General features: G+C 51.0%; 38 protein-coding genes and 2 pseudogenes. 25 read left to right on the top strand and 15 right to left on the bottom strand.

Annotated elements, in window-relative coordinates:
* Positions 1 to 146: 146 nt before the first annotated feature.
* Positions 147 to 1,700 carry a YdgA family protein gene (locus NSCA4_RS0111690; RefSeq protein ID WP_029609758.1) on the top strand — a complete coding sequence of 518 codons (1,554 nt, stop codon included), beginning with the start codon at positions 147 to 149 and terminating at the stop codon, positions 1,698 to 1,700.
* Between the two features lie 51 nt (positions 1,701 to 1,751).
* On the opposite strand, the gene NSCA4_RS0111685 is transcribed toward NSCA4_RS0111690, so the two are convergent.
* On the bottom strand, positions 1,752 to 3,293 hold the full coding sequence (locus NSCA4_RS0111685) for an L-lactate MFS transporter (protein ID WP_016688288.1): 1,542 nt from the start codon (positions 3,291 to 3,293) through the stop codon (positions 1,752 to 1,754).
* Between the two features lie 182 nt (positions 3,294 to 3,475).
* Between NSCA4_RS0111685 and NSCA4_RS0111680 the strand changes: the two genes are divergently transcribed.
* The 4 genes from NSCA4_RS0111680 to trxB all read left to right on the top strand — a co-directional run bounded on the left by NSCA4_RS0111680 (position 3,476) and on the right by trxB (position 6,989).
* Complete coding sequence (locus NSCA4_RS0111680; protein WP_016688287.1) at positions 3,476 to 3,742, top strand: hypothetical protein; 267 nt, start codon at positions 3,476 to 3,478, stop codon at positions 3,740 to 3,742.
* A 138-nt stretch (positions 3,743 to 3,880) separates the two neighbouring features.
* Positions 3,881 to 4,606 (top strand): hypothetical protein, encoded by a 726-nt coding sequence (locus tag NSCA4_RS0111675; protein ID WP_016688286.1) that lies wholly within the window; start codon positions 3,881 to 3,883, stop codon positions 4,604 to 4,606.
* Between the two features lie 153 nt (positions 4,607 to 4,759).
* Entirely contained in the window at positions 4,760 to 5,761 is a 1,002-nt protein-coding gene (hemB, locus tag NSCA4_RS0111670; protein ID WP_016688285.1) for a porphobilinogen synthase, read from the top strand.
* A 277-nt stretch (positions 5,762 to 6,038) separates the two neighbouring features.
* Positions 6,039 to 6,989: a thioredoxin-disulfide reductase gene (trxB, locus tag NSCA4_RS0111665; protein ID WP_016688284.1), complete on the top strand. Its 951-nt coding sequence runs from the start codon at positions 6,039 to 6,041 to the stop codon at positions 6,987 to 6,989.
* 225 nt (positions 6,990 to 7,214) lie between these two features.
* Here trxB and NSCA4_RS16195 read toward each other — a convergent pair.
* The 3 genes and pseudogenes from NSCA4_RS16195 to NSCA4_RS0111655 form a co-directional block, all read right to left on the bottom strand.
* Positions 7,215 to 7,321, bottom strand: a pseudogene (locus NSCA4_RS16195) (IS5/IS1182 family transposase); the annotation flags it as partial.
* 99 nt (positions 7,322 to 7,420) lie between these two features.
* Positions 7,421 to 9,376, bottom strand: a complete 1,956-nt coding sequence (gene ftsH, locus NSCA4_RS0111660; RefSeq protein ID WP_029609757.1) for an ATP-dependent zinc metalloprotease FtsH — start codon at positions 9,374 to 9,376, stop codon at positions 7,421 to 7,423.
* Positions 9,377 to 9,440: 64 nt separating this feature from the next.
* Positions 9,441 to 10,061: an RlmE family RNA methyltransferase gene (locus NSCA4_RS0111655; RefSeq protein ID WP_016688282.1), complete on the bottom strand. Its 621-nt coding sequence runs from the start codon at positions 10,059 to 10,061 to the stop codon at positions 9,441 to 9,443.
* A 108-nt stretch (positions 10,062 to 10,169) separates the two neighbouring features.
* Between NSCA4_RS0111655 and yhbY the strand changes: the two genes are divergently transcribed.
* Positions 10,170 to 10,454 (top strand): ribosome assembly RNA-binding protein YhbY, encoded by a 285-nt coding sequence (gene yhbY / locus NSCA4_RS0111650; protein WP_016688281.1) that lies wholly within the window; start codon positions 10,170 to 10,172, stop codon positions 10,452 to 10,454.
* A gap of 198 nt (positions 10,455 to 10,652) precedes the next feature.
* Here yhbY and thrC read toward each other — a convergent pair whose 3' ends face one another.
* Together thrC and NSCA4_RS0111640 are read right to left on the bottom strand one after the other, a co-directional pair.
* Positions 10,653 to 12,065, bottom strand: a complete 1,413-nt coding sequence (gene thrC / locus NSCA4_RS0111645; protein WP_016688280.1) for a threonine synthase — start codon at positions 12,063 to 12,065, stop codon at positions 10,653 to 10,655.
* A 143-nt stretch (positions 12,066 to 12,208) separates the two neighbouring features.
* Positions 12,209 to 12,586 carry a hypothetical protein gene (locus tag NSCA4_RS0111640; protein ID WP_016688279.1) on the bottom strand — a complete coding sequence of 126 codons (378 nt, stop codon included), beginning with the start codon at positions 12,584 to 12,586 and terminating at the stop codon, positions 12,209 to 12,211.
* Positions 12,587 to 12,729: 143 nt separating this feature from the next.
* Between NSCA4_RS0111640 and NSCA4_RS0111635 the strand changes: the two genes are divergently transcribed.
* Together NSCA4_RS0111635 and NSCA4_RS0111625 are read left to right on the top strand one after the other, a co-directional pair.
* Positions 12,730 to 14,103 carry a hypothetical protein gene (locus tag NSCA4_RS0111635; protein WP_016688278.1) on the top strand — a complete coding sequence of 458 codons (1,374 nt, stop codon included), beginning with the start codon at positions 12,730 to 12,732 and terminating at the stop codon, positions 14,101 to 14,103.
* 324 nt (positions 14,104 to 14,427) lie between these two features.
* Positions 14,428 to 15,741: a replication-associated recombination protein A gene (locus NSCA4_RS0111625; protein WP_016688276.1), complete on the top strand. Its 1,314-nt coding sequence runs from the start codon at positions 14,428 to 14,430 to the stop codon at positions 15,739 to 15,741.
* Between the two features lie 212 nt (positions 15,742 to 15,953).
* On the opposite strand, the gene NSCA4_RS0111620 is transcribed toward NSCA4_RS0111625, so the two are convergent.
* On the bottom strand, positions 15,954 to 17,111 hold the full coding sequence (locus NSCA4_RS0111620) for a sugar transporter (RefSeq protein ID WP_016688275.1): 1,158 nt from the start codon (positions 17,109 to 17,111) through the stop codon (positions 15,954 to 15,956).
* 135 nt (positions 17,112 to 17,246) lie between these two features.
* Between NSCA4_RS0111620 and NSCA4_RS0111615 the strand changes: the two genes are divergently transcribed.
* From NSCA4_RS0111615 to hemF, 3 genes are all read left to right on the top strand, one after another.
* Complete coding sequence (locus NSCA4_RS0111615) at positions 17,247 to 17,624, top strand: hypothetical protein (protein ID WP_009312885.1); 378 nt, start codon at positions 17,247 to 17,249, stop codon at positions 17,622 to 17,624.
* Between the two features lie 131 nt (positions 17,625 to 17,755).
* Entirely contained in the window at positions 17,756 to 19,006 is a 1,251-nt protein-coding gene (gene glyA, locus NSCA4_RS0111610) for a serine hydroxymethyltransferase (protein WP_016688274.1), read from the top strand.
* Between the two features lie 165 nt (positions 19,007 to 19,171).
* Positions 19,172 to 20,086: an oxygen-dependent coproporphyrinogen oxidase gene (gene hemF / locus NSCA4_RS0111605; RefSeq protein WP_016688273.1), complete on the top strand. Its 915-nt coding sequence runs from the start codon at positions 19,172 to 19,174 to the stop codon at positions 20,084 to 20,086.
* A gap of 219 nt (positions 20,087 to 20,305) precedes the next feature.
* Here the strand turns inward: hemF and tpx are convergent, their stop codons facing one another.
* Together tpx and NSCA4_RS0111590 are read right to left on the bottom strand one after the other, a co-directional pair.
* The gene (gene tpx / locus NSCA4_RS0111595; protein WP_016688272.1) at positions 20,306 to 20,800 is read right to left on the bottom strand and encodes a thiol peroxidase; all 495 of its coding nucleotides are present in this window, start codon (positions 20,798 to 20,800) and stop codon (positions 20,306 to 20,308) included.
* Between the two features lie 170 nt (positions 20,801 to 20,970).
* Positions 20,971 to 21,345, bottom strand: a complete 375-nt coding sequence (locus tag NSCA4_RS0111590) for an Mth938-like domain-containing protein (protein WP_016688271.1) — start codon at positions 21,343 to 21,345, stop codon at positions 20,971 to 20,973.
* Between the two features lie 394 nt (positions 21,346 to 21,739).
* On the opposite strand from NSCA4_RS0111590, the gene NSCA4_RS0111585 reads away from it, so the two are divergent.
* The 6 genes and pseudogenes from NSCA4_RS0111585 to NSCA4_RS0111565 all read left to right on the top strand — a co-directional run bounded on the left by NSCA4_RS0111585 (position 21,740) and on the right by NSCA4_RS0111565 (position 28,348).
* On the top strand, positions 21,740 to 23,047 hold the full coding sequence (locus NSCA4_RS0111585; RefSeq protein WP_016688270.1) for a homoserine dehydrogenase: 1,308 nt from the start codon (positions 21,740 to 21,742) through the stop codon (positions 23,045 to 23,047).
* Positions 23,040 to 23,474 (top strand): hypothetical protein, encoded by a 435-nt coding sequence (locus NSCA4_RS0111580; protein ID WP_016688269.1) that lies wholly within the window; start codon positions 23,040 to 23,042, stop codon positions 23,472 to 23,474. The genes NSCA4_RS0111585 and NSCA4_RS0111580 overlap by 8 nt, the downstream gene beginning before the upstream one ends.
* A 140-nt stretch (positions 23,475 to 23,614) precedes the next feature.
* A complete protein-coding gene (ypfJ, locus tag NSCA4_RS0111575) occupies positions 23,615 to 24,451 on the top strand; it encodes a KPN_02809 family neutral zinc metallopeptidase (protein WP_016688268.1) in 837 nt (278 codons plus the stop codon).
* Positions 24,452 to 24,571: 120 nt separating this feature from the next.
* The gene (locus NSCA4_RS0111570; RefSeq protein WP_016688267.1) at positions 24,572 to 25,954 is read left to right on the top strand and encodes a phosphomannomutase/phosphoglucomutase; all 1,383 of its coding nucleotides are present in this window, start codon (positions 24,572 to 24,574) and stop codon (positions 25,952 to 25,954) included.
* A gap of 183 nt (positions 25,955 to 26,137) precedes the next feature.
* Positions 26,138 to 26,245, top strand: a pseudogene (locus NSCA4_RS15330) (IS5/IS1182 family transposase); the annotation flags it as partial.
* Between the two features lie 330 nt (positions 26,246 to 26,575).
* The gene (locus tag NSCA4_RS0111565; RefSeq protein WP_016688266.1) at positions 26,576 to 28,348 is read left to right on the top strand and encodes an assimilatory sulfite reductase (NADPH) flavoprotein subunit; all 1,773 of its coding nucleotides are present in this window, start codon (positions 26,576 to 26,578) and stop codon (positions 28,346 to 28,348) included.
* Positions 28,349 to 28,655: 307 nt separating this feature from the next.
* Here NSCA4_RS0111565 and NSCA4_RS0111560 read toward each other — a convergent pair whose 3' ends face one another.
* The 6 genes from NSCA4_RS0111560 to NSCA4_RS0111535 are packed head-to-tail and all read right to left on the bottom strand — an operon-like array spanning position 28,656 to position 34,928.
* The gene (locus NSCA4_RS0111560; protein WP_016688265.1) at positions 28,656 to 29,312 is read right to left on the bottom strand and encodes a MarC family protein; all 657 of its coding nucleotides are present in this window, start codon (positions 29,310 to 29,312) and stop codon (positions 28,656 to 28,658) included.
* 11 nt (positions 29,313 to 29,323) lie between these two features.
* Entirely contained in the window at positions 29,324 to 30,487 is a 1,164-nt protein-coding gene (gene rodA, locus NSCA4_RS0111555; RefSeq protein ID WP_016688264.1) for a rod shape-determining protein RodA, read from the bottom strand.
* Positions 30,480 to 32,519 (bottom strand): penicillin-binding protein 2, encoded by a 2,040-nt coding sequence (mrdA, locus tag NSCA4_RS0111550; RefSeq protein ID WP_016688263.1) that lies wholly within the window; start codon positions 32,517 to 32,519, stop codon positions 30,480 to 30,482. The genes rodA and mrdA overlap by 8 nt, the downstream gene beginning before the upstream one ends.
* 9 nt (positions 32,520 to 32,528) lie before the next feature.
* Positions 32,529 to 33,032 (bottom strand): rod shape-determining protein MreD, encoded by a 504-nt coding sequence (gene mreD / locus NSCA4_RS0111545; RefSeq protein WP_003741345.1) that lies wholly within the window; start codon positions 33,030 to 33,032, stop codon positions 32,529 to 32,531.
* Positions 33,033 to 33,039: 7 nt separating this feature from the next.
* Positions 33,040 to 33,879: a rod shape-determining protein MreC gene (gene mreC / locus NSCA4_RS0111540; RefSeq protein WP_016688262.1), complete on the bottom strand. Its 840-nt coding sequence runs from the start codon at positions 33,877 to 33,879 to the stop codon at positions 33,040 to 33,042.
* A gap of 11 nt (positions 33,880 to 33,890) precedes the next feature.
* Positions 33,891 to 34,928 carry a rod shape-determining protein gene (locus tag NSCA4_RS0111535; protein ID WP_016688261.1) on the bottom strand — a complete coding sequence of 346 codons (1,038 nt, stop codon included), beginning with the start codon at positions 34,926 to 34,928 and terminating at the stop codon, positions 33,891 to 33,893.
* A gap of 228 nt (positions 34,929 to 35,156) precedes the next feature.
* On the opposite strand from NSCA4_RS0111535, the gene gatC reads away from it, so the two are divergent.
* The 8 genes from gatC (at position 35,157) to NSCA4_RS0111490 (ending at position 43,306) form a co-directional block, all read left to right on the top strand.
* Positions 35,157 to 35,447 carry an Asp-tRNA(Asn)/Glu-tRNA(Gln) amidotransferase subunit GatC gene (gatC, locus tag NSCA4_RS0111530; RefSeq protein WP_003741352.1) on the top strand — a complete coding sequence of 97 codons (291 nt, stop codon included), beginning with the start codon at positions 35,157 to 35,159 and terminating at the stop codon, positions 35,445 to 35,447.
* A gap of 171 nt (positions 35,448 to 35,618) precedes the next feature.
* A complete protein-coding gene (gene gatA / locus NSCA4_RS0111525; protein WP_016688260.1) occupies positions 35,619 to 37,076 on the top strand; it encodes an Asp-tRNA(Asn)/Glu-tRNA(Gln) amidotransferase subunit GatA in 1,458 nt (485 codons plus the stop codon).
* Positions 37,076 to 37,948, top strand: a complete 873-nt coding sequence (locus NSCA4_RS0111520) for a VirK/YbjX family protein (RefSeq protein WP_016688259.1) — start codon at positions 37,076 to 37,078, stop codon at positions 37,946 to 37,948. Before gatA ends, NSCA4_RS0111520 begins: the two co-directional genes overlap by 1 nt.
* A 101-nt stretch (positions 37,949 to 38,049) precedes the next feature.
* Positions 38,050 to 39,480: an Asp-tRNA(Asn)/Glu-tRNA(Gln) amidotransferase subunit GatB gene (gene gatB / locus NSCA4_RS0111515; protein WP_016688258.1), complete on the top strand. Its 1,431-nt coding sequence runs from the start codon at positions 38,050 to 38,052 to the stop codon at positions 39,478 to 39,480.
* Positions 39,481 to 39,627: 147 nt separating this feature from the next.
* On the top strand, positions 39,628 to 40,746 hold the full coding sequence (locus NSCA4_RS0111510) for a methyltransferase (RefSeq protein ID WP_016688257.1): 1,119 nt from the start codon (positions 39,628 to 39,630) through the stop codon (positions 40,744 to 40,746).
* 40 nt (positions 40,747 to 40,786) lie between these two features.
* On the top strand, positions 40,787 to 41,470 hold the full coding sequence (locus NSCA4_RS0111505; RefSeq protein WP_016688256.1) for a 16S rRNA pseudouridine(516) synthase: 684 nt from the start codon (positions 40,787 to 40,789) through the stop codon (positions 41,468 to 41,470).
* 497 nt (positions 41,471 to 41,967) lie between these two features.
* A complete protein-coding gene (locus NSCA4_RS0111495) occupies positions 41,968 to 42,906 on the top strand; it encodes an immunity 49 family protein (RefSeq protein WP_029609754.1) in 939 nt (312 codons plus the stop codon).
* 79 nt (positions 42,907 to 42,985) lie between these two features.
* Complete coding sequence (locus NSCA4_RS0111490; protein ID WP_016688254.1) at positions 42,986 to 43,306, top strand: hypothetical protein; 321 nt, start codon at positions 42,986 to 42,988, stop codon at positions 43,304 to 43,306.
* Positions 43,307 to 43,377 lie beyond the last annotated feature (71 nt).

Raw genomic sequence — 43,377 nt, 5'->3', positions numbered from 1 at the left:
TGAAAGTTAATCCACTATAACAATCAAAAAAAACAGCCCAAAAATTTTCAGACGACCCATATTCTTCATAGGAAGCCGCCACGCCGAAAAGACAAGCAAAGCAAAAAATGCTATGCTTAATGCTTTCAATCTGTGTGTCTGAAGCAATGAAAAAGTATCTTATCCCGGTTGCTGCCGTAGCCGTAGCAGCCGCACTTGGCACCCCCTACTACCTCGGCATCAAAGCAGAGGAAAGCCTTACCGCACAACAAAAACTCTTACAAGAATCCGGTTTTCTAACCGTAGAATCGCATCAATACGAACGCGGCTGGTTCAGCGCAACGGAAACCACCGTTATCCGCCTGAAACCTACTCTTCTTCAAAATACGCAAAAATACCTGCCCGACAACCTGAAAACCATCCTGCAAGAGCCGATTACGGTTATCAACCACATCAGCCACGGACCGTTTGCCGGCGACATAGGTACTCAGGCGCACATCGAAACCGAGTTCAAATATCACCCTGAAACCGAAAAAGCATTATCACGCTTCTTCGGCAAACAAACGCCGGTAACGATGAGCAACACCATCTATTTCAGCGGCAGCGGCAAACTGGATTTGAGTATCCCCGCTTTCGATTACGAAGAGCTTTCCGGCATCAAGCTGAACTGGAAAGGTCTGAGCGGGCATACCGACTATAAAAAAGATTTCCAAAGTTACAGCCATGACTATCTGGCTCCCTCCCTTCAAGTCAAACTGGCGGACAAGGGCGACATTTCTCTGGAAAACCTACATTTCCAATCTGAAACCACAAGCGGCCTCAGCAAACTGTCTTTAGGCAAAAGCAGCACTACGCTGGATAAATTCCTGCTCCAGTGGAAAGACAACATCGATTACAACATTAAGCTGAATGAATTGGTAAACTTGGTTACCAATCTGCAAATCGGTGCGTTTATCAATCCGACAGGCAGCATCCCTCCGTCAAAAATCGAGGTCAGCAAACTGAAATTTGAAACCGATACTCACGAAGCGGACAAGTTCATCAACAGCGAAGGCCGCTTCCAATTTCAAGACCTGACTTACGGCGATGAAAAATACGGCCCATTGGACATCAATATTGCCGCCGAACACTTGGATGCCTCCGGCCTTCTTGCGCTGAAAAATAAATTTGCCGAAATCGCAGATAAAAAAATGAGCGAAGAAGAAATCCAAAAAGCCTTGATACAGACCGCCAAGAACGAGGCTTCAAGCCTGTTTACCAATAATCCTATCTTAAATGTTAAGACCTTCAAATTCACTATGCCTCAAGGCGATGTCGATGTCAGCGGCAAACTGCTGTTTAAAGGTCTGGCGGCAAAAGATTTGAACAGCCTCAGCGATATGCTGAAAAAAACCGAAGCCGGATTTGACATGGCGGTTCCGCAAAAACTGCTCGAACAACTGGCAATCAGTCAGGCACGCAGTATTTTCAGCGTCAATCCCGACGATGAGGCAAATGGGCAGGCAGGTATCGAAGACGTTACCGAAACCCTGCGCCTAATGGTGGACAGCACCATCCGCAGCATGGCGGACGAAAAATATCTGGCGCTGGAAAACGGTACAGTCAAAACCAAGATGACTTTGCAAAACGGTGAACTGAAGCTTAACGGCAAAGTCCTGCAAAATGATCCCGAGCCGGATTTTGATGATACGGATATGGTTTCCGAACCATCCCATCCATAAACCGAAAGGTCGTCTGAAAATTCAGACGACCTTTTTCCCATCAATCCGCTTTTAACGGAACAACCCCAACGCCTTAACGAACACCATCACCACGCCGTAAACCAGCGGGACACCAACCAAAGCCCAACGCCACCAAACCGAAAAACCGCCTGCTGCGACTTTTTCCTGCAACAAGTAGGCATCGGAAACGGCAGTTTCGTCATCGGGATTGCCGCTGTGTGCCGCTGTTTTGATGTCGGTTTCGTGGTGTTTTTCATGGACGGACTTGACGGCGAGGTTGCACAGCAAACCGACAATCAATAATCCTGCCATGATATACATGGTTACACTGTATGCCTGCGCGGCGGGAACACCGCTGTCGATTTGGCTTTGGCGGATGTAGTTCACCAAGACCGGACCAATAACGGCAGCGGTTGACCAAGCCAGCAAAATACGTCCATGAATCGCGCCGACTTGATAAGTGCCGAACAAGTCTTTCAAATAAGCCGGAATTGCGGCAAAACCGCCACCATACATGGAAATGATGACGCAGAATCCAATAATAAACAGAGCCTTGTTTCCACTTTCGCCAATGGACGGAACGGCAAAATACAGCAGCGAGCCGAGTACGAAGAAGATGGTGTAGGTATTTTTACGTCCGATTCTGTCGGAAACGCTGGACCATAAAAACCGCCCGCCCATATTGAACAGGCTCAAAAGACTGACGAAACCTGCCGCCGCCCCCGCGCTGATTGCCGCTTGTTTACCGACCGACGCTTCTGAAAACAGCTCCTGAATCATGACCGAAGCCTGCCCCAAAACGCCGATACCGGCAGTTACATTCAGGCACAACACCCAAAACAACAGCCAAAATTGCGGCGTTTTCATCGCTTGGGAAACATTGACATGATTGGTACTGACCAGCTTGTTTTTAGTTTTAGGCGCGACATAGCCTTCAGGCTTCCAACCCTCCGCCGGCACGCGGATGGTGAATGCGCCGAACATCATCAACACAAGGTAAAACAACCCCAACACGACAAAAGTCGGTGCAACGCCGACCGACACGTCGTCTGAAAACGCATTCATCAACGATACGGACGACGGCGAGGCAAGCATCGCACCGCCACCGAACCCCATAATCGCCAAACCCGTCGCCATGCCCGGCTTGTCCGGAAACCACTTCATTAAAGTGGACACCGGGCCGATATAGCCCAGCCCCAAGCCGATGCCGCCGATCACGCCGTTGCCCAAATACAGAAGAAACAGATTATGCGTACTGACGCCGAGTGCTGACACAAAAAAACCCAAGCTGAAACAGCACGCCGCGACAAACATCGCCTTGCGCGGGCCGACACGCTCCATCCAAGTGCCGAACAACGCAGCAGACGCGCCCAACATGGCCAGCGCGATACTGAAAATCCAGCCCACAGTCGTCAGCTTCCAATCTCCGGCCGCTGATTCGGTAATGCCGATAAGCTTGGTCAGCGGCGCGTTAAACACGGAATACGCATAAATTTGCCCGATGGCAAGATGCACCGCCAAAGCGGCAGGCGGCACCAGCCAACGGTTGAAACCCGGCTTGGCAATCGTCGCCTCACGGTCTAAAAATTTCATAAAAGCCTCTTGATGTCTAATGAAAAACAGCGTTCTCCGCGAGGAAAACGCCTTAAATTGTTGACAATATTGTACCATGCTTCCGCATGGGCTTTACTCCGCTTAACATGAGTTTTTTGAGTAAGAAAGAGAAAATCATTCATAATATGGACTTGCTCCCACCTAATCATGCACGCTCCCACATGACTTTTATCGCCCTTACCAATATTTTTCTGATTGTCTTATTTGTTTTCACCATGCTGTTCGTTCGGTGGCGCAACCGTAAACTCAAGCAGGCATATCTCGCACGGATTATGGAACAGCCCGGAACTTTCGAATGGCTCTCACGCAATCTGAGCGGCGATGAGGTCAAAGATATTCAAGCAATCCGTACGCATTTCGGTTTGCCATTACAGGAATCCGAACAACTCATTAATATTTTCCGCGGTCAAAATCCCGGCAAAATATAACGCCTATTTTCAGACGACCTCGACTTCCCCATCAAGCAACCATTCAAGCCAAAATCCTTCCGCTTGAAAAATATTTTGCTATTGCACGCATTTCTATGTTAAATAACGTAATCCGTGACTAAACAATAATATTTCATTATGGTAAACATTAAACTCAAAACACATCTTTCTTACATCCTGCTCGCTTCCGTATTGCTTACCGGCTGCCAGAATTATGAGGTAGACCAAAGCCGTCGCAGCAAAATCGCGCAATTTGCTATCAACCACCCTGTTGCGGCGCAAGTGATTGGCGTTGAAGACAAAAACTCGACCAATCTGACCAGCAACGCCGCACGCTTTGCCATCCGGACCGGTTTAGACGACCGTGCAAACGGCGAAGGACGCGGGACACAGGTCAATGCCGTCCGTCAAGCCTTATGGCAGGCCGCTATTTCCTCCCAATTTGACAGCGAAATTGCAAACAGAGCCGGCAATGCCTATCTTTCCGATATGGAAATTCGAGAGGGTAAAACCGATTATTACAGCCGTTTCCTTGCCGACCAAGCCGTCGATCAGCGCAACAACCGTATCGGACGCAGCATCGGCAGCGGCAAGCCCGGTGCGGACATGAAAGCCCTCCTGCAAAGCGTTTTGTTCTACTACCACAAGGTAGGTCTGTGGACCGCCTCCGAAGTCAAAGCCTCCGGCCGCAAAGTATGGAGAATCAGCCAAGAAAAATTGAGTGAAGCAGAATATCGCCGCGCTTTGAAAAACATTGCTCCGCTGGACACCAACGGAATGCTGCCGAACGAGCAAAACCTCAAAACGGATACGTTCAACGAAATTAAAAAAACGGTCAAAGTGATTACCAAAGTCGAAGACTGATTCGTATCAACATCCTATCTACTGCTTCAGTAATCTCCCAAAACGGCGTAAACTGTCGCAAACCCATTTTCAGACGACCCCTGCTTGCAAAGAGGTCGTCTGAAAACATTTCTCCTGCCGATTTAGCTGTTTCCAGAAGGACAAAGGACGATTATGAACTTCCCACCGCGTTACGTTTCCGCCACCCGTATGCGCCGCATGCGCAAGGACGATTTCTCCCGCCGCCTGATGCGCGAGCATACCCTGACCGCAGACGATTTGATTTACCCCGTTTTCGTACTCGAAGGCAGCAACCAAGAAGAAGCCGTCCCCTCCATGCCCGGCGTGAAACGGCAAAGTTTGGACAAATTATTGTTCACCGCCGAAGAAGCCCTCAAACTCGGCATCCCGATGCTGGCACTCTTCCCTGTCGTTACCCAAAATAAAACCGAATTGGCGGAAGAAGCCTACAACCCCGAAGGACTCGTTCCTACCGTCGTGCGCACCCTGCGCGAGAAATTTCCCGAACTCGGCATCATGACCGACGTCGCCCTCGACCCCTACACCATTCACGGGCAAGACGGACTGACCGATGCAAACGGCTACGTCCTAAACGACGAAACCATCGAAGTTTTGGTGAAACAAGCATTGTGCCACGCCGACGCAGGCGCGCATGTCGTCGCCCCGTCCGACATGATGGACGGCCGCATCCTCGCCATCCGCGAAGCCCTCGAAGACGCAGGACACATCCACACCCGCATCATGGCGTATTCCGCCAAATATGCCTCCGCATTTTACGGCCCGTTCCGCGATGCGGTCGGCAGTTCCGGCAACTTGGGTAAAGCCGACAAGAAAACCTACCAAATGGACCCCGCCAACACCGACGAAGCCCTGCACGAAGTCGCCCTCGATATTCAGGAAGGCGCGGATATGGTGATGGTCAAACCCGGCCTGCCCTATCTTGACGTTGTCCGCCGCGTCAAAGACGAGTTCGGCGTACCGACCTACGCCTACCAAGTTTCCGGCGAATACGCCATGCTTCAAGCAGCAGTTCAAAACGGCTGGTTGGACGGCGAAAAAGTCATACTCGAAAGCCTGCTCGCCTTCAAACGCGCCGGTGCCGACGGCATCTTGACCTATTACGCCATCGAAGCCGCCAAATTGCTTAAAAAATAAAACACAAATAACGGCATAGGTTTTCCTGTAAACTATCCCAATGCCGGACATTGTAAAGCCAGCAAAAGGCTGATTGAAAAGCAAAAGGTCGTCTGAAAATGTTCAGACGACCTTTCCTCAATACACCTTCCCAATAACTGATTTACCATTCACAATCGACCCTTGTTAATTTCAATACTGCCAACATATCCCCATCATGCCAACGGACGCAGCTTAGATTTTCAAGTAAAATCTACCCCGTCTGAAACACACTCAATCTCAAAGTAAGGAAAACATCATGAGCAATCATCACAAACTCATCATCCTCGGCTCCGGTCCTGCCGGCTACACCGCCGCCGTCTACGCCGCCCGCGCCAACCTCAAGCCCGTCATCATTACCGGTGTCGAACAGGGCGGACAACTGATGACCACCACAGAAGTCGACAACTGGCCCGCCGACGCCGAAGGCGTACAAGGTCCTGAACTGATGGCGCGTTTTCTTGCCCATGCCGAGCGCTTCGGCACTGAAATGATTTTCGACCAAATCCACACCGTTGATTTGCAAAACCGCCCCTTCACCCTCAAAGGCGACATGGGCGAATACACCTGCGATGCGTTGATTGTCGCTACCGGCGCATCTGCCAAATATCTGGGGCTGCCCAGCGAAGAAACCTTTGCGGGCAAAGGCGTATCCGCCTGCGCGACCTGTGACGGTTTCTTCTATAAGCAACAAGACGTGGCAGTCGTCGGCGGCGGCAATACTGCCGTAGAGGAAGCCCTTTACCTCGCCAACATCGCCAACACCGTTACCCTGATTCACCGCCGCGACAGCTTCCGCGCCGAAAAAATCATGGTGGACAAACTCATGCAGCGCGTTGAAGAAGGCAAAATCATCCTCAAGCTCAACAGCAATCTGGATGAAGTCTTAGGCGACGAAGGCGGCGTTACCGGCGCCCGTCTGAAACACAATGACGGCACTAACGAAGACATCGCCGTCAAAGGCGTGTTTATCGCCATCGGCCATAAGCCCAATACCGACATTTTCAAAGGCCAGCTCGATATGGACGAAACAGGTTACCTGAAAACCAAAGGCGGTACGGGCGACAACGTCGGCGCGACCAACATCGAAGGCGTATGGGCGGCAGGCGACGTCAAAGACCACACCTACCGCCAAGCCATCACCAGCGCGGCTTCAGGCTGCCAAGCCGCACTTGATGCCGAACGCTGGCTCGACCGCCAAGGGTTGTAAAACATCTCTGTATTGTATGGAGTAGAAGCAGTTCGATTAGACTCATTCCAAACAAGCTGCTAACCCGATGTCAATATGACGTTTCAAAAATTAACCATAAGAAGAAGTCGTCTGAAAATCCTAATCCAAGTTTTCAGACGACCTTTTTGTTTTAATCACGAGACTTCAAAAAGAGCAATCACATTACAACCCTCTCATTCTGACGAACGTCATTCGTTTCTACTTATATAGTGGATTAACTTTAACCAGTACGGCGTTGCCTCGCCTTGCCGTACTATCTGTACTGTCTGCGGCTTCGTCGCCTTGTCCTGATTTAAATTTAATCCACTATAACAGTAAAAATATACAAACTGTACTTCCTCGCCCTACCTGTTTTATAACAGGCGCAATAAAATAAAACGGCAGCTTGAATAAGCTGCCGTTTCCCATATTTATGATTTATTTCCAGAATCTTCGGAATTACCAATCGGAGCAGATTCCTGAGCAACGGTTTCCTGAGGTTCAGGCTCTGTTGCAGATTCGGATTGTTCCGGCTCATCCTGACGAATATTGTGACTGTAATCTTTTGGCGGGCTAGGTTGTTTGCCTGCCATAATTTCCAACACTTGATCACGATCGATGGTTTCCCAATCCATTAAAGCTTTACACATGGTTTCCATTTTATCGCGGTTTTCATCAAGGATTTTGTAGGCCACCTGATATTGTTCATCCAAAATACGGCGTACTTCCGCATCAATATCTTGTTGCGTTTTTTCAGAAATGTTTTGAGAACGGGTAACGCTGCGTCCCAAAAATACCTCGTCTTCGTTTTCCGAATAAACCATGACGCCCATTTTATCGCTCATACCATAACGGGTTACCATCTCCCGCGCCATTTGCGTAGCACGTTCGAAATCGTTGGCAGCACCGGTCGAAATACGGCCGACGAAGATGTCTTCAGCAATACGACCTCCAAACAAGATGGAAAGCTGACTCAGCATTTGGTCTTTATACATGCTGATACGGTCGCGTTCCGGAAGCTGCCAAGTCAAGCCGAGCGCACGGCCGCGCGGCATGATGGTTACTTTATGAACGGGATCAGTAAACGGCAGGCTTTCGGCAACAATCGCATGACCTGCTTCATGGTAGGCAGTCGCACGTTTTTCGTCTTCATGCATTACCATGCTGCGGCGTTCGGGACCCATATAGATTTTGTCTTTGGCATCTTCGAAATCGCTTTGATCGACTTTGGTTTTATTCCGACGACCCGCAAACAGGGCGGCTTCATTAACCAAGTTGGCCAAATCCGCACCGGAAAAACCGGGAGTACCTCGGGCCAAAGAACCCAAATCAACAGATGCATCCAAAGGCACTTTTTTTGCGTGTACTTTCAAAATCTGTTCACGACCACGGATATCGGGTAGTGGAACCACCACTTGTCTGTCGAAACGGCCGGGACGTTGCAAGGCGGGATCTAATACGTCCGGACGGTTGGTTGCGGCAATGACGATAACGGTCTGATTACTTTCAAAACCGTCCATTTCTACCAAAAGCTGGTTCAAGGTTTGTTCGCGCTCATCATTACCGCCGCCCAAACCTGCACCGCGCTGACGGCCGACAGCGTCGATTTCGTCAATAAAAATGATACAAGGAGCGTTTTTCTTCGCTTGTTCAAACATATCGCGCACGCGGCTTGCACCGACCCCGACGAACATTTCAACAAAGTCAGAACCTGAGATACTGAAGAACGGTACGCCTGCTTCGCCTGCAATGGCTTTTGCCAGTAAAGTCTTACCTGTACCCGGACTGCCCGCCAATAAGATACCTCGCGGAACGCGTCCGCCCAAACTTTGATATCGGCTTGGAGCTTTCAGGTAATCAACGATTTCCTGCACTTCCTCTTTTGCCTCATCGCAACCGGCAACATCCGCAAAGGTAACTTTGTTGGCATTTTTGTCCAGAAGGCGGGCACGGCTTTTGCCGAAAGAGAAGGCACCACCCTTACCACCGCCACCGCTTTGCATACGCATGAAATAGAACCACGCACCAATCAGCAGCAATACCGGCAGCAGGCTGTAAAACAGGCTGGCGAGCATACTTGGTTTTTCTTCGGGGATAACGTTGACGCGGACTTTATTGTCCAAAAGCGTTTTAACCAAATTATCATCCAAAGGCGCATTGGTGAAGAAAGAAGTTTTATCAGTACGCTCGCCTTTAATCAGATAACCGCTGACGACTGAGCCTTCTATATTGACATTGGCGACTTCACCGTTGTTTACCTGTTGGATGAATTGAGAGTATTCGATTTGTTGTTTGTTTTCCTGCTTGCCGGTAAGGGCATTGAACGCGGCCATCAGGCCGACGCACAAAGCTACCCACAGCAGAATTGACTTAAAGGTATTCCCCACTTAGCCAGGCTCCATAATATTAAAATAAACGAAAGAAAGATTTTAAAACAGGCCGTTCGTATTGTCAGCGTTTATTTTTTCCTAATAAATAAATCTCACTGGAACGATTGCGCGATGCCTCGGGCTTGCGCGTCTGCACAATTCCGAAGATTTCGCGCATGGCTGCCATATATTCCTGATAGCCCGCCCCCTGAAATACTTTCACCAAAAAGCTGCCGCCCGTTTTCAAATGATTGACGGCAAAGTCCAAAGCCAGTTCGCACAAGTAAAAGCTGCGGGCTTGGTCGGTTACGGCGTTACCCGACATATTGGGTGCCATATCGCAAATTACAAGGTCTAGCGGACGGTCGTCCAGCAAGGTTTCAAATTTTGCCAATACGTCATCTTCCCTGAAGTCTCCCTGAATAAAAGAAACACCTTCTATTTCATCCATGTGCAGGATATCCAATGCGAACACGCGCCCTGAATCGCCGACCAGTTTTGCCGCGACTTGCGACCAGCTTCCCGGCGCGCTGCCTAAATCCGCTAAAACCGTGCCGGGTTTGATTAATTTGTCTTTCTCGTTGATTTCCAGCAGTTTATATGCGGCGCGGGCGCGATATCCGTCTTTTTGCGCCATGTGGACGTAATGATCGTTGACGTGTTCGTGAAGCCAGGATTTGGATGATTTTGAACGTACTGCCATAATTTATTTAGTGATATAGAGAAATGCCGTATTGTACGTTATTTTCTCCCGAGATTGCGCCAAATCGCGTACAATGCCGCATTATTCTTTCTTTTCAAGCATTAGAACATGACTGACAGTAAATTAAGCACCAAAGAAATTTTGGAATTGAAAGCCCGCGCCCATCACCTTCATCCCGTTGTAATGGTGGGGCAACAAGGTTTGACCGAGTCCGTTATCAAAGAAACCGATGCTGCCTTGACGGCGCATGAATTGATTAAAGTCCGTGTATTCGGCGACGACCGCGCCGAACGCGTTGAAATTTGCAATGCGTTGTGCGAAGCCGTCGATGCGCAACTGGTTCAGCATATCGGTAAGCTGTTGGTGTTGTGGCGTAAAAACTTGGAGGCTTGAGAAAGCGTTTGGTTTCAAATAAATAATGTGAGGTCGTCTGAAAGCCTTGACTGGTTTTCAGACGACCTTTGATTTTAATGAATCTTGAAAGCAGTGTAGAGACAAAGGCAGATCATTTATCAAGACATAAATGGCCGTCTGTAACACAATAGCATGTTTCAGACGACCTATTGGGCAACCCGCTTTACTTATCTCGCTTTACTTATCTAAGGTTTCGCGGATGATTTCTTTAACGGCGGCGGCATTGTTCGGCACGACCCGGACGCGCTGCGGCAGGTTTTCCAAACCTTCCAGCATGGCAGGGCGCGGAATGGCGACATCGCTAACCGCTTCGCGTATGGTCGCATCGAATTTCGCTGCCAACGCAGTTTCCAAACAAACAACCGTCTCCCCTTCTTCGCGCACTTCGCGGGCGACTTTTACGCCGTCGGCAGTGTGAGGGTCGATGAGTTCCTTATCTTGCTCGTAAACCTGTTTGATGGTGGCGAGGCGGTCGGCGTGGGTGGATTTGCCGGAAGTAAAACCGTATTTGCCGCCGACTTTTTCTAAGGCAAACTGCAAGTCAAAGCCCTTGCCCGCCGCCACTTCTGCCCACAGCGTATTGATTTCCTGAGGATCGCGATCCATCAGGTCGAACACAAAACGCTCGAAGTTGGACGCTTTGGAAATGTCCATAGACGGGCTGGAGGTAACATAAGTATGCTCGCTGTTGCGCGGGCGGTATGCGCCGGTTTTGAAAAACTCGTCCAACACATCGTTTTCATTGGTCGCGACAATCAGGCGGCGGATAGGCAAGCCCATCTGTTTGGCGATGTGTCCCGCGCAAACGTTGCCGAAGTTGCCGCTCGGTACGCAAAAGCTAACCTGCTCGTCATTGCTTTGCGTCGCCTTGAAATAGCCCGCAAAGTAATAAACCACTTGCGCGACGATGCGTCCCCAGTTGATCGAATTGACCGTACCGATATGGTATTTTTCCTTGAACGCGGCATCGTTCTGTACCGCCTTCACAATATCCTGACAGTCGTCAAACATCCCCTTCACGGCGATATTGTGGATATTCTCGTCTTGCAGGCTGTACATCTGCGCACGTTGAAACGCGCTCATCTTGCCGTCGGGCGAGAGCATAAATACGTTTACACCTTTTTTACCGCGCAAGGCATATTCCGCAGCCGAACCCGTATCGCCGCTGGTCGCGCCCAAGATATTGAGTTCCCTGTCCTTTTTGTTCAACACATATTCAAACGCGTTGCCCAAAAACTGCATCGCCATATCCTTGAACGCCAGCGTCGGGCCGTTGGACAAGGCTTGGATTTTGATGCCGTCCGACAAAGTACGCACAGGCGTGATTTCCTTAGAGCCGAACGCCGCTTCCGTATAAGTACGGTTCACAATATCGCGCAAATCGTCCGCCGGAATATCCGTAACAAACAGGCTCATCACCTCAAACGCCAGCTCCGGATAACTCAAACCGCGCCACTTGTCCAAAGTCTCGCGGCTGACCTGCGGATAATGCTCCGGCAGCATCAAACCGCCGTCGGGCGCAAGCCCCATCAACAAAACCTCGCTAAACGGTTTATGCGCCGTCTCGCCGCGCGTACTGATATATTTCATGATTTCTTCTCTATAAAAACAAAAATATTGCCGATCAAAATAAGAAACCCGCCTGCAAACCATCCGACAAGCCACCCTATCCCGACCTTCATCCACTATAAACTTTCAGACGACCCCGATACACAGAGGTCGTCTGAAAAACATTATCTATACAAACGCTTGAAACAAGCATTGACGGTTTTCACCGTTACCGACGCAATCGCCCGATCGCGCGAAGAAGGATTCAAAACATCCATCAACTCTTGCGCGGACACCTGATTCGGCGCTTCCTCGCTCGCGCAGCCGCAGATTTTATCTTCCCACTCGCGCTGTTTGTCCGCGCTCATCGTCAGCGCGACCAAACGCCATTCATTGCGCTTGTTCAACTCCGAACGGCATTGATGATCGACCGCCATTTTCACCACGCTGCCACCGATACCCGTACCGCCGCCCAAACCGCCGAACGCCGAGTCTGAATCATAAGCGCAACCGCCCAACAACGCCGCCACAGAAGCAACGGCAACCATCTTTTTCATATTCATAGCCATCCCTTGCCGCAAGGTCGTCTGAAACGCCCCGCAAAGTCTTTAAACAAACGCGTATTATACCGTAAGCAGTGTGAGATGGGGGATTGGGGAAAGTCGGGTATAATCCGTTTTTTCTTGGGAAAATAGAGGATTGATCAATGGCTAACTCAAACGAAAACACGCAAAACCCTAAAGAGAATCAAGAAAAAACGGCTGACGAAGGTATTCAAAAGCATTCAGAGCATACCGCTGAAAATAAACAGCCTGAATCAAAAGACAATGCACAGAAAAAAGATGAATCTACATGTTTATGTAAATTTTTTAAAAAGATTGCAGAATGGATATGCGCAAGAAAAAATAAAAACTCAAAGAAGGCAGATGAAAATGCCACAGAAAACAATGATGCTGCAAAACAGGCAGAAATAAAACAAACTGATACGGTTGAGCAACCCAAAGAGCAAAGAAAACCATCTGATCATTTGGAAACCATCAGCAAACTCATCGGAATATCGACAGTATTAGGGATACTCGTCGGTGGATTTGTTATATTTGCTTATCTCTTAAAGATTAATCAATTAAGCATTCTTCCTGATGTATTCAGCAATCCGTCTAGCCTAATCGCTGCAAGTACAGTTTTTATAATTATTTTTATTATTATATTTTTATTGTATCAACTTTTAGTGTATTTATTATTACCAGATTCAGCTCTTTTAATACAGGACATTCGAAGCCTAAAATCTCCTAAGTCAAATCGCTCTGATAAAAGCGTTGGATGGGTAAAAATATCATTATTTATAATATTTTACTTGGTATTTGTTTATGCTCTTTCTCAATTACTCGAAATTTTTTTAAAATATTTATTCCCACAAGCAAAAAATATATATCCACTTGTGATAATAATAAATGCCTTTATAGTTCTCTATTATTTTTATAAAAACTGGATTAAAGATCCCAATTCAATTTATAAAATTCCAATTAAGGGAGCCATGACATATATCATAACATTATGTCTATTGATATTCGGTTTTAGCGATAAAATAGCAATTTTATATTTTACCCATTCCATTGAAATTCCTGAAAACTCTTCATGGTATTTATTACACAATAACTTCCAACAAAACAACGGCTCTCAAGAAATCAACGGCATCGACAAAAAAGACTTGATCAAGTTAAAACAAAATTTCAAATGTTCTATTCTTTCAGAAAAAGAAAAAGAAGACAAAAACATTAATTGTTCTCCGATTCCCGAACAACGCAACAACGCCCTATACGGTTATATGGCGTGGAATTTGGGCGACACCAAGGTTTTCTGTCCACCAACTATTGATAATCAAAAAGCCGACTCCACTAAAATTAAAGATGACGACTCTAAAACTGAAGAACAAAAAGCAGCTGACGAATTAGCTGCTAAAGAAGCTAAAAAATTAGCTGAAGAATGTATCGTCATCAGCGGAAAAGCCCTGCAAATTTTGCCGGAAGGTTATATCTCTACCGAACCTATCCAACAACTAAAATATGATGTAAAAAAGTAGACAATCGGGATCAACTGCTGCAACTGTAATCATGATTCGCCAAGAAACAAGGATGGTCATCCTGATATAGGATACACGGACAAAAAAATCTGCCAGTAAGTTATGGCAAATCCATACCGTCATTCCCGCGCAGGCGGGAATCCATCTTTGAGAATAGGCAAAACCATAAAAAATCAATCAACTGAAATTTATAAGTGGATTCCCGCCTGCGCGGGAATGACGGCTGTGATGTATCCTGTCTTTATTGTTCCCTTTGCCATCCGTCCGTTTTCAGACGACCTGCTATAATCCACGTCGTCTGAAACCCTTTTCACGGAAACCGCCATGTCCGACCTCTTTACCCGCCAACCCGATGCGCCGCTTGCCGAACGCCTGCGCCCGCATACGCTTGATGACGTTATCGGGCAGCAGCATTTAATCGGCGAAGGCAAGCCGCTGCGTGTGGCGGTGGAAGGCGGGAAGCCGCATTCTATGTTGCTGTGGGGGCCGCCGGGTGTGGGCAAGACGACGTTGGCGCGGATTTTGGCGCAGAGTTTCAATGCCCAGTTTCTGCCTGTTTCCGCTGTGTTTTCCGGCGTGAAGGACATACGCGAGGCAATCGACAAGGCAGAAATCGCTTTGCAGCAGGGACGCGCGACGATTTTGTTTGTCGATGAAGTCCACCGCTTCAACAAGGCGCAGCAGGACGCGTTTTTGCCCCATGTCGAAAGCGGTTTGCTGACCTTTATCGGCGCGACTACGGAAAATCCGTCGTTTGAAGTCAATCCCGCACTGTTGAGCCGTGCACAGGTGTATGTTTTGCAATCCTTGTCTTCAGACGACCTTAAGAAACTGATTGCCAAAGTATTGGCGTTGCCCGAATACCGGGATTTCACGATTGAAGCCGATGCGCAGGACCTGCTCGTCAATACCGCCGACGGTGATGCGCGCAGATTGTTGAATTTATTGGAACAACTTTTACGCGCCGCCGATACACGTCGTCTGAAAATCCTGACCGCCGAATTTCTCGCCGACAGTCTCGGGGCGCAAATCCGCCGTTTCGACAAAGGCGGCGAGAGTTTCTACAACCAAATCTCCGCCCTGCACAAATCCGTGCGCGGCTCGCATCCGAACGCCGCGCTGTATTGGTTCTGCCGTATGCTCGACGGCGGCACCGACCCGCGCTACCTCGCCCGCCGCATCGTGCGCATGGCGTGGGAGGACATCGGGCTCGCCGACCCGCGCGCCTTCCAAATCGCCAACGATGCCGCCGCCACCTTCGAACGCTTAGGCTCGCCCGAAGGCGAACTCGCGCTGGCGCAAGCCGTGCTGTACCTTGCCGCCGCCGCCAAATCCAACGCGGGCTACAAGGCATATAACCAAATGCGCCGCTTCGTCAAAGAAAACGCCAGCGACGAAGTGCCCGTCCACCTGCGCAACGCCCCGACCAAATTGATGAAGGAATTGGGCTACGGACGCGAATACCGCTACGCCCACGACGAACCGAACGCCTACGCCGCCGGCGAAAGCTATATGCCCGACGGCTTGGACGAACCGGACTTCTACCAACCCGTCCCGCGCGGACTGGAAATCAAAATCGGCGAAAAGCTGGAATGGTTGAAATCGCTGGATGAAGAAGCGTTGGATAAGCAGAATTAAATGGTGTAGATAAAGTTTCAGACGACCCCAAACGTCGTCTGAAAATCCGATCATCGAAAAGAAAAACCGGATTTCCATCAAAGGAATCCGGTTTGTTTTATTCCACACTTAGAAATTCATGCTCACGCCTACGCGGACGGAGCGTTCCGGCGGCGGTGCGATGTATTTAAATAAAGAAACGTTTTCAGACGACCTCTTTTTATACAGCCCTCTTATTTCTGCACATCAACCAACATCCGACACACGACCAATCCTGCCGCCGCCAAGATTGCGGCGGCAAAGCCGATGTTGGAAATGCCTGCCCACACGGTAACGTAGTGTCCCAAAAGCGCGCCGCCGCCGATGCCGACGTTGTAGAGGCCTGAGTAAATCGAGTTGGCCACATCCGTTGCATCCGAGGCAAAGTCCAATACTTTGGATACCATGCCGAGGCTCAAGACGACGATGGCGATACCCCAGACAAACACCAGCGCGTAAACGGCTATCGGGTAAGCGGCAAGAGGCAGCAGGCAGAGCGTCGAAGCCAGAATGACGGATACCGAGGTCAGCAGGAATGCGCGTGGATGTTTGGCAAACCATTTGCCGAACAAATACGACGCGGCAAATCCTGCCAGCCCGTACAGGCTCAAAACGATGGTCACTTGCTCGGGTGCGAAGCCGCCGGCTTGCAGGACGAAGGGTTCGATATAGCTGTATGCCGTAAAGTGGGCGGTAATCAGCAGGACGGTCAGCGCGTAGAGCAGCATGAGGTTTTTACGCTTGAGCAATTCGGGCAGGCTTTTGAGCGAACCTGTGTTCACGCTGGGCAGCAGCGGCAGGTTTTTCGCCAATATGCCCATGACCGCCGCCGCGCAGAGTCCGATAAGCAAAAAGCTGAACTGCCAGCTCGAATGTTGCCCGATAACGCGCCCGAGCGGAATACCCGCCACCATCGCCATAACCGTCCCCGTACTGAGCAGCCCCAAAGCCTGATTGCCTTTACCCTGCGGCGCAACGCGCACTGCCAGCGAGGCGGTAATCGACCAAAACACGGCATGCGTCAGGGCGATACCGATGCGGCTGACAAGCAGGATTTCAAAACTTTGGGCGAAATAGGAAACGATGTGGCTGATGGTAAAGAACGCGAAAAGGACAAGCAGCAGCTTTCGACGTTCGATATTTTTCGTTGCCAGCATCAGCGGCAGCGACAGCAGCGCGACGATCCACGCATACACGGTAATCATGATGCCGACTTCGGTCGGCGGCATATTGAAGGTCGCGCCGATGTCGCTCAATAGGGCAATCGGGATATATTCGGTGGTGTTGAAAATGAATGCGCCGACTGCCAGGGCGATGACGCTTAGCCACTGTTTGTTTGTGTTTGCTGACATTGGGGTTTCCCTTTTTATATTTGTCTTCAAAAATTTATCAGTTTTGTAATTATACTACTTTTAGACGACCTTCCTACTGCGCTGATACAAAATTCCGCCCTAGACGCTCCCGCATCATCGGCATACAATCTTTGCATGAACACCAAACGCCCCAAGCTCTCCCGTTTTGCCCATATCTACGGTATGAACGGGCAATTCGTCCTGTTGGAACAGCATTCCGAGTGGATGCCGGTCAACGATGCCGACTACGACAATGCGCCCGCATTGCCGGAGGGGTTCGTGTTTGCGGATGAAGCGTTCTATACGACCGACGGCAGCGTGCCGCCGCTCGTCCTGCCCGACAACATCAAAATCTTCAACGAAGAAGCGCGCAAACTCGAACGCCGCAGGCTTGACGCGCTGGCTTTGGAAGAGTTGGGCAAAAACCTTGCCGCCGCCCAAGCCGAGACCGACCTCGAAGCCCTGCTCGAAAAAATCGACTTTCATTTAAAACAGGACAATCTGTTCAAATAAACTTTTCAGACGACCCTTCCAGCCGCAAAGAGGTCGTCTGAAAGATAAAATCGTTGACAATCCAAACCGATTTGGTACATTGTTTAACACTTATCAATCCCCGTTTCCCAACCGACAAAGGAGTCGAGAAGATGTTTTCAAAAAGCGTCAACCTAGCCCAATATGATCCGGAGCTGGCAGCCGCCATTGCCCAAGAAGACCAACGCCAGCAAGACCACGTCGAACTGATTGCTTCCGAAAACTACGTCAGTTGCGCCGTGATGGAGGCACAAGGTTCGCAATTGACCAACAAATACGCCGAAGGCTACCCCGGCAAACGCTACTACGGCGGCTGCGAACACGTTGACGTCGTCGAACAGCTGGCAATCGACCGCGTCAAAGAACTCTTCGGTGCGGAATACGCCAACGTCCAACCACATTCCGGCTCCCAAGCCAACCAAGCCGTGTACGCTTCCGTCCTCAAACCCGGCGACACCATCCTCGGCATGAGCCTCGCCCACGGCGGCCACCTGACCCACGGCGCCAGCGTCAATATTTCCGGCAAACTCTACAACGCCATTACCTACGGCTTGGATGAAAACGAAGTTCTCGATTACGCCGAAGTCGAACGCCTCGCGCTCGAACACAAACCCAAAATGATCGTTGCCGGCGCATCTGCCTATGCCCTGCAAATCGACTGGGCGAAATTCCGTGAAATCGCCGACAAAGTCGGTGCCTACCTCTTTGTCGATATGGCACACTACGCAGGCCTGATTGCCGGCGGCGAATACCCCAACCCCGTCCCGTTCTGCGACTTCGTTACTACCACCACCCACAAAACCCTGCGCGGCCCGCGCGGCGGCGTGATTCTGTGCCGCGACAACACGCATGAAAAAGCGTTGAACTCCGCCATCTTCCCAAGCCTGCAAGGCGGCCCGCTGATGCACGTCATCGCCGCCAAAGCCGTTGCATTCAAAGAAGCCCTGCAACCCGAGTTCAAACAATACGCGAAACAGGTGAAAATCAACGCCGCAGCGATGGCGGAAGAATTGGTCAAACGCGGCTTGCGCATCGTTTCCGGCCGCACCGAAAGCCACGTTTTCCTCGTTGACCTGCAACCGATGAAAATCACCGGCAAAGCCGCCGAAGCCGCATTGGGTAAAGCCAACATCACCGTCAACAAAAACGCCATCCCCAACGATCCGGAAAAACCGTTCGTTACCTCCGGTATCCGCATCGGCTCCGCCGCCATGACCACACGCGGTTTCAACGAAGCCGACGCCCGTGTCCTCGCCAACCTCGTTGCCGACGTTTTGGCAAACCCTGAAGACGAAGCGAATCTGGCAAACGTCCGCAAGCAAATCACCGCGCTTTGCGACAAATACCCTGTTTACGGCGCGTAATCGGATTGCCCGTTTAAGCATCTTGCAACACGGAAAGGTCGTCTGAAAATCCTGAAAAAGGGTTTTCAGACGACCTTAATTTCGCATTTCAGACTACAATACCGAATTAAATTATCTCATCAACCCGACGAACTCCGTCTCATCATAAATGCAAGGAATACCCCCATGCACACCGAAGCCGTTTTAACCGTATTGAAAAACCTGCAAAACCAAATCTGCGCCGCGCTTGAGCAAGAAGACGGCGGGGCGGTGTTCGCGCGTGAAGAATGGACGGGCAAATTGGGCGTAGGCGAAACCCGCGTGTTGAAAAACGGCGCGGTATTCGAGCAGGCGGGCGTGAATTTTTCTCATTTGAAAGGCAACAAAATGCCCGCTTCGGTGACGGCGCGCCGCCCTGATCTGGCGGGCGCGGCGTTTGAGGCGATGGGCGTGTCGCTGGTGATTCATCCGAAAAATCCGTATGTGCCGACCAGCCATGCGAACGTGCGTTTTTTTATCGCGTATCCGGAAGGCGGCGAGCCTGTGTGGTGGTTCGGCGGCGGCTTTGATTTGACGCCGTTTTATCCGTTTGAAGAAGATATTTTGCATTGGCACACGGTGGCGCGGGACATGTGCGCGCCGTTTGGGGAAGCGGTTTATCCCGAGTTCAAAAAATGGTGCGACGAGTATTTTTACCTGAAACACCGCGGCGAAACGCGCGGCGTGGGCGGTTTGTTTTTCGACGATTTGAACCGCTGGGATTTTGACACCTGCCTGAATTTCATCAAGGCGGTCGGCGAAGGCTATATCGAGGCGTATCTGCCGATTGTGGCGAAACGCAAAAACACGCCATACGGCGAACGCGAACGCGAGTTCCAGCTTTACCGGCGCGGTCGTTATGTGGAATTTAATTTGGTTTGGGACAGGGGTACGCTGTTCGGCCTGCAAAGTGGCGGGCGCACGGAAAGCATTTTGATGTCCATGCCGCCTTTGGTGCGCTTCGAGTATCAATACGCGCCGGAAGAAGGTTCGCCCGAAGCGCGGTTGAACGAATTTCTCACCGCCCGCGACTGGCTCTCGAGATGCAATAATGGCGGATAAACAAAAGCCGATGCTCAAGCTTCGGATAAGTTCATCCTTGCTATGATAGTGATGGCGGTGTGTCTGTTTATCATCATCGGCGGCGGATTTATCGCCGTAGAGTATTTCAAGGCGCATCCCGAAGTGTTTGAATAGAAGCCGCCCGCGAAATAGTGCAAATAAAGACAAAAGGTCGTCTGAAACTTTTCAGACGACCTTTTTCAGCTTTAAAACCCTGGTTTACAAAACAGCCAAAGCCGCATCGTAATCAGGCTCGTTGGCGATTTCGGCAACCAGTTCGCTGTGCAGGACTTTGTCGTTTTCATCCAAAACCACAACGGCGCGCGCATTCAGTCCGCGCAAAGGGCTGTCAGTCAGGGCGACGCCGTAATCGGCGGCAAAGCTGCTGCGGAACGTAGACAGACTCACAACGTTGTCCAAACCCTCCGCACCGCAGAAACGGGCCTGGGCAAAAGGCAAATCGGCTGAAATGCACAGTACGACCGCGTTGTCCAAAGAAGAAGCGCGTTGGTTAAAGGTACGCACGGATTGGGCGCACACGCCGGTGTCGACGCTTGGGAAAATGTTCAATACTTTGCGTTTGCCCGCAAAATCCGCCAAAGATTTTTCGGACAGGTCGGTGGCGGTCAGGCTGAATGCAGGCGCGGTTTGACCGACGGCAGGCAGATCGCCGCAAGTGTGGACAGAATTGCCTTGGAAGGTAATTTGGGCCATAAGTTTTCCTTTATCAGGTTAATGAAATAATAACGAGAATAAAACTTTTTTATCTGTTTGCCAAGCTATACCTATACATAAGTTAAGGCAGCATATTCGTACCAGGTCGTTTGGAATCAGGTCGTCTGAAAATTTTCAGACGACCTATTTTACATGCGCCGTATGCCTGTTCACACCCACAGCCAAGCCCAAACGCTTCGTCCTTCGCCTTGCAGCAACACCAGCGTCCGGCAGGCGGAGGCTGTGTTCATACATTCCAGCCCGATGCCGTATGCGGCAAGTTCGGCGGCGATTTTGGGATGGAGGAACTGCTGCTTCTCCCCTGTGCCGATGATGATGACTTCGGGCAAGCCGTCCGACTCGGAGGTCGTCTGAAACAGGTCGGCGGCAGTCAGTTCGGACGGCGTTTGCGCCTTCATTGCTTCGACTTTGCCGTTGCGCCAGATGATGGGCGCGATGTAGGTTTTGCCGCCCGCTTCGATTGCGCCCGCCCGATAAGCGGTCAGGCTTAGGGTTTCATCGGTTTTGTTTTCTTCAATCAGCATTTTTCTTCCGTTTCTTTATCGGCTTGATATATCTATTTCAAACAGGCTTCCTGCCCTTTCGCTGCGTTCCGTAAAAAAGGTGCAAAATCAGGCAATTTCAGGTAGGATGGGCGACTTTAGCCTGCCCTTCCGCCCTTGCAAAATCAGCATTATAGTGGATTAACTTTAAACCAGTACGGCGTTGTCTCGCCTTAGCTCAAAGAGAACGATTCTCTAAGGTGCTGAAGCACCAAGTGAATCGGTTCCGTACTATCTGTACTGTCTGCGGCTTCGTCGCCTTGTCCTGATTTAAATTTAATCCACTATATCAATCCACGGCGGCGGTGCGTTTCGGGCTTTCTGAATTTCTGTTTTTACTTTTTGATTTAAGAAAATCAGCTCACAAGGAGGCACAATGAAGCCAGTAAACATCGGTCTTTTAGGTTTAGGTACGGTCGGCGGCGGTACGGCTGCCGTGTTGCAGGACAATGCGGCGGAAATCAGCCGCCGTTTGGGACGCGAAGTGCGCATCAGTGCCGTATGCGACTTGAGCGAAGAAAAAGCCCGCCAAATCTGCCCGTCCGCACCCTTTGTCAAAGACCCGTTCGAACTGGTCGCGCGTGAAGACGTCGATGTCGTCGTCGAATTGTTCGGCGGTACCGGCATCGCCAAAGATGCGGTGTTGAAAGCCATTGAAAACGGCAAACACATCGTTACCGCCAACAAAAAACTGCTCGCCGAATACGGCAACGAAATCTTCCCGTTGGCGGAAGAAAAAAACGTCATGGTGCAATTTGAAGCGGCTGTGGCGGGCGGTATCCCGATTATCAAAGCCCTGCGCGAAGGTCTCGCCGCCAACCGCATCCGCAGCATCGCCGGCATCATCAACGGCACCAGCAACTTCATCCTCTCCGAAATGCGCGAAAAAGGCAGCGCGTTTGCCGACGTATTGAAAGAAGCGCAGGCGTTGGGCTATGCCGAAGCCGACCCGACCTTTGACATCGAAGGCAACGACGCAGGTCATAAAATCACCATCATGAGCGCGCTGGCATTCGGTACGCCGATGAACTTCTCCGCCTGCTACCTCGAAGGCATCAGCAAACTCGACAGCCGCGACATCAAATACGCTGAAGAACTTGGCTACCGCATCAAACTTCTGGGCATCACCCGCAAAACCGACAAAGGCATCGAATTGCGCGTCCATCCGACCCTGATTCCCGAAAGCCGCCTCTTGGCAAACGTCAACGGCGTGATGAATGCCGTGCGCGTCAACGCCGATATGGTTGGGGAAACCTTATATTACGGCGCGGGTGCGGGTGCATTGCCGACCGCTTCCGCCGTGGTTGCCGACATCATCGACATCGCCCGCCTGATTGAAGCGAATACCGACCACCGCGTACCGCATCTGGCGTTCCAACCTGCGCAAGTCCAAGCGCAAACCATCCTGCCTATGGACGAAATCACCAGCAGCTACTACCTGCGCGTCCAAGCCAAAGACGAACCGGGCACGCTGGGGCAAATCGCCGCGCTTTTGGCAAAAGAAAACGTGTCCATCGAAGCCTTAATCCAAAAAGGCGTGATCGACCAAACTACCGCCGAAATCGTGATTCTGACCCACAGCACAGTCGAGAAACACATCAAACGCGCCATTGCCGCCATCGAAGCATTAAGCTGCGTGGAAAAACCGATCACCATGATCCGTATGGAAAGCCTGCATGACTGAGCCGAAAAACGAAATGTCTGCCGAAGAGCAAGCCGCGGCGCGTAAAAAAGCAAAAGCCAAAATCCGCACCATCCGCATTTGGGCGTGGGTCATTTTGGCATTGCTCGCCGCGACCGCCCTGCTCTCCCAATGCGCCATGTCCAAACCGCAGGCGAAACAGAACATCTTTGAGTCTTGTGTGAAAAACATTCCCTTTGCCGAAAAATGGCAAAACGATTTGAAGGAAAGGGGTTTGGATTCAAACAACAGCAAACTCGCCGCCGATTACTGCACCTGTATGTGGGACAAGCCTTTGGACAAGCTCTCCGAAAAGCAGATACGTTCATTGGGTAAACTCAGCCCGCAAGAACAGCTCGACCTGCTCGGCGGCGCGCAGGCGTTTGAAGAGCGCGACAGGCAATGTGTGGCAGGTCTGAAGGCGGAATAATCCGGCTTTGACATGGCAAAAAGGCTGTCTGAAAACTCCGTTTGGTGTTTTCAGACCACCTTTTCTCGTAATAGACAGCCATCATCCTGCAACTTCGCGGTATAATCCGCCGAATACGATCTCACAACAAGGAACGCAAAATGGATTGGAAAGGACGCGAACAAAGTCAAAACGTTGAAGACCGGCGCGGTAGGAGCGGCGGCGGCGGCGGTAAAACGCCCGGCATACTTGGTATGATCGTCGTCTTGGTCGGTGCATACTACGGCATTGATTTAAGCGGTTTGGTCGGTACGCCTTCCATGGGTACGGTTTCAACCCAAACTTCCCAGCTTAAGCCTCAGGAAGAAGCCGAGTTGAACGAACTGGCCCGTGTCGTACTCGGTAACACGGAAAAAGCTTGGGGTAGCTATTTCAAACAACTCGGGCAAAATTATACCCCGACTACCATGGTGTTATATAACGGCGGTACATCCACCGCCTGCGGCATGGGGCAATCGGCAATGGGCCCGTTTTACTGCCCGGGCGACCAAAAAGTTTATCTCGACTTAGACTTTTATAGAGATATGCAGACCAAACTGAACTCTGCCAGCGATGCCGCGTTTGCCTACGTCATCGCACACGAAGTCGGACACCACGTCCAAAACCTGCTGGGGATTCTGCCCAAAGTCAATAAATTGCAGCAACAGGTCGGTAAAAAAGAAGCCAATGCCCTTTCCGTCAAACTCGAATTGCAGGCGGACTGTTTCGCGGGCATTTGGGGTCATTACGCTGTCAACGAGAATATCTTCAAAGCCGAAGACATCCCCAAAGCTATGCTGGCTGCCGAATCCGTCGGCGACGACCGCCTTCAGAAAAAGGGGCAGGGCTACGTCGTTCCCGACAGCTTTACACACGGCTCGTCCGAACAGCGCATGACATGGCTCAAACGCGGTTTGGACAGCGGCGACATCAATCAATGCAACACTTTCGGTAACTGATTGAAACCGCAGTAAATGTTATTTTATGTACCCCCCAAAGGTCGTCTGAAAGCCTTCAGACGACCTTTGCCTATGTTAGAATAAGCCCGTTTTCCATTCACAATCACAAAGGAAACCATCATGGCAAATATTGCCTGCGACATCTTCAAAGCCTACGACATCCGAGGCATTGTCGGCAAAACCCTGACCAACGAAGCCGCCTACCTTATCGGCAAAGCCATCGCCACCCGAGCCGCCGAAAAAGGCATCACCCGCATCGCACTCGGACGCGACGGACGCTTGAGCGGTCCCGAATTGATGGAACACATCCAACGCGGCTTTACCGACAGCGGCATTGACGTCCTCAATGTCGGCATGGTCGCCACCCCCATGCTTTATTTCGCCGCCATCAACGAATGCGGCGGCAGCGGCGTGATGATTACCGGCAGCCACAACCCGCCCGATTACAACGGTTTCAAAATGATGCTCGGCGGCGACACCCTCGCAGGCGAAGCCATCCAAGAACTGCTCGCCCTGATTGAAGCCGACAAACTGGTTGCCTCCGACAAAAAAGGCAGCGTAATCGAAAAAGACATCTCCGGCGAATACCACAACCACATCGTCGGCCACGTCAAACTCAAACGCCCCATGAAAATCGCCATCGACACGGGCAACGGCGTAGGCGGCGCATTCGCAGGCAAACTCTACAAAGGTTTGGGCAACGAAGTAACCGAACTTTTCTGCGAAGTGGACGGCACGTTCCCCAACCATCATCCCGACCCTTCCAAACCGAAAAACCTGCAAGATTTGATTGCCGCGCTGAAAAACAGCGATGCCGAAATCGGCTTGGCTTTTGACGGCGATGCCGACCGCTTGGGCGTCGTCACCAAAGACGGCAACATCATCTATCCCGACCGCCAGCTCATGCTGTTTGCCCAAGACGTATTGAGCCGAAATCCCGGCGCGAAAGTCATCTTCGACGTGAAATCCACCCGCCTGCTGGCTCCATGGATTAAAGAACACGGCGGCGAACCCGTCATGGAAAAAACCGGCCACAGCTTCATCAAGTCCACCATGAAAAAAACCGGCGCGCTGGTTGCCGGCGAAATGAGCGGACACGTCTTCTTCAAAGAACGCTGGTTCGGCTTCGACGACGGTCTGTACGCCGGCGCGCGCCTCTTGGAAATCCTGTCCGCCTTCGACAATCCGTCTGAAGTGTTGAACAAGCTGCCGCAAAGCATTTCCACGCCCGAACTCAATATCGACCTGCCCGAAGGCAGCAACGGCCATCAGGTTATCGACGAACTCGCCGCCAAAGCCAAATTCGAAGGCGCGACCGAAATCATCACCATCGATGGCCTGCGCGTAGAATTCCCAGACGGCTTCGGTCTGATGCGCGCCTCCAATACCACGCCGATTTTGGTGTTGCGCTTCGAGGCAGATTCCGATGAAGCCATCGAGCGGATTCAAAACCAGTTTAAAGCCGTCATCGAAAGCAATCCCGCGCTGAAATGGCCGCTGTAAACGGTTAACGCTTTAAAGCTCAAAAAAAGTCGTCTGAAAACCGATATTGCAGGTTTTCAGACGACCTTTTCTATCTGTCCATACAAAATTCAGCTTTATTTCAACCCCTTCAAATACCCGCCGCCTTTGCAGGAATATTCTGCGCAATTCGGATCATCGGCTATTTTGCAGGCATGGATATAGTATAGTGGATTAAATTTAAATCAGGACAAGGCGACGAAGCCGCAGACAGTACAAATAGTACGGCAAGGCGAGGCAACGCCGTACTGGTTTAAATTTAATCTACTATATTTTTGCTTTCTCCAAAATTTAGACAGCTATACACAACAAAACCACCAATTTCATTGCAAAAATTTCTTACCCATTTATATTTTGCCAATCCGAAAGATGATAGTCAGGTCGTCTGAAACCCAAACCCATCACCATTCTTTCCTCCCTTTTTTCCTAATTCAGAATATAACGAAATCGCATTAAATTAAAACCAAGCATTCTTTCCGTTTTTCAGACGACCTATTTACAGTATCGCCACTGTTTCTATAAAAATCATCAACCAATCAAACCATTAAAGCCGCGTAGGCAAAACGCTCTGCCTCAAGCTGCCGTCCGCACAAAGGAACCGACATGACACCAGCCAACCCGCTTCCCGCCGAACTTTCCGCACAACTCACCACCCTCTCGCCCACGCAACTCGCTTGGCTTTCCGGCTACTGCTGGGCGCAAAGTCAAGGGGCGGCGGGCGGTTTGGAGGTTTCCGCTGCTCCCGCTGTTGCTGCCCCCGCGCGACGCGTGTTGGTCTTATCCGCCTCGCAAACGGGCAATGCGCGCGGCGTTGCCGAATCTTTACACGCCAAACTTAAAGCCGCAGGCGTAGAAGCCGCGTTGAAGAGCGCGAGTGAATTCAAAAGCAAAACCCTGCCTGATGAAGACATCGTGTTATTGGTAACATCCACGCAAGGTGAGGGCGAGCCGCCCGAAGAAGCCCTGCCGCTGTATAAATTCGTCTTCGGCAAAAAAGCCCCCGATTTGGGCAAACTCACTTTTGCCGTTTTGGGTTTGGGCGATTCTTCCTATCCCAATTTCTGCCAAGCGGGCAAAGACTTTGACGCCAAATTTGCCGAACTGGGTGCACGTCGTCTGAACGATTTGGGCATCTGCGATTTAGAGTTTCAAAACGCTGCCGACGCATGGGTCGAAGCTGTCGTCCCCAAAGTTGCCGAGCTTGCCGCCCAAGCCGCCACTCTTTCCGCCACACCAGCCGCAAACCAAACCGTCGGCACTGTCTATACCAAAGACAAACCCTATACCGCCACCCTGTCCGTCCGCCAAAAAATCACGTCCCGTTCCGCCGAAAAAGACGTGGAACACATCGAAATCGACCTGTCCGGCTCCGGCTTGCACTATGAGGCAGGCGACGCATTGGGCGTACTCCCGCTCAACGATCCGGCTTTGGTTCAAGAAATCCTCGATTTACACCAATTAAGCGGAGAAGAAAAAATCCGCCTTTCAGACGACCTCGAAACCGACATCCGCACCGCCCTGACCGAGTCCGCCGACATCACGCAAAACACACCGGCACTCGTACAGCAATACGCCGAATTGTCCGGCAGCGAAGCACTCAAAACCACAGCCGCCGACAAAGCCCGATTGGACGCCTACCTTGCCGCCACTCCGCCCGTCGGCGTCTTCGCCGCCCATCCCCATCCGTTGGACGCGCAAACCCTGTTCCAACTGTTTCGCCCGCAAACCCCGCGCCTTTACTCCATCGCCTCCGCACAAGACGAAGTCGGCGAAGAAGTACACCTGACCGTCGGCGTCGTCCGCTTCGAACACCACGGCAACAGCTACACCGGCGCAGCCTCAGGCTATCTGGGCGAACGCCTTGAAGAAGGCGGCGAAGTACGCGTCTTCGTCGAACCCAACCCCAATTTCCGCCTGCCCGCCGACGGCAACACCCCCATTATCATGATAGGCGCAGGCACAGGCATCGCTCCCTTCCGCGCCTTCATGCAGCAACGCGCCGCCAACGGCGACAGCGGCAAAAACTGGCTCATCTTCGGCAACCAACGCCTCGCCGATGACTTCCTCTACCAGCTCGAATGGATCGATTACCGCAAAGACGGCATCCTCACCCGCGCCGACTTGGCATGGAGCAGACAAGGCGAACGCAAAGTCTATGTCCAACACAAAATCGCCGAACACGCCGCCGAAGTCTGGAACTGGCTGCAACAAGGCGCACACCTCTACGTCTGCGGCGACGCCACCCGCATGGCGCGCGACGTAGAAACCGCCCTACTCGACGTCATCGAAACCCAAGGCAAACTCAGCCGCGACGATGCCGAAGACTATCTCAACGAAATGCGCGAAGATAAACGCTACCAACGCGACGTTTATTGATACCGCCCCAAACGAAAGGTCGTCTGAAAAGCCCAAATCGGGTTTTCAGACGACGGCGGATTCGCATTTGAAGTGTAACTTTTCATTACAGAAAAAGGCCGTTATGCAGCAGCATACAGCCTTTCTGCAAGAAAATTGCTATGGGGGCTACACACAACTGACCTAGACGAAATATCCAAAGTCAGGACAGTTGGGGAATATTGCAGGACATGTCATCTAAAACACAAAACCATTTTCAGACGACTTTCTATGTTGAGAAATATGACCAAATACGCGATAAATTTTGCCTTCTGCACAATCCGACGAACTAGCCTGCCAGTTGCGGGAAAATGGATTTCAATCCGGCAACGATGATTTCTACGGAGACAGCGGCAAGCATCATGCCCATGATGCGGTTGAGAATGGTCAATCCTGTTGTACCTAGTTTTTTGCTGATTCGTCCGGCAACAACGAGGATGGCGTAGCAAATCAGGCTGACGAGCAAACCTGCGGCGAGAATCAAAGCAATATCGCTGTAATTTTTGGCAGCTGAGGCATAGATGATGACGGTAGAAATACCGCCCGGTCCGATGGTAATGGGGATGGCGACAGGGACGACGGCAATGGCTTTGGCGTTTTTCTGGATGTGTTGTACGACGCCCTCTTCTTTATCTGCGCCGATATTCTGTTTGGCGGGATTATCGTTGCCGTTCATCATGGAGATGGCGATAAGCAATACCAAAATACCGCCGCCGACTTGGAAGGAGCCGACGCTGATGCCTAAGATTTTCAACAACATCCCGCCCGCTAATGTGAAAACGGTAATGACGATGAAGACGGCGAGCGCGGCAGTGCGGGCGATGCGGCGTTTTTCTTTGGTGCTGTGATCCTGTGTCAAATCGAGATAGATCGAAAGCGCGCTGAACGGGTTAATCAATACAAGGAAGGCAACCAAAAGTTTGCCGATTTCTACACCTAATTCCATTTTTCATTCCCTTATTGGTTTTTTGTAGAGACGTTTACATCCGCTTTATCGTTAAATTCGTAGCGGCGTTTGGTTTTATGTTCGCTGGAAATACCCATCAGCAGCGCAAGTACGGTCATGATGGAAAGCGTTGCAGTACCGCCGTAGCTGACCAACGGCAGGGGGACGCCGACAACGGGCAAAATGCCGCTGACCATGCCCATGTTCACAAAGGCATAACAGAAAAAGGTCATGGTCAATGCGCCGGCAAGCGTGCGGCTGTATAGCGATTGGGCTTTGGCGGCAATCAGAAGTCCGCGCGTCAGGATAACGAGATAAACCAGCAGCAGCAAGATGTTGCCGATCAAACCGAATTCTTCGCCATATACGGCAAAAATGAAGTCGGTCGTAGACTCGGGAATGTAATCCAAATGCGTTTGTGTGCCGTTGAGCCAGCCTTTCCCCCAAACGCCGCCCGAACCGATGGCAATCATGGACTGAATGATATGGTAGCCTGCGCCCAAAGGGTCTTGCGTCGGGTCAAGCAGCGTCAGGACGCGGGTTTTCTGATAGTCGTGCATCCCGTAGTTCCACAAAAGCGGCAATGCGGCAACAAAGGCGACGATGGCGGCAAAGATGACTTTCCACGGCAGGCCTGCGAAAAAAACGATGAAAATGCCCGATGCCATAATCAAAACCGCCGTTCCCAAATCGGGCTGTTTCAGAATCAGCGCAACGGGGATGAGGATTAAAAGCATGGCGATGATGTAGTGAAACCATTTCAGACGACCTTCGTGCCGCTGGAAATACCAAGCAACGGTCATGGGCAGGACGATTTTCATGATTTCGGACGGCTGGATGCGCGTGAAGCCCAGTTCCAGCCAGCGCGTAGAACCATTGACGGTAACGCCTGCAACTTCGACGGCGACAAGCAGCAACACGCCAATCAGGTACATCGGCAGCGCCACTTTTGCGGCATCACGAGGCTTGAAGGAAGCAACGAACCACAGCAGTGCAAAGCCAGTTACGGTATGCATGGTTTTGTGTTCAAGCTGACCGAAATCCTGCCCGTCCGCCGAATAGAGCAAAAACAGGCTCATGACGTAGATGGCGAGCATAGGGAAAAACAGCCACGGGTCTATCGGGGCGGATACGATGCGCTTGATTTTCGCCCACATTCCGACCGTTTCATTCATGATTTGCTTCCTCCTGTTTCAGACCGTAGGCTTTTTGGAACATGGTCGGCGGTTGGGGTTGTGTGCGGTGTTGTTGCGGTTCGGGCATTCCGCCTGCGTCGGGGTCGTCTGAAAACTGCTGCGGCTTGACGTTGAGCATATAAAAGTCGGTTAAGCTGCGGGCAAGCGGTGCGGCGTATGCACCCCAGCCGCCGTTCTCCAGAATCACGGCGATGGCGATTTCAGGCTTCTCTAAGGGGGCAAACGAAATAAACCACGCATGGTCGCGGTATTGCTCGCGCAAGGCTGAGGCGTTGTAACGACCGCCCTGCTTGATTTGCACAACCTGTGCCGTACCCGTTTTGCCGCCCATGCTGTAAGCCAAACCGCCGCCGATGCGGTGTGCCGTCCCTCCCGGCTTCAAGACTTTCTCCATTGCCTGTTTGACGTATTCGAAATTGTCTTGTTTGAACGGAATTTTGTATTCGGGATTGGGATTGATACGCGTGATTTTGCGTTTGTCGAAATCCAACAATTCTTTCACCAAATGCGGCTGATAAACCACACCGTCATTAGCGAGCGAGGCGGTGGCGTGTGCCATTTGCAGCGGGGTGTAGGCGTTGTAACCCTGCCCGATGCTGACCGAGACCATCTCGCCTGCGCGCCATTCTTTGGCGGTAGGATCGGACGATTTGGCAAAGCGTTTCGCCTTCCATTCGCGGCTGGGCAAAACGCCTGTATATTCGCTCGGCAGGTCGATGCCGGTTTTTTTGCCGAACCCGAATTGCGCTAAATACGGCGACGCTTTATCTATGCCCATTTCGTAGCCCAAGCGGTAGAAAAAGGTATCAGACGACACCTGTATCGCTTTGCTCAAATTTGCCGAACCATGACCGCTGCGTACGGAATCTCGGAAAACGTGGCGGCTGCCGGGAATGCTCCATGCTCCGGGCGCAGGAACGACAGTTGTTTGGGTAATTTTGCCGCTTTCCAGCAAAGCCATGCCCATAAACGGCTTAAATGTCGAGCCTGGCGGATACAGACCTTGTGTTACGCGGTTGACCAACGGCTTTTGCCAGTCATCATTCAAGGATTTCCAAGTTTCGCTGTCGATGCCGTCGATAAAGAGGTTGGGATCGAAAGAAGGTTTGGAAACGAAAGCCAACACTGTACCGTCTTGCGGATTGATGGCGACAATCGCCCCGCGCCTGTCTCCCAATATTTTGTCCGCTTTTTGTTGCATACGGATGTCCATGCCCAAACGCAAAGTTTGTCCCATGCGCGACGGCACGTTTTTCAAGACGCGTACGATATTACCGTAAGCGTCTTTTTCCACTTCTTGATAGCCGGGCGCGCCATGAAGCTGCGGTTCGTAATATTTTTCCAGACCCGATTTGCCGATGTGGGTGCTGCCGCGATAGAGCGCAGTCAAGCCCTCTTCTTCCAAAACCTCCTGATCTTTGTCGCTGATGCGCCCGATATAACCTAAAAAGTGTGAAGTCAGCTTGCCATAAGGATACTCGCGGAAAGTGCGCGAATTGACTTCTACGCCTTTAAATTCATTCAGATGCACCGACAATTTCGCTGCTTCTTCATCTGTCAGGCGCAGCTTGAGCGGGATGTTTTCAAATTTACGGTAGCTTTCGCGATATTTGTAAAAACGCTTCAAATCGGTAGGCGTAATATCGACATACTTCCGCAGTGATTCGATGACATCTTCCATCTTGCCTTCAATGCGGCTGGGGATGACCTCTAGAGAAAACACGGGATAGTTTTTTGCCAACGGTACGCCGTTGACATCTACGATTTCGCCGCGGACGGGCGGGGTCGGAATTAATGTGATGCGGTTGCTGGATGCCTGTCCGGAAAAATCGTCATGCCGAAACACCTGCAAATAGACAAACCGAGCCACCAATGCGGCAAACAAAACCACAATCAGGATAAACGCCACCAGCAGACGCAATAAAGAATCGGCTTGCGCCGCCTTTGCAGTCTGTGTTTTACCGCTACCGCCATTTCTCAGACGACGTTTCAGAATATTCAGTATAGACATGATTTCACGTTATCTGTTGGCGCGATAGAAATTGGTCAGCATCAGCATCAACTGGCTCAAGAAAGGCCAAAGCAGCGCACCGGTCAACGGCGCAATGAAACTTTGCCAAGTAATGATTTGGTTGTTGAGGAACAGACGCGCCGCCACCAATACCGCCTGATGGCAGAACAATGCTGCCAATACCGCCCCGATCTGCATGATGTGGCCGTAGAGCATAATTTGACGGCGCGTGTTCAAAACGAAATACACCATGACCGTATAAGACAATGCGTGCAGCCCCAAAGTCGCTGCCGTTGCGGCATCTACTATCAAGCCGAGTAAAAACGCAATACCCATGCCGACACGTTGAGGATGGTGCATCGACCAATAAAGCAGCATCAGCGCGGTCAGCTCCGGCAACCAGAAAAAACCATCAAAGGGAAAAGGCATGAAATCGACAAGCATGGTTACGGCAAAACTTGCCGCAATCACGCCGACGGGCATGGCACGGTAGGAATCGTCAAAATCGTTCATGAATGATTTATTGGGAAGAATGGGAAGAGGACAGAACCAAAACAAAGCGGCTGCGGCGCAAGGCAGCAAACGGGGTCAGTTCTGTGTCGTAATAAGGCGTACCGGACGCGCGGACGACTTTATCCACGCGCGCTACGGGGATACCTGCCGGATAAATGCCGTCCAAGCCAGATGTAATCAAAACATCATGCGGCTTCAAATCCGATCCTGTCGGAAAATAGCGTAAATCCAAACCCACGCCGTTGCCGTAGGCGAGATTGCGTTCGCCCGTCCGCTCAACGGCAACAGGAACGATACTTTGCGCAGCCGACATCAATTCGACTTCCGCACTGTTGGCATGAACTAAGGTAACGCGTCCGATTAAGCCGTTTTGATCGATAACGGCATCGCCTGCTGCAACCCCTTCGCCACTGCCTTTATTGATAATCAAACGTTCGGACAATGGGTCTTTGCCACTGGACAACACTTCCGCACCAATGACATTATTTACGCCTTTTTGTTGCAAACTGTATAGCTTTTTCAGCTCCTGCAATTCGCTCAGGTTGACCTTGTCGCGTTGAAGCTGGATTTTCAGACGACCATTTTCCTCCAAAAGGAGACGGTTTTGTTCTAATAGCTCGGTTTGCGATTGAGATTGGTTGGAAATATATTGATACAGACGTACCGGCTGGTTTGCCAACCATTGCACCGGATAAAGAATCTCCGCGGCAGCAGTACGGACGGGCTGCATTAGGTCGAAACGATCGTCCGCCACCATAATGCCGGCACCCAATAAAAGATACGCAATAAAACGAGGCAACAGCTTTTGGCCCTTTGCCTCGTCAAACCGTAAAGAAGAATGTTCCATTTCAGCCTGCCTTACGGGTTATCCACAAAGACGGCATTCCATTTGCCGATATAATCCAGAGCCTTACCTGCACCATAAGCCACACAGTTCAAAGGCTGGTCGGCAATACCGACAGGGAGTCCCGTCGCATCTGCCAAAACCGTATCCATACCGTGCAACAGTGCGCCTCCACCCGTCAGCATAATCCCCCTGTCAGCAATATCTCCTGCCAATTCCGGCGATGCTTGTTCCAAAGCAAGGCGCACGGCGCGGATAATCTGATTAACCGTTTCGCTCAAAGCCTCGCGCACTTCTTCCGAAGTAATGGCCAACGATTTAGGTGTACCTTCCGCCAAGTCCCGACCTTTAATCCGCATGGCGGTTTCGGTTGCAAAGCCGGAGGCAGAACCGATTGTTTTCTTCAATTCTTCAGCCGTCGCGTCACCAATCAACACACCGCGATGACGGCGCAAATAATGCACGATGCTCTTATCGAACTCATCCCCGGCCGCACGGACAGAGGCGGAATAAGCCATACCGCCTAATGACAAGATACCGATTTCCGTTGTGCCGCCGCCGATATCCACCACCATCGAACCGGCAGAATCCTCAATCGGCAAGCCCGCACCCAAAGCAGCCGCCATCGGCTCCTCAATCAAATGTACGGAAGATGCTCCTGCGGCAAACGCAGAATCCAAAATGGCTTTTCGCTCCACTTGGGTTGCTCCGCCAGGCACGCAGATTACTACGCGCGGCGGTACGACCGAATTGCCTTCAGTCGCTTTTTTAATCAACGTACCCAACATACGCTCGGCAATTGTAAAATCAGCAATCACCCCGTCCCGCATAGGACGGACGATTTCAATATTGCGCGGCGCGCGCCCCTGCATTTTCTTGGCTTCCGTACCAACGGCGACAATCTTGCTTTTACCGCCCGTACCCGACTGAACCGCCACCACAGACGGCTCGTCCAAAACAATGCCTTTACCGCGCACATAAATCAACGTGTTCGCCGTACCCAAATCAATGGCGATATCGTTGGAGAAAAAACGGGATAGAAAACGAAACATAAAATACCTGAATATCGGCCCGGCACCGATTTTATTTGATTGTTATTCAAAATATTAAAAACATGGGAACAACGCCTTTTCAGACGCCCCCCTCCACTCCCCGTATGAAACGCATGGCGAAATCACACGCCGTTTGAGTAGTTTTCGGTTATAATTCCTCGTTTCATCGAAGAAGAATGCAATGATACCCCAAATAAGGGGGAGCCTGCTATCAGACAAGGATTTTTTATGGCTTTAAGCTTAACCGATGTGGAAAAAATTGCCAAACTCTCACGCCTTTCACTGACCGAGGAAGAAAAAGGCAAAACCCTCTCAGAATTAAACGACATTTTCGCTATGGTCGAAAAGATGCAGAGCGTGAATACCGACGGCATCGAGCCGATGGCACACCCCCACGAAGCCGCCCTACGCCTACGCGAGGATAAAGTTACTGAAACCGACCATGCCGCCGAATATCAAGCCGTCGCGCCGGAAGTGCGTAACCGTCTGTATATCGTGCCGCAGGTAATTGAAGAATAATTTCTCAGACGACCTCATTATATTGAAATGTAAAATCTAAACTTGGGTCGTCTGAAACTCGTTTCTTTTTTCCTTCTAAATTTCAATCACTGTTCAGCCTACGTTTTCGGCAACACTTTCCCGAATATTTGCCTGAAAACAGAAACCGTCTCAATTAGGAATCATGGCGCAATGACCCAATACACTCTCAAACAAGCCAGCCAACTGCTGCAATCCAAACAAATCTCCGCCGTCGAACTGGCAACCGAATACCTCGCTGCCATTGCAGCGCAGAACCCGGCTATCAACGGCTACATCACACTCGACCAAGACAAAACCCTCGCCGAAGCCCGTGCTGCCGATGCGCGCATCGCTCAAGGCGACGCTACCGCGCTCACCGGCGTGCCCATTGCCTACAAAGATATTTTCTGTCAAACGGGCTGGCGCAGCGCGTGTAGCTCCAAGATGCTGGACAATTTCGTTTCGCCCTACACTGCCACCGTCGTTCAAAACCTGCTTGACGAAGGCATGGTAACGCTCGGCCGTACCAACATGGACGAGTTTGCCATGGGCTCGACCAATGAAACCTCGTTCTACGGTGTAACCAAAAATCCGTGGAATCTTAAACACGTCCCAGGCGGTTCGTCCGGCGGCTCCGCAGCCGTTGTTGCAGCACGTATTGCTCCTGTCGCACTCGGTTCGGACACCGGCGGCTCTATCCGCCAGCCTGCTTCACACTGCGGCATCACCGGCATCAAACCTACCTACGGCACGGTTTCCCGCTTCGGCATGGTTGCCTACGCATCCAGTTTCGACCAAGCAGGCCCAATGGCGCAAACTGCCGAAGACTGCGCGATTTTGCTCAATGCGATGGCAAGCTTCGACGAGCGCGATTCCACCAGCTTGGAACGCAACAAAGAAGACTATACCCGCGACTTGGACAAACCGCTCAAAGGCATGAAAATCGGCCTGCCTAAAGAATATTTCGGCGAAGGCGCGGATGCCGATGTGCAGGCTGCTTTACAAAACGTCATCAACCTTTTAAAAGCGCAAGGCGCGGAAACCATTGAAGTTTCCCTGCCGCAAACCGCCCTGTCCATCCCCGCTTATTACGTCCTCGCTTCCGCCGAAGCCAGTACCAACCTTTCCCGCTACGACGGCGTACGCTACGGCCACCGAGCCGCGCAATTCGGCGACCTGGAAGAAATGTACAGCAATACCCGCGCCGAAGGTTTCGGCAGCGAAGTCAAACGCCGCATCATGATTGGCACTTATGTGTTGTCGCACGGCTACTACGATGCCTATTATCTGAAAGCCCAAAAACTGCGCCGCCTTGTCGCCAACGATTTTCAGACGGCATTCGCGCAATGCGACTTCATCCTCGCTCCGACTGCGCCCACCGCCGCCCCCAAACTCGGCAGCGACATCCACGATCCCGTGCAGATGTACCTTTCCGACATCTACACCATCGCAGTGAATCTGGCAGGATTGCCTGCCCTAACCCTGCCCGCAGGTTTCAGCAGCAGCGGACTGCCCATCGGCGTGCAATTTATCGGCAACCACTTTTCCGAAGCCAAAATTCTTGGCGCAGCGCATCAAGTGCAGTTGGCGAGTGATTGGCATACCAAAACCCCTGACGAAAAAGCATAATGTCGGAGCAGTTCGTTTTTCCTGACTTCAAAACCGTGTATAAAAACGCGCCAAAATTTCAAATCCAACATTTGAAGTTCACCTTGCGCAAGTTGTTTGCACGGAGGCAGATTAAGGATTTTGAAACCTTTGTCAATACTTCCGCACTACGTCGTGTTTTTTTCCAAAAGCTGCCACAAGATGCCTATCCTTTGATTCATGCCTTTATTGATAAGCGTTATGACAGACAGCGCAGACTGCAAGCTATAAAAGAAGACCTGTTGGCAGCCGAAAAACTGTTCGGACAGGAAACACTTACCCGTATGGAGACTCGCGAATTCCATATCGTCTTAGCACATCTTTCAGATGACCTGACTTTGTGGCTGAACCGGAACGATAATTGCGTGGATGAAGGAATGTGGTCGTTATCCTTGCGCGACAGCGAAGAAAAACGTCTCTACATGGCAACCTTCGCTCTAGTTGGCGGCAAACTGTTGGCCGCTTCTATCCAAGGCCCCGCAGGGGAAGAAGCCAAAGACCTTGTCCGCAGCCTGACCAAACAACTCCACGGCCTGCGCCCGCAGCAACTGATGGTAACCGCCCTGCAATATTTTTCGGCATCACTCAAGTTGGGTGGCATCATCGGCATTGCCCAAGAACATCAGGTCAAACTGCGCTGGCGGCTGAAGAAACGGGTCAAAATGAATTACGACCTGTTTTGGCAGGAAAACGGCGCAACGCTCGAAAGCGACGGCTACTGGCATCTGCCGCAAACTCCGCCGCGAAAAGACTTGGCGGAAATCGAAAGCAAAAAACGATCGATGTACCGCAAACGTTACCAAATGCTGAATAACATGGCGACTGAGATGCAGGCTTGCTTTCAGAAGACTTGATACCGGGCTTTCAGACGACCTGTTGTCTCTACAAACCAAAACAGGTCGTCTGAAAACAGCCGACCACTTTATATTATTGACATCAAAAGAAAGAACCTCTTATGACTTGGGAAACCGTAATCGGCTTGGAAATCCACGTCCAGCTCAACACCCAATCCAAAATCTTCAGCGGCGCATCGACTGCATTCGGTGCGGAACCCAATGCGCACGCCAGCGTGGTGGAATGCGCATTGCCGGGCGTACTGCCGGTAATGAACCGCGAAGTCGTTGAAAAAGCCATCAAATTAGGCTTGGCGTTGGATGCGAAAATCAATCAGAAAAACGTGTTCGACCGCAAAAACTACTTCTATCCTGATTTACCAAAAGGCTATCAAATCAGCCAGTTGGATTTGCCGATTGTCGAACACGGCAAATTGGAAATCGTGGTCGGCGACGATGTGAAAACCATCAATGTAACCCGCGCGCACATGGAAGAAGATGCAGGCAAATCCGTGCATGAAGGCTTGAACGGCGCGACCGGTATCGACTTGAACCGCGCTGGCACGCCGTTGTTGGAAGTGGTCTCCGAACCTGAAATGCGTTCCGCCGCCGAAGCCGTTGCTTACGCCAAAGCCTTACACAGCTTGGTAACCTGGCTGGACATCTGCGACGGCAATATGGCGGAAGGCTCGTTCCGCGTTGATGCCAACGTATCCGTCCGTCCGAAAGGTCAAGAAGAATTTGGCACGCGCCGCGAGATTAAAAACCTCAATTCCTTCCGCTTCTTGGAGCAGGCGATTAATTACGAAGTGGAAGCGCAAATCGAGATTTTGGAAGACGGCGGCAAAGTACAGCAGGCAACCATGTTGTTCGACCCTGAAAAAGGCGAAACCCGCGTGATGCGCCTGAAAGAAGACGCGCATGACTACCGCTACTTCCCCGACCCTGATTTGCTGCCCGTCATCATTTCAGACGACCGGTTGCAAAAAGCCAAAGCAGAAATGCCCGAACTGCCGAAAGAAATGGCGGCGCGTTTCGTGGCGGATTACGGCGTGTCCGACTACGACGCGCGCCTGCTCACTGCCAGCCGCGTGCAGGCTGCCTATTTTGAAGAAGCCGCCAAAGCCAGCGGACAAGGCAAGCTGACTGCCAACTGGATGAACGGCGAACTCGCTGCTACGCTGAACAAAGAAGGCATGGAACTTGCCGACAGCCCGATTACCGCCCCGCGCCTCGCTGCGCTGGTGGGCAAGATCGCCGACGGCACATTAAGCAGCAAATTGGCGAAAAAAGCCTTTGAAGCCATGTGGGCGGAACCCGAAGCCACCATCGCCGAAATCATCGAAAAACACGGCTTGCAGCAGATGACCGATACCGGCGCGATTGAAGCCATGGTGGACGAAGTGTTGGCAAACAACGCCAAAGCCGTGGAACAGTTCAAATCCGGCAACGAAAAAGCTCTGAATGCGATTGTGGGACAAGTGATGAAGGCCAGCAAAGGCAAGGCGAATCCCGCACAAGTTCAAGAACTGATTAAAGCCAAACTGGCTTAATCCGCTATCACACAGGTCGTCTGAAAGCAAAGTTCCAACGAAGGTAAAATGGGAAACAAGCTTTCAGACGACTGCAAATTCCGCTTTCAATACATACTTCCCGAAATATAGTAAACTTGCCGCCAGTTTTCCTTTCTCTTTGCCTTCATGTTCCCCATTATCCCCACCGACCGCGCCGCTGCCGAATGGCGCAACGAAAGCACGCAAAAGCCGCCCAAGCAGGCAGTTTATGTGCATGAAAGCAATGCAGCCGATATTCTGAAAAACGCCCATGCCCACACGGCAACCGTTTGGACGGGCGATTTCCACAACGCCAAGCAAGTGTTGGCAGCGATGAAAAAGCGCGTCCGCAGGTCGTCTGAAAAAACAAAAAACGCGTCTGTCGATCTTCAGACGACCTTCCACACCCACCGCATGAAGCAGGCGCAGCAAAGCCGCGTGTTAAATATGCTTGCCGTCGAAATCGGCGCGGGTTTTCAGTTAAGCAATCCGCGCGCGCCAGATGTCCGCGCCGCCCTTGCCGATGTGTACGACGAGCCGAACGACGCGCCGTTTTTGCTGCCGCTCAACCAGCTTTTGGGCTTTATCGGCGCACACGAATGGCACAAAAAAGGCATAGACATTCCGCAGCTTGGCGGCAAAATCCACGTCCCCTTCGGCGTGTTCTCGCCCCTGCGCGGCGAATATTTGGACTTAATCGCCCAAGCGCCGTTAAATCCCCATATTCAGACGGCCTTCGACATCGGCACAGGTTCCGGCGTCATCGCCGCCATCCTTGCCAAACGCGGCATTCCCGACATCACCGCCACCGACACCAACCTCCAAGCCATCGCCTGCGCAACCGTTAACCTCGCCCGCTTGGGGCTGGACAAACAAGTCGCCGTACAAGCCGTCGATTTGTTTCCCGAAGGACGCGCCGACCTGATAGTCAGCAACCCGCCGTGGCTGCCCGCCAAACCGACTTCCGCCGTCGAAACCGCCCTCTACGATCCCGACAACGCCATGCTGACCGCCTTCTTAAACGGCGTGCGGCAACATTTAAACACGCAAGGCGAAGCGTGGTTAATCATTTCCGACTTGGCGGAACATCTGCATCTGCGCGACCGCGATTTTTTGGAGCAATGTTTTCAGACGACTTCTTTAGAAGTGGTCGATATTCTGAAAACCAAACCGCGCCACCGAAAAGCCGCCGACGAATCCGACCCGCTCGCCTTCGCCCGCAATCGGGAAACCACTTATCTCTATCGTTTGAAAGCAAAGTCCTGATATACAATTAGGTCGTCTGAAACCCGTTCCCGCCATTCCCATGCAACTGATCAAATACCTCCAATCCCAAGGCATAGGCAGCCGCAAACAATGCCAGTGGCTGATTCAAAACGACTGTGTCGAAATCAACGATACAGTCCGCAACGACACCAAAGCCGACATCGATCCCGCCGAAGTCCAAACGCTGCGCATAGACGGCGAAAACATCGTCGTCGTGCCCATGCCCTATTTTTATATCCTGCTCAACAAGCCCGCCGATTACGAAACTTCCCACAAACCGCAACAATACCCCAGCGTTTTCAGCCTTTTTCCCGATCATATGCGCAACATCGATATGCAGGCGGTCGGCAGGCTGGATGCGGATACGACGGGCGTTTTGCTGATTACCAACGACGGGCAGTTCAACCACCGCGTTACCTCGCCGAAACACAAAGTCCCCAAAATCTACCGCGTTACTCTGAAACATCCTGCCGATGACAGCCTGTGTGAAACGCTGAAAAACGGTGTCCTTCTGCACGACGACAACGAAACCGTTCACGCCGCCGAAGCCGTTTTGGAAAACCCGACCACCCTGCTGATGACCATTACCGAAGGCAAATATCATCAAGTCAAACGCATGGTCGCCGCTGCCGGCAACCGCGTCGAACACCTCCATCGGGACGAATTTAACGGACGAACGGTAGAAAATTTAGCCTCAGGGGAGTGGAAATTCATCACAGTTTGAAAATTTTGAAGTTTTTTCAAAAAAATTTAACCATTATGATTTTTTATTTGTTTAAAAACATGATGATATAAGTGTTAAGATGTCATTAACCAAACTTAACGCCATCATTCGTGAACTATTATATAATTCGCGTGTCTGAGTAACTCTTGCTTCGAGAGAAGTGAGTAAGTGAGTAAGACGTTTTCCCCGTAATGTGTTTGGCCATCTATACTTTTCCCCTTAGTATAGATGGTTTTTTTTATCTGCGATTTTCTTAGCCCTTCCTACCGTATAGCTCCCTTCCCTTTAATCAGGCAAATAGAGTGGACTGGTAAAACAAATTATTTTATTCACAGACCGATGCCGAATGCCTGTTTGCTTAGCTGGATATAGTTCCGGGTAACGGTTAAACGAGACTGGCCTATAAAGCAGCGAAAACGGAGAAAAATTTACAAGACTTGGAAAGAACCTTGGATAATGCCGCAACCGTTGCCTAAAACCAATATAAGGAGATAATAATGGGACATAATATGATGACCACTCAAAAATGGTATGAGCATATTACAGATGTAATTATAGGCACCACTCAAAGATTTGATAGAGAGAAAAGTACTGATAGTATAGAGTATATTAATGAAAGAAAAGGATCTCCAATTGGAGCGATCTGTGTCGTTTCTATAGATGTTTATGCGGCATGCTCACATGCTTATCTGTTTGAACACAACCTTAAAAAGTTCAAACAGTATGCTTATGCTTACAGTAAACTTGAAATACTGGCAAGTATGGGATGGTCTGACCCTACGCCCTTCTTCTTTCCCTGTGACATGCTCAACATTCAAAATCCGATGTTTCTGATGCTGATGAGCGACAGCCCGCAGCTGCGTGATTTTCTGGTGCGCAACATCGACAACATCGCCAACGATACAGAAGCCTTCGTAAACCGCTACGACCTCAACCGGCATATGATTTACAATACTCTGCTGATGGTGGAGGGGAAGCAGCTTGAGCGGTTGAAACAACGTAGCGAGAAAGTCTTGGCGCACCCCGCCCCTAACAAATGGCTGCAAAAGCGGTTGTACGATTACCGCTTCTTCCTCGCTTTCGCCGAACAGGATGCTGAGGCGATGAAGGCCGCCTTAGAGCCGCTTTTCGATAAAAAAACCGCACGTATGGCTGCCAAAGAAACATTGTCATATTTCGATTTCTACCTGCAGCCGCAAATCGTTACCTACGCCAAAATTGCATCCATGCACGGTTTCGATTTAGGTATAGACCACGAAATCGCGCCGAGGGATTTGATTGTTTACGATCCGCTGCCGGCAGACGAATACCAGGACATCTTCGATTTTATGAAACAGTATGACTTGTCTTATCCGTATGAATATCTGCAGGATTGGATAGATTACTATACGTTCAAAACCGATAAGCTGGTATTTGGTAACGCAAAGCGAGAGTGAGCCGTAAATCTCTGAGCGTCTGTTTTATAGTTTTCAGTTTTGCGAAGTACTTATTCAACCCTACAAACAGGAGGTCATCATGTTAATCAAAAAAGGCTTGCTTTCTACTTTGTCCATTGCACTGATAATGGGTTTTTCCGCCCAAACTGCCGATGCAGACACCCACAAACGCCGCCATCCGCGAACTCAAGCCGAACATGGCAAACTGCATCCCGCCTGCAAAAAGTACCTCGACCGCCGCGCTGCATGGTACAAATACAAAGGCAACCGTGCCGAATTGAAAGAAAACCGAAAAGCCCGCAAAGCCTTCCGTGAGCTACCCTATAAAGAACAACGCATCCAATGCCGCGCCGCTTACGAAGCATTTGATGATTTCGATCACGGCAAATTCCGCCGTTAACAATCATATCGGCAAAGGTCGTCTGAAAACGGTTTACTATTTGAGAAAACCCGTTTTCAGACGACCTTTTG

It is taken from the genome of Neisseria sicca 4320, from assembly GCF_000193735.1.
Lineage (GTDB): Bacteria > Pseudomonadota > Gammaproteobacteria > Burkholderiales > Neisseriaceae > Neisseria > Neisseria sicca_E.
This window is presented reverse-complemented; position numbering and strand designations above follow the sequence as displayed.

What these genes read in the sequence shown, in the direction of transcription:
- NSCA4_RS0111490 (WP_016688254.1), top strand. Translation starts at nt 42,986, where the DNA reads ATGTTAATCAAAAAAGGCTTGCTTTCTACTTTGTCCATTGCACTGATA.
- NSCA4_RS0111675 (WP_016688286.1), top strand. Translation starts at nt 3,881, where the DNA reads ATGGTAAACATTAAACTCAAAACACATCTTTCTTACATCCTGCTCGCT.
- NSCA4_RS0111510 (WP_016688257.1), top strand. Translation starts at nt 39,628, where the DNA reads ATGTTCCCCATTATCCCCACCGACCGCGCCGCTGCCGAATGGCGCAAC.
- gatC (WP_003741352.1), top strand. Translation starts at nt 35,157, where the DNA reads ATGGCTTTAAGCTTAACCGATGTGGAAAAAATTGCCAAACTCTCACGC.
- NSCA4_RS0111640 (WP_016688279.1), bottom strand. Translation starts at nt 12,586, where the DNA reads ATGAATATGAAAAAGATGGTTGCCGTTGCTTCTGTGGCGGCGTTGTTG.
- NSCA4_RS0111685 (WP_016688288.1), bottom strand. Translation starts at nt 3,293, where the DNA reads ATGAAATTTTTAGACCGTGAGGCGACGATTGCCAAGCCGGGTTTCAAC.
- mreC (WP_016688262.1), bottom strand. Translation starts at nt 33,879, where the DNA reads ATGGAACATTCTTCTTTACGGTTTGACGAGGCAAAGGGCCAAAAGCTG.
- ypfJ (WP_016688268.1), top strand. Translation starts at nt 23,615, where the DNA reads ATGGATTGGAAAGGACGCGAACAAAGTCAAAACGTTGAAGACCGGCGC.
- NSCA4_RS0111560 (WP_016688265.1), bottom strand. Translation starts at nt 29,312, where the DNA reads ATGGAATTAGGTGTAGAAATCGGCAAACTTTTGGTTGCCTTCCTTGTA.
- NSCA4_RS0111625 (WP_016688276.1), top strand. Translation starts at nt 14,428, where the DNA reads ATGTCCGACCTCTTTACCCGCCAACCCGATGCGCCGCTTGCCGAACGC.
- NSCA4_RS0111495 (WP_029609754.1), top strand. Translation starts at nt 41,968, where the DNA reads ATGGGACATAATATGATGACCACTCAAAAATGGTATGAGCATATTACA.
- gatB (WP_016688258.1), top strand. Translation starts at nt 38,050, where the DNA reads ATGACTTGGGAAACCGTAATCGGCTTGGAAATCCACGTCCAGCTCAAC.
- NSCA4_RS0111570 (WP_016688267.1), top strand. Translation starts at nt 24,572, where the DNA reads ATGGCAAATATTGCCTGCGACATCTTCAAAGCCTACGACATCCGAGGC.
- NSCA4_RS0111655 (WP_016688282.1), bottom strand. Translation starts at nt 10,061, where the DNA reads ATGGCAGTACGTTCAAAATCATCCAAATCCTGGCTTCACGAACACGTC.
- NSCA4_RS0111590 (WP_016688271.1), bottom strand. Translation starts at nt 21,345, where the DNA reads ATGCTGATTGAAGAAAACAAAACCGATGAAACCCTAAGCCTGACCGCT.
- hemB (WP_016688285.1), top strand. Translation starts at nt 4,760, where the DNA reads ATGAACTTCCCACCGCGTTACGTTTCCGCCACCCGTATGCGCCGCATG.
- gatA (WP_016688260.1), top strand. Translation starts at nt 35,619, where the DNA reads ATGACCCAATACACTCTCAAACAAGCCAGCCAACTGCTGCAATCCAAA.
- tpx (WP_016688272.1), bottom strand. Translation starts at nt 20,800, where the DNA reads ATGGCCCAAATTACCTTCCAAGGCAATTCTGTCCACACTTGCGGCGAT.
- thrC (WP_016688280.1), bottom strand. Translation starts at nt 12,065, where the DNA reads ATGAAATATATCAGTACGCGCGGCGAGACGGCGCATAAACCGTTTAGC.
- NSCA4_RS0111680 (WP_016688287.1), top strand. Translation starts at nt 3,476, where the DNA reads ATGACTTTTATCGCCCTTACCAATATTTTTCTGATTGTCTTATTTGTT.
- NSCA4_RS0111580 (WP_016688269.1), top strand. Translation starts at nt 23,040, where the DNA reads ATGACTGAGCCGAAAAACGAAATGTCTGCCGAAGAGCAAGCCGCGGCG.
- NSCA4_RS0111520 (WP_016688259.1), top strand. Translation starts at nt 37,076, where the DNA reads ATGTCGGAGCAGTTCGTTTTTCCTGACTTCAAAACCGTGTATAAAAAC.
- hemF (WP_016688273.1), top strand. Translation starts at nt 19,172, where the DNA reads ATGCACACCGAAGCCGTTTTAACCGTATTGAAAAACCTGCAAAACCAA.
- NSCA4_RS0111635 (WP_016688278.1), top strand. Translation starts at nt 12,730, where the DNA reads ATGGCTAACTCAAACGAAAACACGCAAAACCCTAAAGAGAATCAAGAA.
- mrdA (WP_016688263.1), bottom strand. Translation starts at nt 32,519, where the DNA reads ATGTCTATACTGAATATTCTGAAACGTCGTCTGAGAAATGGCGGTAGC.
- yhbY (WP_016688281.1), top strand. Translation starts at nt 10,170, where the DNA reads ATGACTGACAGTAAATTAAGCACCAAAGAAATTTTGGAATTGAAAGCC.
- NSCA4_RS0111585 (WP_016688270.1), top strand. Translation starts at nt 21,740, where the DNA reads ATGAAGCCAGTAAACATCGGTCTTTTAGGTTTAGGTACGGTCGGCGGC.
- NSCA4_RS0111565 (WP_016688266.1), top strand. Translation starts at nt 26,576, where the DNA reads ATGACACCAGCCAACCCGCTTCCCGCCGAACTTTCCGCACAACTCACC.
- NSCA4_RS0111690 (WP_029609758.1), top strand. Translation starts at nt 147, where the DNA reads ATGAAAAAGTATCTTATCCCGGTTGCTGCCGTAGCCGTAGCAGCCGCA.
- mreD (WP_003741345.1), bottom strand. Translation starts at nt 33,032, where the DNA reads ATGAACGATTTTGACGATTCCTACCGTGCCATGCCCGTCGGCGTGATT.
- NSCA4_RS0111535 (WP_016688261.1), bottom strand. Translation starts at nt 34,928, where the DNA reads ATGTTTCGTTTTCTATCCCGTTTTTTCTCCAACGATATCGCCATTGAT.
- rodA (WP_016688264.1), bottom strand. Translation starts at nt 30,487, where the DNA reads ATGAATGAAACGGTCGGAATGTGGGCGAAAATCAAGCGCATCGTATCC.
- NSCA4_RS0111505 (WP_016688256.1), top strand. Translation starts at nt 40,787, where the DNA reads ATGCAACTGATCAAATACCTCCAATCCCAAGGCATAGGCAGCCGCAAA.
- glyA (WP_016688274.1), top strand. Translation starts at nt 17,756, where the DNA reads ATGTTTTCAAAAAGCGTCAACCTAGCCCAATATGATCCGGAGCTGGCA.
- NSCA4_RS0111620 (WP_016688275.1), bottom strand. Translation starts at nt 17,111, where the DNA reads ATGTCAGCAAACACAAACAAACAGTGGCTAAGCGTCATCGCCCTGGCA.
- NSCA4_RS0111615 (WP_009312885.1), top strand. Translation starts at nt 17,247, where the DNA reads ATGAACACCAAACGCCCCAAGCTCTCCCGTTTTGCCCATATCTACGGT.
- trxB (WP_016688284.1), top strand. Translation starts at nt 6,039, where the DNA reads ATGAGCAATCATCACAAACTCATCATCCTCGGCTCCGGTCCTGCCGGC.